General features: G+C 60.6%; 51 protein-coding genes and 2 tRNA genes (1 of these 53 cut by a window edge). 32 read left to right on the top strand and 21 right to left on the bottom strand.

The window, feature by feature from the left end:
- Nucleotides 1-11: 11 nt before the first annotated feature.
- The 4 genes from RCH14_RS19030 to RCH14_RS19015 form a co-directional block, all read right to left on the bottom strand.
- Nucleotides 12-88 (bottom strand) — tRNA-Met (locus RCH14_RS19030).
- Nucleotides 89-170: 82 nt separating this feature from the next.
- Nucleotides 171-1,115, bottom strand: coding sequence for a tRNA (adenosine(37)-N6)-dimethylallyltransferase MiaA (gene miaA, locus RCH14_RS19025; protein WP_343027669.1), 945 nt, complete (start codon nt 1,113-1,115; stop codon nt 171-173).
- Between the two features lie 8 nt (nt 1,116-1,123).
- Complete coding sequence (gene mutL, locus RCH14_RS19020) at nt 1,124-3,037, bottom strand: DNA mismatch repair endonuclease MutL (protein ID WP_343027668.1); 1,914 nt, start codon at nt 3,035-3,037, stop codon at nt 1,124-1,126.
- Nucleotides 3,038-3,108: 71 nt separating this feature from the next.
- Nucleotides 3,109-4,053, bottom strand: coding sequence for a peptidylprolyl isomerase (locus RCH14_RS19015; protein WP_343027667.1), 945 nt, complete (start codon nt 4,051-4,053; stop codon nt 3,109-3,111).
- Nucleotides 4,054-4,277: 224 nt separating this feature from the next.
- Here RCH14_RS19015 and RCH14_RS19010 point away from each other — a divergent pair, with 224 nt between their 5' ends.
- Nucleotides 4,278-5,309 (top strand): carbonic anhydrase family protein, encoded by a 1,032-nt coding sequence (locus RCH14_RS19010; protein WP_343027666.1) that lies wholly within the window; start codon nt 4,278-4,280, stop codon nt 5,307-5,309.
- 19 nt (nt 5,310-5,328) lie between these two features.
- Here the strand turns inward: RCH14_RS19010 and RCH14_RS19005 are convergent, their stop codons facing one another.
- Genes RCH14_RS19005 through tsaE form a run of 3 tightly spaced genes read right to left on the bottom strand, consistent with a single transcriptional unit; the run spans nt 5,329 to nt 8,136 of the window.
- Entirely contained in the window at nt 5,329-6,114 is a 786-nt protein-coding gene (locus tag RCH14_RS19005) for a D-hexose-6-phosphate mutarotase (RefSeq protein ID WP_343027665.1), read from the bottom strand.
- Between the two features lies 1 nt (nt 6,115).
- Complete coding sequence (locus RCH14_RS19000) at nt 6,116-7,675, bottom strand: N-acetylmuramoyl-L-alanine amidase (protein ID WP_343027664.1); 1,560 nt, start codon at nt 7,673-7,675, stop codon at nt 6,116-6,118.
- Nucleotides 7,636-8,136, bottom strand: a complete 501-nt coding sequence (gene tsaE / locus RCH14_RS18995; RefSeq protein ID WP_343027674.1) for a tRNA (adenosine(37)-N6)-threonylcarbamoyltransferase complex ATPase subunit type 1 TsaE — start codon at nt 8,134-8,136, stop codon at nt 7,636-7,638. The genes RCH14_RS19000 and tsaE overlap by 40 nt, the downstream gene beginning before the upstream one ends.
- A gap of 55 nt (nt 8,137-8,191) precedes the next feature.
- Between tsaE and queG the strand changes: the two genes are divergently transcribed.
- The gene (queG, locus tag RCH14_RS18990) at nt 8,192-9,307 is read left to right on the top strand and encodes a tRNA epoxyqueuosine(34) reductase QueG (protein WP_343027663.1); all 1,116 of its coding nucleotides are present in this window, start codon (nt 8,192-8,194) and stop codon (nt 9,305-9,307) included.
- Here the strand turns inward: queG and RCH14_RS18985 are convergent.
- A complete protein-coding gene (locus RCH14_RS18985; protein ID WP_343027662.1) occupies nt 9,304-9,684 on the bottom strand; it encodes a DUF3052 family protein in 381 nt (126 codons plus the stop codon). The genes queG and RCH14_RS18985 overlap by 4 nt on opposite strands.
- A 152-nt stretch (nt 9,685-9,836) precedes the next feature.
- Here RCH14_RS18985 and RCH14_RS18980 point away from each other — a divergent pair, with 152 nt between their 5' ends.
- Entirely contained in the window at nt 9,837-10,805 is a 969-nt protein-coding gene (locus tag RCH14_RS18980) for an IS1595 family transposase (RefSeq protein WP_343027661.1), read from the top strand.
- 104 nt (nt 10,806-10,909) lie between these two features.
- On the opposite strand, the gene RCH14_RS18975 is transcribed toward RCH14_RS18980, so the two are convergent.
- Both RCH14_RS18975 and RCH14_RS18970 read right to left on the bottom strand, forming a co-directional pair.
- Nucleotides 10,910-11,491, bottom strand: a complete 582-nt coding sequence (locus tag RCH14_RS18975; protein ID WP_343027660.1) for a response regulator — start codon at nt 11,489-11,491, stop codon at nt 10,910-10,912.
- A gap of 42 nt (nt 11,492-11,533) precedes the next feature.
- Complete coding sequence (locus RCH14_RS18970; RefSeq protein WP_407070093.1) at nt 11,534-13,567, bottom strand: nitrogen regulation protein NR(II); 2,034 nt, start codon at nt 13,565-13,567, stop codon at nt 11,534-11,536.
- Nucleotides 13,568-13,681: 114 nt separating this feature from the next.
- Here RCH14_RS18970 and RCH14_RS18965 point away from each other — a divergent pair, with 114 nt between their 5' ends.
- From RCH14_RS18965 to RCH14_RS18945, 5 genes are all read left to right on the top strand, one after another.
- Nucleotides 13,682-14,668, top strand: coding sequence for a TRAP transporter substrate-binding protein (locus RCH14_RS18965; protein ID WP_407070095.1), 987 nt, complete (start codon nt 13,682-13,684; stop codon nt 14,666-14,668).
- 416 nt (nt 14,669-15,084) lie between these two features.
- Nucleotides 15,085-15,609, top strand: coding sequence for a methylated-DNA--[protein]-cysteine S-methyltransferase (locus RCH14_RS18960; protein WP_343027658.1), 525 nt, complete (start codon nt 15,085-15,087; stop codon nt 15,607-15,609).
- Nucleotides 15,582-16,484, top strand: coding sequence for a site-specific tyrosine recombinase XerD (gene xerD, locus RCH14_RS18955; RefSeq protein WP_343027657.1), 903 nt, complete (start codon nt 15,582-15,584; stop codon nt 16,482-16,484). The genes RCH14_RS18960 and xerD overlap by 28 nt, the downstream gene beginning before the upstream one ends.
- Before the next feature lie 85 nt (nt 16,485-16,569).
- Nucleotides 16,570-16,779, top strand: a complete 210-nt coding sequence (locus RCH14_RS18950; RefSeq protein WP_343027656.1) for a hypothetical protein — start codon at nt 16,570-16,572, stop codon at nt 16,777-16,779.
- Between the two features lie 208 nt (nt 16,780-16,987).
- The gene (locus RCH14_RS18945) at nt 16,988-19,153 is read left to right on the top strand and encodes an EAL domain-containing protein (protein ID WP_343027655.1); all 2,166 of its coding nucleotides are present in this window, start codon (nt 16,988-16,990) and stop codon (nt 19,151-19,153) included.
- A 22-nt stretch (nt 19,154-19,175) separates the two neighbouring features.
- On the opposite strand, the gene RCH14_RS18940 is transcribed toward RCH14_RS18945, so the two are convergent.
- Complete coding sequence (locus RCH14_RS18940; protein WP_343027654.1) at nt 19,176-20,120, bottom strand: endonuclease/exonuclease/phosphatase family protein; 945 nt, start codon at nt 20,118-20,120, stop codon at nt 19,176-19,178.
- Nucleotides 20,121-20,158: 38 nt separating this feature from the next.
- On the opposite strand from RCH14_RS18940, the gene RCH14_RS18935 reads away from it, so the two are divergent.
- From RCH14_RS18935 to RCH14_RS18925, 3 genes are all read left to right on the top strand, one after another.
- Entirely contained in the window at nt 20,159-20,650 is a 492-nt protein-coding gene (locus RCH14_RS18935; protein WP_343027653.1) for an aminoacyl-tRNA deacylase, read from the top strand.
- Between the two features lie 88 nt (nt 20,651-20,738).
- Nucleotides 20,739-21,362: a glycerol-3-phosphate 1-O-acyltransferase PlsY gene (gene plsY, locus RCH14_RS18930; RefSeq protein ID WP_343027652.1), complete on the top strand. Its 624-nt coding sequence runs from the start codon at nt 20,739-20,741 to the stop codon at nt 21,360-21,362.
- A gap of 90 nt (nt 21,363-21,452) precedes the next feature.
- A complete protein-coding gene (locus tag RCH14_RS18925; protein ID WP_343027651.1) occupies nt 21,453-22,121 on the top strand; it encodes a DsbA family oxidoreductase in 669 nt (222 codons plus the stop codon).
- Here RCH14_RS18925 and RCH14_RS18920 read toward each other — a convergent pair.
- The 3 genes from RCH14_RS18920 to RCH14_RS18910 form a co-directional block, all read right to left on the bottom strand.
- Nucleotides 22,118-22,963, bottom strand: a complete 846-nt coding sequence (locus RCH14_RS18920; RefSeq protein WP_343027650.1) for an endonuclease/exonuclease/phosphatase family protein — start codon at nt 22,961-22,963, stop codon at nt 22,118-22,120. The genes RCH14_RS18925 and RCH14_RS18920 overlap by 4 nt on opposite strands.
- Before the next feature lie 134 nt (nt 22,964-23,097).
- Nucleotides 23,098-24,138: a tRNA (adenosine(37)-N6)-threonylcarbamoyltransferase complex transferase subunit TsaD gene (gene tsaD / locus RCH14_RS18915; RefSeq protein WP_343027649.1), complete on the bottom strand. Its 1,041-nt coding sequence runs from the start codon at nt 24,136-24,138 to the stop codon at nt 23,098-23,100.
- Between the two features lie 89 nt (nt 24,139-24,227).
- Nucleotides 24,228-25,289: a 3-deoxy-7-phosphoheptulonate synthase gene (locus RCH14_RS18910; RefSeq protein WP_343027648.1), complete on the bottom strand. Its 1,062-nt coding sequence runs from the start codon at nt 25,287-25,289 to the stop codon at nt 24,228-24,230.
- A 148-nt stretch (nt 25,290-25,437) separates the two neighbouring features.
- Here RCH14_RS18910 and ybiB point away from each other — a divergent pair, with 148 nt between their 5' ends.
- The 15 genes from ybiB (at nt 25,438) to RCH14_RS18835 (ending at nt 41,637) form a co-directional block, all read left to right on the top strand.
- Nucleotides 25,438-26,415 carry a DNA-binding protein YbiB gene (ybiB, locus tag RCH14_RS18905; RefSeq protein ID WP_343027647.1) on the top strand — a complete coding sequence of 326 codons (978 nt, stop codon included), beginning with the start codon at nt 25,438-25,440 and terminating at the stop codon, nt 26,413-26,415.
- 58 nt (nt 26,416-26,473) lie between these two features.
- Nucleotides 26,474-27,691, top strand: coding sequence for an NAD(P)/FAD-dependent oxidoreductase (locus RCH14_RS18900; RefSeq protein ID WP_343027646.1), 1,218 nt, complete (start codon nt 26,474-26,476; stop codon nt 27,689-27,691).
- A 95-nt stretch (nt 27,692-27,786) separates the two neighbouring features.
- Entirely contained in the window at nt 27,787-27,999 is a 213-nt protein-coding gene (gene rpsU / locus RCH14_RS18895; protein ID WP_005665410.1) for a 30S ribosomal protein S21, read from the top strand.
- A 127-nt stretch (nt 28,000-28,126) separates the two neighbouring features.
- Nucleotides 28,127-28,576 (top strand): GatB/YqeY domain-containing protein, encoded by a 450-nt coding sequence (locus RCH14_RS18890; protein ID WP_343027645.1) that lies wholly within the window; start codon nt 28,127-28,129, stop codon nt 28,574-28,576.
- A 130-nt stretch (nt 28,577-28,706) separates the two neighbouring features.
- The gene (gene dnaG, locus RCH14_RS18885) at nt 28,707-30,503 is read left to right on the top strand and encodes a DNA primase (protein WP_343027644.1); all 1,797 of its coding nucleotides are present in this window, start codon (nt 28,707-28,709) and stop codon (nt 30,501-30,503) included.
- Nucleotides 30,504-30,730: 227 nt separating this feature from the next.
- Entirely contained in the window at nt 30,731-32,986 is a 2,256-nt protein-coding gene (gene rpoD / locus RCH14_RS18880) for an RNA polymerase sigma factor RpoD (RefSeq protein ID WP_343027643.1), read from the top strand.
- A gap of 114 nt (nt 32,987-33,100) precedes the next feature.
- Nucleotides 33,101-33,179: transfer RNA gene (locus tag RCH14_RS18875), tRNA-Ile, on the top strand.
- Nucleotides 33,180-33,647: 468 nt separating this feature from the next.
- Nucleotides 33,648-34,565 (top strand): hypothetical protein, encoded by a 918-nt coding sequence (locus tag RCH14_RS18870; protein ID WP_343027642.1) that lies wholly within the window; start codon nt 33,648-33,650, stop codon nt 34,563-34,565.
- Nucleotides 34,566-34,844: 279 nt separating this feature from the next.
- Nucleotides 34,845-35,051 (top strand): DNA-binding protein, encoded by a 207-nt coding sequence (locus RCH14_RS18865; protein ID WP_343027672.1) that lies wholly within the window; start codon nt 34,845-34,847, stop codon nt 35,049-35,051.
- Complete coding sequence (locus RCH14_RS18860; RefSeq protein ID WP_343027641.1) at nt 35,048-35,509, top strand: hypothetical protein; 462 nt, start codon at nt 35,048-35,050, stop codon at nt 35,507-35,509. The genes RCH14_RS18865 and RCH14_RS18860 overlap by 4 nt, the downstream gene beginning before the upstream one ends.
- A gap of 6 nt (nt 35,510-35,515) precedes the next feature.
- Nucleotides 35,516-37,507, top strand: a complete 1,992-nt coding sequence (locus tag RCH14_RS18855) for an AAA family ATPase (protein WP_343027640.1) — start codon at nt 35,516-35,518, stop codon at nt 37,505-37,507.
- A 234-nt stretch (nt 37,508-37,741) separates the two neighbouring features.
- Nucleotides 37,742-38,134 carry a hypothetical protein gene (locus RCH14_RS18850; RefSeq protein ID WP_343027639.1) on the top strand — a complete coding sequence of 131 codons (393 nt, stop codon included), beginning with the start codon at nt 37,742-37,744 and terminating at the stop codon, nt 38,132-38,134.
- A gap of 924 nt (nt 38,135-39,058) precedes the next feature.
- Nucleotides 39,059-40,354, top strand: a complete 1,296-nt coding sequence (locus RCH14_RS18845; protein ID WP_343027638.1) for an AAA family ATPase — start codon at nt 39,059-39,061, stop codon at nt 40,352-40,354.
- Nucleotides 40,338-41,249: a DUF4435 domain-containing protein gene (locus RCH14_RS18840; protein ID WP_343027637.1), complete on the top strand. Its 912-nt coding sequence runs from the start codon at nt 40,338-40,340 to the stop codon at nt 41,247-41,249. Before RCH14_RS18845 ends, RCH14_RS18840 begins: the two co-directional genes overlap by 17 nt.
- 148 nt (nt 41,250-41,397) lie before the next feature.
- The gene (locus RCH14_RS18835) at nt 41,398-41,637 is read left to right on the top strand and encodes a hypothetical protein (protein WP_343027636.1); all 240 of its coding nucleotides are present in this window, start codon (nt 41,398-41,400) and stop codon (nt 41,635-41,637) included.
- Nucleotides 41,638-41,740: 103 nt separating this feature from the next.
- On the opposite strand, the gene RCH14_RS18830 is transcribed toward RCH14_RS18835, so the two are convergent.
- From RCH14_RS18830 to RCH14_RS18820, 3 genes are all read right to left on the bottom strand, one after another.
- Nucleotides 41,741-42,481, bottom strand: coding sequence for a hypothetical protein (locus tag RCH14_RS18830; RefSeq protein ID WP_343027635.1), 741 nt, complete (start codon nt 42,479-42,481; stop codon nt 41,741-41,743).
- Entirely contained in the window at nt 42,481-43,128 is a 648-nt protein-coding gene (locus tag RCH14_RS18825) for a hypothetical protein (RefSeq protein ID WP_343027634.1), read from the bottom strand. The genes RCH14_RS18830 and RCH14_RS18825 overlap by 1 nt, the downstream gene beginning before the upstream one ends.
- Nucleotides 43,129-43,603: 475 nt before the next feature.
- The gene (locus tag RCH14_RS18820; RefSeq protein ID WP_343027633.1) at nt 43,604-43,807 is read right to left on the bottom strand and encodes a hypothetical protein; all 204 of its coding nucleotides are present in this window, start codon (nt 43,805-43,807) and stop codon (nt 43,604-43,606) included.
- Nucleotides 43,808-44,105: 298 nt separating this feature from the next.
- Here RCH14_RS18820 and RCH14_RS18815 point away from each other — a divergent pair, with 298 nt between their 5' ends.
- The 5 genes from RCH14_RS18815 to RCH14_RS18795 all read left to right on the top strand — a co-directional run bounded on the left by RCH14_RS18815 (nt 44,106) and on the right by RCH14_RS18795 (nt 51,636).
- Complete coding sequence (locus tag RCH14_RS18815; RefSeq protein ID WP_343027632.1) at nt 44,106-44,867, top strand: hypothetical protein; 762 nt, start codon at nt 44,106-44,108, stop codon at nt 44,865-44,867.
- Nucleotides 44,868-45,230: 363 nt separating this feature from the next.
- Nucleotides 45,231-45,473, top strand: coding sequence for a helix-turn-helix transcriptional regulator (locus tag RCH14_RS18810; RefSeq protein WP_343027631.1), 243 nt, complete (start codon nt 45,231-45,233; stop codon nt 45,471-45,473).
- A 74-nt stretch (nt 45,474-45,547) separates the two neighbouring features.
- On the top strand, nt 45,548-47,113 hold the full coding sequence (locus RCH14_RS18805) for a class I SAM-dependent DNA methyltransferase (RefSeq protein WP_343027630.1): 1,566 nt from the start codon (nt 45,548-45,550) through the stop codon (nt 47,111-47,113).
- Nucleotides 47,103-48,440: a restriction endonuclease subunit S gene (locus tag RCH14_RS18800; protein WP_343027629.1), complete on the top strand. Its 1,338-nt coding sequence runs from the start codon at nt 47,103-47,105 to the stop codon at nt 48,438-48,440. The genes RCH14_RS18805 and RCH14_RS18800 overlap by 11 nt, the downstream gene beginning before the upstream one ends.
- Nucleotides 48,441-48,456: 16 nt before the next feature.
- A complete protein-coding gene (locus RCH14_RS18795; protein WP_407070092.1) occupies nt 48,457-51,636 on the top strand; it encodes a type I restriction endonuclease subunit R in 3,180 nt (1,059 codons plus the stop codon).
- A 76-nt stretch (nt 51,637-51,712) separates the two neighbouring features.
- On the opposite strand, the gene RCH14_RS18790 is transcribed toward RCH14_RS18795, so the two are convergent.
- Nucleotides 51,713-53,062 (bottom strand): integrase family protein, encoded by a 1,350-nt coding sequence (locus RCH14_RS18790; protein ID WP_343027627.1) that lies wholly within the window; start codon nt 53,060-53,062, stop codon nt 51,713-51,715.
- 441 nt (nt 53,063-53,503) lie between these two features.
- On the opposite strand from RCH14_RS18790, the gene RCH14_RS18785 reads away from it, so the two are divergent.
- Nucleotides 53,504-54,106 carry a hypothetical protein gene (locus RCH14_RS18785; protein WP_343027626.1) on the top strand — a complete coding sequence of 201 codons (603 nt, stop codon included), beginning with the start codon at nt 53,504-53,506 and terminating at the stop codon, nt 54,104-54,106.
- A gap of 80 nt (nt 54,107-54,186) precedes the next feature.
- Here RCH14_RS18785 and RCH14_RS18780 read toward each other — a convergent pair whose 3' ends face one another.
- From RCH14_RS18780 to RCH14_RS18770, 3 genes are all read right to left on the bottom strand, one after another.
- Nucleotides 54,187-54,732 (bottom strand): hypothetical protein, encoded by a 546-nt coding sequence (locus RCH14_RS18780; protein ID WP_407070091.1) that lies wholly within the window; start codon nt 54,730-54,732, stop codon nt 54,187-54,189.
- A gap of 53 nt (nt 54,733-54,785) precedes the next feature.
- Complete coding sequence (locus RCH14_RS18775; protein WP_343027625.1) at nt 54,786-55,811, bottom strand: MBL fold metallo-hydrolase; 1,026 nt, start codon at nt 55,809-55,811, stop codon at nt 54,786-54,788.
- Between the two features lie 61 nt (nt 55,812-55,872).
- Nucleotides 55,873-56,780 carry the 3' portion of an NAD(P)/FAD-dependent oxidoreductase gene (locus tag RCH14_RS18770; RefSeq protein WP_343027624.1) on the bottom strand. The gene runs 82 nt beyond the window's last position, so the window shows 908 of its 990 coding nt (coding positions 83-990); its start codon lies off the right edge, out of view; its stop codon occupies nt 55,873-55,875.

The raw sequence follows: 56,780 nt of genomic DNA, 5'->3' as shown, positions 1-56,780 counted from the left end.
CCTGAAATCTTTGGTGGTGATAGGTGGACTTGAACCACCGACCCCAGCATTATGAGTGCTGTGCTCTAACCAACTGAGCTATATCACCGCAACGGCAAGTATTATCCGGCGTGAGTGGCTGCCTGTCAAGATCGTGGGCGCGTGCGGGTCACAAATAGTCGGCGCGCATGTCATTTCTCCAACACCGCAAGGTGCGCCAGCATCGCGCCGGCCGGATCCGGCCCCAGGCAATCGATGACGATCCGGTCCGGCATCGCGCGCAGCCACGTGATCTGGCGCTTGGCCAGCTGGCGCGTGGCGATGATGCCCGTCTCGCGCAGCGTGGTGCGGTCGATGCGCCCGTCGAGGTAATCCCAGGCCTGGCGGTAGCCCACGCAGCGGATCGATGGCAGCAGCGGCGACAGGTCGCCCCGCGCCCGCAGCCGCGCCACCTCCGCCACCAGGCCGGTGTCGTCGCGCGTGCCCAGCATCGCATCGAAACGCTGCGCGATGCGCTTGTGCAGCACGGCGCGCGCGTCGGTCTCGAGGCCGAACGAGACCAGCCTGAACGGCAGCACGGGCTTGGTGCGCAGCGCCAGCAGTGCCGACATCGGCTTGCCGGTCAGTTCGATGATTTCCAGCGCGCGGTTGATGCGCTGGGCATCGTTCGGCGCGAGCCGCTCGGCGGTAATCGGGTCGAGCGCGCGCAGCTTGTCGTGCATGCCGGGCCAGCCGATGCGCGCGGCTTCGGCGTCGAGCGCAGCGCGCAGCGCCACGTCGGCGGTCGGCAAGTCGTCCAGCCCCTCGACCAGGCCCTTGAAGTACATCATCGTGCCGCCCACCAGCAGGGGCAGCGCGCCGCGCGCCGTGATCTCGGCCACCAGGCGGATCGCATCGTTGCGAAATTGCATGACCGAATACGCATCGAGCGGATCGAGGATGTCGATCAGGTGGTGCGGCACCGCGGCCAGTTCATCCGGCGTGGGCTTGGCGGTGCCGATGTCCATCTCGCGATAGACCAGGGCCGAATCGACCGAGATGATTTCGACGGGGCGTGTTTGCGCGATGCGCAGGGCGGCGGCGGTCTTGCCGGAGGCAGTCGGGCCCATGATGGCCACGGCCAGCGGTGTGTTCATGGTAACCATCACTGACCGCGCAAGAACAGCTTGTCAAGCGCGGCGATCTCGAGCTGCACCCAGGTCGGGCGGCCGTGGTTGCACTGGTCGGCGCGCTCGGTGCTTTCCATCTGGCGCAGCAGCGCATTCATTTCGGGCGCGGACAGGATGCGGTTGGCGCGCACCGCCGTGTGGCAGGCCAGGGTGCCCAGCAGCTCGTTGCGCCGTTCGATCAGCACGCGCGAGCCGCCGAACTCGCGCACATCGCGCAGCACATCGCGCGCCAGCGTTTGCGCATCGGCGTTCTTGAGCAGCGTCGGCACGCTGCGCACTGCCAGCGTCGTCGGCGACAGGGCCGCGATATCGAAGCCCAGCGTTGCCAGCGTCTCCGCATGCTCGTGCACGGTGGCGACCTCCATCGCGTCGGCGTAGAACGTCACCGGGATCAGGAGCGCCTGCACCTGCATTTCCTGGCCCTGGGCCTGGGCATCCAGCGCATTCTTGATCTGCTCGTACAGGATGCGCTCGTGCGCCGCGTGCATGTCGATCAGCACCAGGCCGCGCGTGTTCTGCGCCAGGATGTAGATGCCGTGCAGCTGGGCCAGCGCGAAGCCGAGCGGGAAGTCGTCGTTCGACAGCGGCTTGTCGGCTGCTGTCATGGGCACCGGGACCGCGGCCGTACTGGCCGCATCGGATGCGAACAGCGCGCCGTAGGATTCAAGGCGTTGGGCCACGCCCCCGCCGGTGGCCGCATCGTCCCAGCGGCTGCCTGCTGCGTACGGCGATGGCGAGAAGGTCTGCGTGAGCTGCGCGCCGAACGAGGTCTGCTCGTGCGCGCGCTGCTGCTGCGACGGCGACTGCGACAACTGCCAGAGCGGCGTGCCGCTCGGGCGCACCTCGGCCGCCGTCATCGGTCCCGGCACGCTGCCGTGCGCGGTGGCCGAGGTCTGCGCCAGCGTGCGCTGCACCGCGTGAAACACGAACTGGTGCACCGCGCGGCTGTCGCGAAAGCGCACCTCGGTCTTCGACGGGTGCACGTTGACGTCGACCAGTGCCGGGTCGAGGTCGAGCGAGAGCACGTAGGCCGGGAAGCGGTCGCCATGCAGCACGTCCTGGTAGGCGGCCTTGACCGCGTGCACCAGCACCTTGTCGCGCACGAAGCGCCCGTTCACGTAGAAGAACTGGCCGTCGGCGCGCGCCTTGGAGGCAGTCGGCAGGCCGACGTAGCCGTGCAGGTGCAGCGGCCCCGCCGCTTCGTCGAGCGCCAGGCGCGCTTCGGCGAAATCGTTGCCGAGGATGTGGGCGCTGCGCTTGGCCGCTTCGCTCACGTTCCAGTGGTCGATCGTGCGGCCGTTGTGCGACAGACTGAACGCGACGTCCGGGCGCGACAGCGCGATGCGGCGCACGACTTCGGCGCAGTGGGCGTATTCGGTCTGTTCGGACTTGAGGAACTTGCGCCGCGCCGGCGTGTTGAAGTACAGGTCTTGCACATCGATCGTGGTGCCGCACGCGCCCGACGATGGCGCCACCACGCCCTCGTGCGAGCCGACGATCTCGAACGCATGCGCGGCGTCGGCCGTGCGCGAGGTCACGCGCACCGACGCGACCGAGGCAATCGAGGCCAGCGCCTCGCCGCGAAAGCCCAGCGTGCCCACGTTTTCCAGGTCGCTCAGCGAGGCGATCTTCGACGTCGCGTGGCGCGACAGTGCGAGGGGCAACTGCTCGGGCGCGATGCCGCGGCCGTTGTCGGTGATGGCGATGCGCTTGACGCCGCCTTCTTCCAGGCGGATCGTGATGGTCGTCGAACCGGCGTCGAGCGCGTTTTCCAGCAGTTCCTTGACGACGGCCGAGGGCCGCTCGACCACTTCGCCGGCGGCGATCTGCGAGATGAGCTGGTCGGGAAGCTGCTGGATGGGACGAATGGTCGGGGCAGGGGCGTTCATCCGCAGATTATAGCCCGCCCAAAAAGAGCCGGAACGTCCCCGGCTGCATTTGCGTCACCGCCCCGGTGGCGTCAAGGCTGCTCGCGCACGGGAATCGGCACGTTGCACAGGTCGATCGCGCCGGCGGCGACCTTGCTCCACGGCCCGCCGCGATTGCGCTGGGCATCAATCACGGCCTGGAAGGCAGCGCTGTCCGAACGCATGACTTCGAGCTTGCTGCGCTCCGCAGGCGGCATGTCGGCCGCCATGCGCACGCTGGCGATTGGCGTGCGCTGTTCGGCCTTCTCGTAGAATCCTGCGGCGCCGGTCCCGCGCGGCATGACGGTGAGCAGCGGCATGCCGGCCACGATGCGGCCCACGACCGTGATGTTGCGGTCGAGATGGCGCGGCGCGTGGCCGATCACCGTGTAGAGCTGCGAGCCGTTGCCGGTATCGGCGCCGTTGTCGCGCGCCACGCCGATCATCGCGTAGCAGTGCGGCAGCCAGGTCTGCCGGGTCGCCGGATTGCGCGCGACGGGAAAACCATCGACGTGGCCGACCTGCGGCGCGTAGACATCGCGTTCTTTCAGGCGCGTGAAGGCGTCGTTCTTGGTGTACGGCACGGTGAATTCGGCGGCGACGGTCTTGGCGGCCTTGAACGGACGCGGTTTTTCTTCATCTGGATCACCCCATTGCACGACGAAGCCGTCCTGCGCGCGCATCACCCACAAGCCGTCGAAGTAACGCTCGCGCACCAGCGCGCGGATATTGGCAACCGTGTTGGGCGCGAAGCGGGGCGCGAGTTCGATGACGACGCGGCCTGTTGGCAGCTCGATGTACATCGTGTTCTCTGGGTCGAGCGCGCGCCACTCGGCCGCTTTGGAGGCCTTGACGACATCGGCCACCGTCAGCCTGGGCGGCAATTCCTGCTCGGCCTTGGCTGCTCCGACATGCGCGCTGGCCACGGACAGCAGCGCGCACAGTGCAGCGCCGACGGTTGTGTGGATCGTGTTCTTTTTTGATGACGCTGCCTGCATCTGCTCTCCCTGTCGCGGCGGCGCCGCCTTTATAAGTATCAGGCAATTGTAATCGAGGGCAATGCGCGTGGGGCGGGTGATGCAAGGATGGCACGAGGTGTTGTTGCGCAGGCCAGCAAACCCGCTTATCCGGCGAATTAAGTCCCCATGTTGCCGGGGCGCACTCAAGTTACAGGCGCTGAGTCCGATAAAGGAGGGAGAGAATCAAACTATCCGAAAATCACATGCGTAACCTGATCGCACTATGTACGTTGGGCCTGGTCACTGCCCTGGCGCAGGCGAACGAACCGACACCGAAGAGCGCCAAGCCTGTGGCCGAGCCGGCCAAGCCTGCGATCGCGTCGATCCGGCCGAATCTCAAGCCGGCCGTCCCTGCGGCTGCGGCTGCGTCCGCGAAATCCGAAGAGGATACCGAGGTCGACCTGTCGGTACGCATCGCCGAAAAGCTGGCCGAGCTGCGCGCCAAGCAGGCGCTGCGCGCCGAAGAAGCCGCGCGCGCCCGCAAGGCCGCCGAGGCGCGTCGCAAGAAGGAAGCTGCGATGGTGGCGGCCGTGGCCGTCGAAGCGGCAAAACCGAAAAACGGCACGCACTGGAGTTATGACGGCGAGTTCGGTCCCGAGAACTGGTCGAAGATCAATACCGCGTGGGCAGCCTGCAATGCCGGCAATCGCCAGTCGCCGATCGACCTGCGCGACGGCATCAAGGTCAACCTCGAGCAGATCACGTTCGACTATCAGCCGAGTTCGTTCAACGAGATCGACAATGGCCACACGGTGCAAGTCAATGTCGCGGGCGGGAACTTTCTGACCGTGGGCAGCACCACCTACGAGCTGCAGCAGTTTCACTTTCACCGGCCGGGCGAGGAACGCATCAATGGCCGCGGCACCGAGATGGTGGTGCACATGGTGCACAAGAGCTACGACAACAAGATCGCCGTGCTGGCGGTGCTGCTCGAGCGTGGCGACGCCAATCCGATGATTCAGACCGTGTGGAATAACCTGCCGCTGGAAAAGCTGACGACCGTGACGCCGTCGATCGTGCTGAACGTGAACGAGATCCTGCCGGCGCGGCGTGACTACTTCACGTACATGGGCTCGCTCAGCGAGCCGCCCTGTACCGAGAACGTGCTGTGGATCGTCATGAAGCAAGCGATGACGGCCTCGCCCCAGCAGATGGCCCTGTTCTCGCGGCTGTATCCGTACAATGCGCGGCCTGTGCAGCCGAGCAATGGGCGGATGATCAAAGAGTCGATGTAACTGCGCAATGTAACGGCGCTCAGCTGACCCGGTAGCGGCCTTCCCAGGCCGCATCGGGTTCGAGCTGCACCGGCGTCAGCTGCGCCGGCTCGATGCAGACGAATCGCTGGTATTCGTCGTCTTCCATGTCGGCCAGTGCGGCCGTGTCGGCTGCGCCCGGATTCCAGACCACCGCATCGGAAAAGCCTTCCTGTTCAAGTGTCAGCACGCGCGCCCAGGTGCCCAGGAAAATGGTGTCGTCGACCTGTTCATACACCACGTCGAGCTTGTCGGCGATCGACAGCGTGCCCGCCTCGAGCCCTTCGATGCGCACGTCGGCCAGGTGCGGCACCAGGTGGTAGCTGTGCAGCGCGGCCGCGAACGGGAACGCTGCTTCGCCCGTATTGCGCACATTCAAGGCCATGGTCAGTTCATTGGCGCGCACGGCCACGCGCAGCTGCAGCGCGAACCGGTGCGGCCACGCGCCCGCCAGCGCTGTCGACAGATCGGCCTCGTTCAGGCCAAACACGGCCCACGCCGCGCCATCCTCGACGCCGCTGTCTTCCAGGCGCCAGGTGGACACGCGCGCAAAGCCATGGCGCAAGCCGTCGCCCTGTTCGGCGAACTGCGGAAAGATCACCGGCACGCCGCCACGGATCGCGCGGCTGCCGTCGAGCGCCGAGCGGGCGCTCAGGAACACGCGCTCCCCGCCATCGGCCCCGTGCCACGAGACCAGGTGCGCGCCGTACAGCGTAACGACGGCGCTGGCGCCGTCGGGCGCCGTGATGCGGATCGCGGGCAGCTGCCCGAAAGTGATGTGGTCCATGTCAGGTCTGGCGGCTCTTGGCCATCGGCGGGTTGTCGGCGAAATAACGGCGGATGCCGTTCGTGATGGCGTTGGCCAGTTGATCCTGGTAGCCGTTGTCGTTCAGGCGCGCCTCTTCTTGCGGGTTCGAGATGAACGCTGTCTCGACCAGGATCGATGGAATGTCCGGCGCCTTGAGCACGGCAAAGCCGGCCTGCTCGACCGACGCCTTGTGCAGCCGGTTGATGCCGCCGATTTCGCGCAGCACGGCCTTGCCGAGCTTGAGGCTGTCGGTGATCTGCGCCGTTGTCGACAGGTCGAACAGCACGCTCGCAAGCTGCTTGTCGGCGCTGCCGCCGGCCAGGTTCACGCCGCCCACGAGGTCGGCCCGGTTCTGGTCATCGGCCAGCCAGCGCGCGGCGCTGGAACTGGCGCCCTTTTCGGACAGCACGAACACCGACGAACCGCGCGCGGTGGGCGAGACCCAGGCGTCGGCATGGATCGAGACGAACAGGTCGGCCTGCACCTTGCGCGCCTTTTGCACGCGGGTATTGAGCGGCACGAAAAAGTCGCCATCACGGGTGAGCATCACGCGCGTGTTGGGCAATTGTTCGAGCTTGGTCTTGAGGCGCTTGGCCACTGCGAGCACGATGTCTTTTTCGCGGCTGCCGTTGGCGCCGATCGCGCCAGGGTCTTCGCCGCCGTGGCCCGGGTCGAGCGCGATGGTGACCATGCGCGCCACTTTCTGGGACGGGCGCGCACCGGCCCTGCCGGGCGTGGGCTGCACTGCCTGGGCCGGCGGTGTGCCACGCAGGCCCGAAATCTCGGCTTCGAGCCGGGCAATGGCGTCCGGCGCGGCGTTTGGCTGGGTACGCGGCGCCGCTGGCGGCGGGGTCGGGATCTGCACCGGCGGCGTGGTGGCGACGATGGCGCCTGCTGCTGCCGCGGCAGTACCGGGGCCGACAGCGCCGGACGGCGGCAGCACGGTGGCAGGCATCGTGGCGCCCGGCGGGCCGGATACCGGGTCGCCCAGCGCCGGCGTGCCGGCAGCCACGGTCTTGGTCGGGCCGGTGCTCCATTCGCCGCTTTCGATCATCGCCGCGATCGGGTCGACCGGCGTGACCGGGTACAGGTCGAAGATCAGGCGGTGCTGGTAGCCGGCCACGGGCGCGAGCGTAAACACCTGCGGCTTGACCTCGGCCTTCAGGTCGAACACCAGGCGCACGACGTTCGGCCGGTTCTGGCCCACGCGCACCTGCTTGATGTACGGGTCGTTCGATTCGATCTTGGCCACCAGACTCTTGAGCGTGGGGCTCAGGCCCAGGCCGTCGATGTCGACGACCAGGCGCGGCGGATCGGGAATCAGGAAATGCTCGGTCTTGAGGTCGGTATCGTTTTCGAGCGTGACGCGGGTGTACTCGGGCGCGGGCCAGACACGCACCGCCAGGATCTGGTTGGCGCTGGCGGGCAGGGGCGCGACGACGGACAGCAGCAGCGTCCCGCCGGCCTTGAGCATGACGCGGCGGCGTGCAAAGGGCGTAGTTACTGGTGCGGCGGGAGGAAAGCGAGACGATCGAGGCATAGCAGGCCTAATTCAGACAACGCTTGCAATTCTACAGCACGGCCGTTTCCGCTGACGCTCAGCAGTAAACGGATGTCCGGCGGCGGTAACACGGGCTCGCCTTTTTCGGGCCACTCGACGATGCAGACATTGTGGCCGTCGAAATCTTCGCGAAAGCCGGCGTCCAGGAATTCTTCCGGACTCGACATGCGATACAGATCGTAGTGGATCACGCTCAGCGGTTGATGGTCAAGCTTCACGTTGTATGGCTCCGACAGCGTGTAGGTCGGGCTTTTGACCGTGCCCATGTGGCCCAGCGCGCGTAGCAGGGCGCGGGTGAGGGCGGTCTTGCCGGCGCCCAGGTCGCCGTGCAGATAGATGACGAGGCCCGGCGCCAGCGCGCGGGCCAGCGCGCCGCCTAGTGCGTTTGTGGCCGACTCGTCCGGCAAATAGTGGTGCAAGTGCGCTTTGATGGGCTGCATGGCATAAAATAGCGTGTTGTGCTGCATTCTTTTCTTGTGGTGTTCCCACCCTGGTATGACCCATTCCCCAACCGCATCCGTCGACCTGCCCGAGCTTGCACGCGCCATCAAGGGATGGGGCGTGGGGCTGGGCTTTGCCGACGTGCGCATTGCCGATGTCGACCTGGGGCACCTGGAAGCGGGCCTGCAAGCCTGGCTGGATGCGGGTTACCACGGCGAGATGGATTATATGGCAACCCACGGCATGAAGCGTGCGCGGCCGGCCGAACTCGTGCCCGGGACCGTGCGCGCGATCGTGGTGCGGATGGATTACCTGCCGACCGGGCGTCCGGGCGATTGGCGCGCCGGGGAACGCCTGCGCCAGGCTGACCCGAACGCGGCCGTCGTGTCGGTGTATGCGCGGGGCCGCGACTATCACAAGGTGCTGCGCAACCGGCTGCAGGCGCTGGCCGAGAAAATCCAGGCGCACATCGGGCCGTTCGGGTTTCGCGTGTTCACCGATTCGGCGCCCGTGATGGAATTGCCGCTGGCCGAAAAAGCGGGCCTGGGCTGGCGCGGCAAGCACACGCTGCTGCTGTCGCGCGCAGCCGGCTCGACCTTCTTCATCGGCGAGATCCTGATCGACCTGCCGCTGCCAGTCGACCCGCCCACCGGCAAGCATTGCGGCGGCTGTACGGCCTGCATCGACATGTGCCCGACCGGTGCGATCCTGGGCCCGGGCAAGCTCGACGCGCGGCGCTGCATCTCGTACCTGACGATCGAGCTGAAAAGCAGTATCCCCGAAGAGCTGCGCCCGCTGATCGGCAACCGCATCTACGGCTGCGACGATTGCCAGGTGGCGTGCCCGTGGAACAAGTTCGCGCAGCGGGCGCAGGTGCCCGATTTCGACGAGAGAAATGGCTTGGGCGAGGGCGATCTGGTGGGCCTGTTTGCCTGGGAAGAAGCGGAATTCAACCGGCGAATGGAAGGCAGTCCGATCCGGCGCATCGGGCACGAGCGCTGGTTGCGCAATCTGGCGGTGGGACTGGGCAATGCTGCGGAGCAGTTGCCCGGCGATGCGGCCATCGTGGCGGCGCTGCAAGCGCGCGCGGATCATCCATCCGAGCTGGTGCGCGAGCACGTGGCGTGGGCGCTGGCGCGCCACGGCGCCCAGGCCCATCCGGCCACCTAAACGTCGATGCGTTTCAGGCGCAAGGCCGACCAGTCGCCATCGATCGAAATCATGGCCACGCCGGTGATGCCATGTTCTTTGGCATAGGCATTGATCGAATCACGGTTGATGTCGGTCGCCTTCGACGCCGTCTGCTTGAGGTAGGCGATCCAGAGCGAGCCCGTGGCGCCCAGCTGTTGTTTGGCGACCGGCAGGTAGTGCTCGAGGTCGTTCTGACCCATGCAAAACATCAGGATGACGTCGAACGGTCCGCTACCGGTTTTGACGATGTCGGCCGGCATCTGCGCCGTCACCGTCGGATTGGCTTGGCCATTGAGCACGAGCATCGATTTCGCCGTGCGTAAAAACATCTTGTCTGCAACTGTCTTTTCGTTCATGCGCGTTTCCTGAAAGAGCCTGTGCATCGCGGCGCCCTGGCCGCGGCGCGTTCAGACATTATTTTAGGCGCAGTCAACGTTAAATAGAGACTCGCTTTGAACTGAAGAGCAGTCCAGTGGTCCAACCCTGTCCCCAGCGTCAGGAGTCGATCATGAAAGCGCCACGTTTCAAGGGCTGGTTTGCAAAACTGCCTTCGCTGAACCAACCCCAGCGCCGGCAAGTGCTTGACGCCCTGCATCCTGCAGCCGGGCTCGATCAGGTAGTCGCGCTCATCACGGAGGTCAGAGATCCACGCCGCTGCTGTCCCAGATGCGGCAACGCATGCTGCTACCGGCACGGGTTCGCCAACGATTTGCAGCGCTACCGCTGCTGCGCTTGCGGCCGCACCTTTAATGACCTGACCGGCACGCCGCTGGCGCGGCTCAGGCATAAGGCCAAATGGCTCGCCTATTCGCAGGTGCTGCTCGATTCACTGCCCGTGCGCAAGGCGGCAGATCGGGTCGGCGTACACCGCAACACCGCCTTTCGCTGGCGCCACCGCTTCCTGCATTGGGTCAAGCTCGACCGGCCCGCAGTCCTTAACGGCATCGTCGAGGCTGACGAAACATTCCTGCTCGAATCACAAAAAGGTTCGCGCACGCTCGATCGGCCACCGCGCCACCGTGGCGGCCATGCGGTCAAACGGGGCATTTCCAGCGAACTCGACTGCATCCTGGTCGCGCGCGACCGCGAGGGACGCACGGTCGATGCCGTCACTGGCCGCGGGGCCCTCACGGCTGCGCAACTCGCCCGTGACTTGCTACCCAGGCTGGATCGGCAGGCGTTGCTGGTCAGTGACAGCCATGCCGCCTACCGGGCCTTTGCACGCAAGCACAGGATCGCGCATGAGACGGTCAATGTGCGCGCAGGTGTGCGTGTGAGGCGTCAGGGCAGCCTTGCCATCCATGTGCAGAACGTGAACGCTTACCACCACCGCTTCAAGGCCTGGTTACAGGGCTTCCATGGCGTCGCGTCGCGCTACCTGCCCAATTACCTGGGCTGGCGTTGGGCTTTGGATGGCCAGCGGATCATTTCGCCAGAACAATTGCTCCGCATTGCCATCAGCGTCATCAACAGATAATGCTGACTGCGCCTTATTTTACAAGGCTTGCTGCGGACCGTTCAGACCCTTGACGCGCGGAAAATGAAGACAATGTGAAGGCAGCGCGGCTGCGCCGCCGGTATTTACTTGAGCAAGCCGGCCAGTTCGACCGCCGTCTTGACCTGCATCTTGTCGAAAATATGGGCCCGGTGTACCTCGACCGTGCGCATGCTGATGCCGAGCTTGTCGGCCACGACCTTGTTCATCATGCCGGCCAGGATCAGGTCGAGCACTTCGCGTTCGCGCGTCGACAGGGTTGCCAGCCGCCCCTGCACCGCAGCGGACGTGGCCGCCTTGCGCGAGGCGGCGAGCGCTTCTTCCACGCGGTCCATCAAGACATTGTCGTTGAACGGTTTCTCGAAGAAATCAAAGGCGCCGCGCTTGAGGGAGTCGACCGCCATCGGCACCTCGCCGTGGCCGGTCAGAAAAATCACCGGCAGGCGCGGCAGCAGGCCGCGGCCGATCAACTGGTCGAACACGGCAATGCCGTTCATGCCGGGCATGCGCACGTCGAGCAGCACGCAGTCGCCGCTGCCGTCGAGATCCTTGATGACGTCGAGAAATTCCTGGCCGCCGGCATAGCTGCGCACGTTGAGGCCGCGCGATTGCGCCAGCCAGGCGAGCGAATCACGTATGACTTCTTCGTCGTCGACGATGTGCAGCATGGGGGTCTCCGTAATAGTCGGGCAGGGCGCCGCAGCGCGATTCTAGCCGACCGTCCGACTCCCTGCCTGCGCGGGTAGCGAAAACGTGAACACGGTGCCCCCGGGCGGATAGGGCGCGTGGCTCAGGGTGCCGCCATGGAACTCGATCGCCGTACGGCAAATCGACAGCCCCATGCCCATGCCTTCGGCCTTGGTCGAATAGAACGGCGAAAATAGCCGCTCGGCCACTTCGGGCGAAATGCCGTGGCCGCGGTCGATCACCGAGACGGCCACCTGATCGTCTATGTGCGCGGCCTCGATACGCAGCACGCGCTGGTCCGGCACGGTGTCCTGCATGGCCTGGATGCCGTTGCGCGTGAGGTTGAGCAGCACCTGCTCGAGCAGTACGCGGTCGGCCAGCACCGGGGGCAAGCCCGGCGGCAAGTGCACGCGCAGTACCACGCCAGCCTGACGTGCCTGCAATTCGATCAGCGCATGCACGCTGGCAATCACGCTGCGGATCGTCAGTTCCTGGCGCAGCGGCTCCCTTTTCTTGACGAACTCGTGCACGCTGCGGATGATCTGGCCGGCGCGCTGGGCTTGCTGACGCGCCTGTTCCAGTGCGTGGCGCAGCATGCCGGGCTTGACCTCCTGGCCAGCGCCGGCGGCGCGGTCGAGCATGTTGAGAGCGCCGACCGTGTAGCTCGAGATGGCGGCCAGCGGCTGGTTCAGCTCGTGCGCCAGCATCGACGACAGTTCCCCCATCGTTGCCAGGCGCGCGCTGGCCTGCAGCTTTTCTTCCTGCTGGCGATTGAGTTCTTCGACGCGCTTTCGGTCGGTGATGTCGAGCACCGAACTCATCCAGCCGGTATGGCGCCCGTCGACATCGACCAGCGGCGACTCGAACACCAGCACCGGCACGCGCACGTCGTCGGGCCGCTGGAACACGGTCTCGAACTGCGGCGTGACCTTGCCCGACAGGATGCCCTGGAAGCGGTCCTCGTATTCGGCCATCGCTTCCGGCGCCCAGTACGCCATCGGGGGTTTCTTGCCGATCAATTCTTCTTGCGACAGGCCGACGATCTGGCAAAAAGCCCGGTTCACGTAGGTCACGCGGCCTTCGAGGTCGCGCGCGCGCAAGCCCGTGATCAGCGAGTTTTCCATGGCCGTGCGAAACGCCATTTGCTGGCGCAGCGCGGCCTCGGCCGCCAGCGTGCGCGAGATGTGGCGCCATAGCGCAGCCAGGCTCATCAACAATCCGAGCGCCAGCACGATCACCGAGCCGACCAGCAGGTTGGGCAGCAGTTGCGGCGCGCGCTTGACGCTGTTGGTCGACAGCACCAGTTGGGCGCCGGGCAGGTCGAGCTCGCGCTGGTGGGTGTACACGTTGCGGCCCGGACCGCCCGAGGCGCGCCGCGCCACCGGCAGCTCGTTGCGGTCGAGCAGGGTCAGCGCATTGTCTTGCGCGAACCACCACGGCACCGTTTCATCGAGCAGCACTTGCAGGCTGTAGGTCGCCACCAGGCTGCCGGCAAACTGGCCACTGCGAAACAGCGGCAGGTAGTAATCGATCACGCCATGGGTGGACGCCGTGGCGCCGTATGGCACGCTGTAGCGGCCGCGCCGGATCGAGCGCGCCATCTCGCCGGCCAGCACGGTGGCGGACGGCAGGCCGGCGGCGGGCAGGTCGCTGCCGTGGATGGCTTGCTGGACGCCGGCGGCATCGCTCCAGACCACGCGCACCAGCTCGGGGCCATTGGTGAACATTTGCCGGAAGCGCGCCGTCAGCTTGGCTGGCGGCAGCGGGGCGACGACGAGGTCGGCGCCCAGGGCGGCCAGCGCTTCTTCGCTGCGCGCCAGTTCGAAGCGCAGCGTCTGCTCCACCCACAGCGTATCGGCAATCAATTGCTCTTGCCGATCGTTGCTTTCCATCTGGCGCGCCTGCCATGGCAGCCAGATCAGCACCGCCAGGAACAGCAGGACCAGCATGATCGGCACCATCCAGCGCAGGAAGCGCCAGCCGCGCGAGCGCGCGCGCGGCTCGGGCTCGGCGTCCAGGTCGGGCGTCGACCCAGGCTGGATGAATGGAAATTTCATGCAAGGTCCTGTTGTGGTTAAACTGTCGGGCGCACCGTCGCGATGGCGGCAGTGCGGCATCCGCCAGTGTACCGTTTCATCAGGAAGAATCGAACCGTCATGCAACTCAATTCCCTGCCCGTGCGCGCGCTGTGCGCCGCATTGGCCGCAGCCGCCAGTATGAATGCCTGGGCACAAGGGCCGATCGTGATCAAGTTCAGTCACGTGGTGGCGCCCGACACGCCCAAGGGCCGCGCCGCCGAGCGCTTCAAGGCGCTGGCCGAGCAAATGACGCGCGGCCAGGTCAGGGTGGAAGTCTATCCAAACAGCCAGTTGTACAAGGACCGCGAAGAGCTCGAGGCGTTGCAACTGGGCGCCGTGCAGATGCTGGCGCCGTCGCTGGCCAAGTTTTCGCCGCTGGGCGTGCGCGAATTCGAAGCGTTTGACCTGCCGTATATTTTCCCGGACAAGGCGGCGCTGTACAAGGTGACGGAAGGGCGCATCGGGCGCGAACTGCTGCGCAAGCTCGAGCCGAAGGGCATCACCGGCCTGGCCTTCTGGGACAATGGTTTCAAGGTCATGTCGGCCAATCAGCCCCTGATCGCGCTGAAGGATTTCGACGGCGTGCGCATGCGCATCCAGGCGTCCATGGTGCTCGATGCGCAGATGCGTGCGCTGGGCGCGCAGCCAATGGTGCTGGCGTTTTCCGAAGCCGCGCCGGCGCTGCGTGATGGCGTGGTGGAGGGCACGGAAAACACGCCGTCGAACATGTACACCCAGCGCATGCACGAAACGCAAAAACACCTGACCGTGTCGAACCACGGTTACCTGGGCTACGCCGTGATCGTCAACAAGAAATTCTGGGACGGCTTGCCCGCGGCGACCCGCACGATCCTGGCACGGGCAATGCGCGAAGCGACCGTGTACGAAAAGCAGATTGCCCAGCGCGCCAACGACGAGTCGATGGAAAAAATCCGTCAGTCGGGCACGACCGTGATCCATACACTCAATCCGGCGCAGCAGGCCGAGTGGCGCCGTGCACTGCAGCCGGTGTACGGTCAGATGGAAAGCCGTATCGGCAAGGAGACCGTGCATGCTATCCTGCGCGAGGTGGCACGGTGAACGTCAGTTCCTGGTCACTAAGTCATTTTGTTTATAAGTAAAACAATTTTCTGTTTTTGTGACCTAAAAGATACGTTTTCTATAAGCATTTGCGTTATCATGGCGCTCATACGCACTGAAGTGGTGCGGCGAAGGGCCAGTAACAAGCAGTACAGGTTTTGGGGGAGCATTGATATAAGAACGGTATTCGTACCGGAGAATATTCGAGGAGACACCACGTTTTACAGAAGTCGTTGGCACTGCCAAACGACCGGAGACGTGACCCGAATTGGAGCGCACCTGATGGTGCGCTTTTTTTTCGCCTGTTTTTCGTTTCCTGATACCAAACGACTGGCCGCGCACTCGCTGCGGCGAGTAAGATGCCTGGGTGCCTGCCAGCGGGATGGTCCCGTTGCCGCGCACTGCCAACCGTCGCCATGAAGCCAGATCGTGCCTCCCTGCTGTTCAACGCCATCGTGCCGGCGCCCTTCGGCGCGCTGGGCATCCGCACGGAAGACAACAAGGTGTGCGAGCTGGTTTACCTGCCGCCATCGTTTGCCGAAAAAAGCGCCGACAACGCGCTTGCCGACCGGGCAGCGCAGCAGGTCGCGCAGTATCTGCAGGATCCCGATCTCGTGTTCGATCTGCCGCTGCTCGAGGCCGGCACCGAATTCCAGCGCAAGGTCTGGCAACACATCCACGCGATCCCGCGTGGCGCCGTACACACCTACGGGCACGTGGCGCGCGTGATCGGCTCGGCCCCGCGCGCCGTCGGCCAGGCCTGCGGCGCCAACCGGTTCCCGCTCGTGATCCCGTGCCACCGTGTTACCGCCACCGGCGGCCTGGGCGGCTTCGCCAATCAGGACGACGAAAACGGCTTTCACCTGTCGGTGAAACGCTGGTTGCTGCGCCACGAAGGCGCCACCGCAAGCCCATGGCAACAGCAGTCGATCTTTCCCTGATCGACGAGTTCTGTGACACGCTCTGGCTCGAACAGGGCCTGGCCAAGAACTCGCTCGATGCTTACCGGCGCGATATGCGCCTGTTCGCCACCTGGCTGCACGCGCGCGAGCCCGAGCGCGGCCTGCTGGCCGTCGGCGCGGACGACCTGGCCGCCTATTTTGCCGAGCGCCATCCCGATTCGCGCCCCAGTACGGCCAACCGCCGGCTGTCGGTGCTCAAGCGCTTCTATGGTCTGGCGCTGCGCCGCAACCGCATCGCCGTCGATCCCTGCCTGAAGATGGCATCGGCGCGCCAGCCGACCCGTTTCGTGCACACGGTGAACGAAAGCCAGGTCGAGGCGCTGCTTGGTGCGCCGGACGTGGCAACGCCGCTGGGCCTGCGCGAACGCACGATGCTCGAGCTGATGTATGCCAGCGGCTTGCGGGTGTCGGAACTGGTGGCCCTGAAACTGGTCGAAGTGAGCTTGAACGATGGGGTGCTGCGGGTGACGGGCAAGGGCAGCAAGACGCGCCTGGTGCCCTTCGGCGAAGAAGCGCGGCGCTGGCTCGAGCGCTACCTGAAGGATGCGCGCGGCATCATCCTCAATGGCCAGATGGACGACGCCCTGTTCGTGACAAGCCGCGGCGGCCCGATGACGCGCCAGATGTTCTGGATCCTGATCAAGAAGCACGCAAAGAAAGCCGGCATCACCGGGCCGCTGTCTCCGCACACGCTGCGCCACGCATTCGCCACGCACTTGCTCAACCATGGCGCCGATCTGCGCGTTGTGCAACTGCTGCTGGGCCACGCCGATATCTCGACCACCCAGATCTATACCCATGTGGCGCGCGAACGACTCAAGCGCCTGCACACCGAGCACCATCCCCGCGGTTAGCGTTAAGGCAAGCCGGGATCGGCGCGGTAGTCCATAATGGCCGGTCAGGACGGTAGCCCTACCGCTCCATCATATCGAGGTGACTATGGCACGGAATAATTTTCAATACGAAAAACGGCAACGGGAACTCGACAAGAAGCGCAAGGCCGACGACAAGGCCAAGCGCAAGCTCGAACCAAAGAATGAAGTCGATGCCGACGGCAACGTCATCGTGCAGGACAGCGACAGCGACAGCGACAACGACAACGTCAATGAAGACGCAGTGCCAGCGGCTCTGCCTTCCAGCCCGGCCTGACCTCGTCGTTGAACTAACAGCAGCAATTGCGGTCTGAGCCATGTGAATGCGACCAGCTGTCAGCTGGCTGCCAGACCTGGCGGCAGGGTGGGTTGTTCTCCCTGCCGGCCCGCCGTTTGCCACCTGGCAAACCAGGCGCGTTTCGCAGCATGCCAATGACAGGCTCGTCTTCCTGATAATTGCCGCTGGCTGAGAGAAAGGCGCTGCCGTGAGCGAACTGGATCCAGACTCTCCCGATCGTCCGCCACCCAGGCAAGCCGTGCTTGACAAGCTACCTCCTGCGCAGGGCGCGTCGGCCGCCATCAATCCAGCGGGCGACGGCGCCGGGCGCGTGGCACAAGTCTTCGGCTGGCTCCATCACTTCGTCACGGCCCTCGAGCTGGCGCCGGCGGTCGCCGTGCATTCGATGGACCGTAGCGGCACCATTCGTTTCTGGAACCACGCCAGCGAAGAACTGTACGGCATTGCTGCCACCGACGCCGTTGGTCGTGCATTTCGCGACATGGTGCTTCACCTCGATCGCCAGAGCGAATTCGAAGACGTCATCGCCACCATCTGGCGTACCGGCCAGGCGCCGCAGGCGGGCGACTGGCTGGTGCAGTCGACGGCCGGCCGCCGCCACTGGGTCTATTCCTGCCACTATCCCGTCATGCACGACGACCTGATGCACGAAGTCTTCTGCATGGAAATCGACATCACGGTGCGCAAAGAGGCCGAAAGCAGTCTCGCGCAGGCCGCGCAGGTGTTCCAGAATGCGCGCGATGCCATCATCATGATGGATGCCCAGTACCGCGTACTCGCCGTCAACAGCGCCTTCACCAGCATCACTGGCCATGCGCCCGAGCAGATCATCGGCTTTCCATTTGCCAGCCTCGGCTGGGGCGTCGATGACGGCTTCTACGAGCGCATCTGGGCCGAACTCGAAGGCACCGACCACTGGGAAGGCGAACTGGCCAGCGCGCGCAGCAACGGTGAGCGCTATCCGGTACGCGTCACGCTCACGGCCATTCGCGATGCGCATGGCGACGTCTCGAGCTATATGGCGATGCTGTCCGACATCAGCGAGCGCAAGCGCATCGAAGAGCAGGTGCGCCACCAGGCCGAGCACGACGCGCTCACGGGCCTGCCCAACCGGATTCTGTTCCTGGACCGGCTGCACCAGGCGCTGGCCACCTGGCGGCGCCAGGGCAACCGCTGCGCCGTCATGTTCCTCGACCTCGACAAGTTCAAGGCGATCAACGACACCCACGGCCACCAGGCCGGCGACGTCGTCCTGCGCGAAGTGGCAGCGCGGGTATGTGCGTGCGTGCGCCAGGTCGACACCATCAGCCGCTTGGGCGGCGACGAGTTCGTGGTGCTGCTGTCAGACATCAAGGGCGCCGACCAGGCGGCCCACGTGGCCGTCGCCCTCCCCGAGGCTGTGGCGCGGCCCATCGACGTTGGCGGGAAGGAAGTGACCCTGTCGGCATCGGTCGGCATCGCGTTGTGTCCCGACGATGGTGCCGACGTCGAAACCCTGCTGCACCATGCCGATGTGGCGATGTACCACGCCAAGCAGAACGGGCGCGGCACCTTCCGCTTTTTCAGTCCCGCCATGAACGCCCACGTGATCGCGCGCGTCGAGCTTGAAAACCGCTTGCGCCAGGCGCTCGACAGCAAGGAGTTCCTGTTGCAATACCAGCCTGAAATCGAAGTGGCGACCGGGCGCGTGACGTCGGTCGAAGCCTTGCTGCGCTGGCGCCATCCGCAACGGGGGCTGTTGTTGCCGCACGACTTCCTGCCGGTGGCCGAAGACTCCGGGCTGATCGTCCCGATCGGCGAATGGGTGCTGCGCGCAGCGTGTCGGCGCGCGCGCGCGTGGCGCCATGCCGGGGCGGCCGTCACGGTGGCGGTCAACCTGTCCGACGTCCAGCTGGCCCATGACGGCTTGCTGCCGGCAATCGACGCCGCACTCGAGAACGCCGGTCTGCCGCCGGAAGCGCTCGAACTCGAGATCGCCGAAGACGCGCTGATCCGGGGCGAGCCGGCGTTTGGCGCCACGGCGCTGGCGCTGCGCGCACGCGGTGTGCAGCTGAGTGTCGACCGTTTCGGTACTGGCCTGTCGAGCCTGGAAGCATTGCGGCGCTTTCCTCTCGCCAAACTGAAGATCGATCGCAGCTACGTCGGCGACGTGGGGCACGATCCGGTGCATGCCGCCATGGTGCCGGCCATCATTGCGGTGGCGCGCAGCCTGCAGCTACGGGTGGTGGGGGAGGGGGTGGAGACTGCCGAGCAGCTCGATTTTCTGCGCCGGCATGGGTGCGACGATTACCAGGGGTTTTATGCCAGCGCGGCCAGTACATGGCCAAACCTGACGCCGTATCGGACCTGGTAGCGACGGGCCTGGTGCTGCGGCCCTAGTCAAACAGCCGGATCCTGGCCAGCACCTGCCCATGGTCCGACGCTTCCGGCAACGCCAGGTTCAGGTGATCGTTCAGATACACCACATCAATGACTTCGCCGATCGCATCGGCCAATGCCGGATTGAATTCGGGCGACACCAGGATGTGGTCGATCGTCGAATGGCGCGTGTCGTGCAGGATCGAAAACCCCACATGGCGCTGGTGATCGAGGCGGCGCTGCACCTGGCTCGCGTCATACAGGCGCTCGGCCAGCGGCGTGCCCGCACCCAGCACGATTTCGGTCGTCACCGAATCGGCCACGTCGTTGAAGTCGCCCAGCACGATGCGCGGGCGGCGGTTGGTGCGCGCCATATCGGTCAGCAGCACGCGCAGCGCGGTGGCTTCGGTGCCGCGCCGGATCAGCGAGCGCAGGCAAGCCAGCGCGTACAGGTGCGGATCGGCCCCACTGTCGTTCGAGCGGTAATCGGGGCGGCGCGACTTGAGGTGCACCACGACGATGTCGATCACCACGCCCGAGGGCGCAATCACGCCCGCATGCAGCGGGGCGCGCGTGAAACGGTCCGGGTCGCGGCTGCCGGGTGGCATCGTGACATTGGCCGGAAACTTGCCCAGCTCGGTACCGGGCTCGGCCAGCGGCAGGCGCGAGACCAGGGCCACGCTGGGCGTCAGACGCGTCGCGCCCGGGTCGGGATCGAAGCCGATGTGGTGCGCGTCGCGATAGCGCTGCGTGCGCCGCAAGACTTCCGCCAGCACGCTCTGCGAGAAAATTTCCTGGAAGCCGATCACGTCGGCGTTGATCAGGTCGAGCTGGTGCGCCGTCCAGTCCAGCTTGGCTTCGTATTCGTCAGCCGTGGTGGGCGCGAGATTGTCGTACAAGCGTGCGCCAGGCGGTGCCAGATTGAAAGTATTGAAGGTGGCAAACCGAAGTTCTTCCTGCATAATAGAAACCCCTATTGTTCGTCTTTAGCGTAACACGCATGGCCAAGAAAGAGCACGTCTCCGAGACTCCCGCCACCCAATTCCTGCGCAAGCATGGCGTCGTGTTTTCCGAGCATCCTTATGCGTACCAGGAGCATGGCGGTACATCGGTCTCGTCCAGTGCGCTGGGCGTGGCGGAGCATGACGTGGTCAAGACCCTGGTCATGCAGGATGAAGCCGCCAGGCCATTGATCGTGCTGATGCATGGCGATTGCAAGGTGTCGACCAAAAACCTGGCCCGGGCCATCCCCTGCAAGTCGGTCGAACCATGCAAGCCGGATGTGGCCCAGCGCCATTCAGGGTATCTGGTTGGTGGAACTTCGCCGTTCGGCATCCGCAAGGCGCTGCCGGTGTATGTCGAAGAAAGCATCCTGCAGCTCGAAAAAATCTACATCAACGGCGGGCGCCGCGGCTATCTGGTCGGCATCGATCCGCGCGTGCTGGTCGATGTACTGCAGGCGCGGCCGGTAGCATGCGCGATCGCGGAGTAGCTTCGCGGCACGCATACGATGGTGTATATTCACGCACCAATTTCCGGTAGAAAATGAGCCCGACACCGGCGCCCACGAAAGAGACACGATGAACACCCTGATTGCCACCATTGCCGCCTATCTGCTCGGTTCGATTTCCTTCGCGGTCGTGATGAGCCACGCGTTCGGCCTGTCCGACCCGCGCACGTATGGCTCGAAAAACCCGGGCGCCACCAATGTGCTGCGCAGCGGCAGCAAGAAAGCGGCAATTGCCACGCTGGTCGGCGACGCGGCCAAGGGCTGGCTGGCCGTCTGGCTGGCGGTGCGCTATGGCTACGATTATGGGCTGGACGATACCGGGATCGCGCTGGTGGCCATCGCCGTGTTCCTCGGCCACCTGTGGCCCGTGTTCTTTCGCTTTGTCGGCGGCAAGGGCGTGGCCACCGCGCTGGGCGTGCTGCTCGGCATCAATCCATGGTTGGGACTGGCGACGCTGGCCACCTGGGTGATCATCGCGTACGCGTTTCGCTACTCGTCGCTGGCCGCGCTGGTGGCAGCAGTATTCGCGCCGTTGTACTACGGCTTGCTGTTCGGCGTCGATGCTATTTTGTTGGCCGTGATCGTCATGAGCGCACTGCTGGTGTGGCGTCACCGCGGCAATATCGGCAACCTGATCGCGGGCAAGGAATCCAGGCTCGGCAGCAAGTCGAACGGGGCCGGCAAGGCAAAGTAAGGCAGCGTGCGCGCGTTTTTTACCGAGGCGTTACCATGGTTGGCAATAGCGGCACATTCGCGGCCGCGCCGGACAGAAAGGTAATACGCCGTGACCAAGCAACTCAGGATTGATTTCGTGTCGGACGTCTCGTGCCCATGGTGCGCAGTCGGTCTCAAATCCCTCGAACAGGCACTGTTGAACGTGGGCGACGACGTGCGCGTCGACCTGCATTTCCAGCCGTTCGAGCTGAACCCGAACATGCCGCCGGAAGGCCAGGACATCGTCGAGCACGTCACTGAAAAATATGGCGCCAGCCTCGAGCAGCAGGCATCCAGCCGCGAGATGATCCGCGAACGCGGCGCTGCGGTCGGCTTCACGTTCGACATGGAGCGGCGCGGCCGCATCTACAACACCTTCGACGCGCACCGCCTGCTGTCGTGGGCCGAAGATGAAGGCAAGCAGCGCCAGCTCAAGGTCGCACTGCTCGAAGCGTATTTCACCCGCTGCGAAGATCCGAGCAACCACGCCGTGCTGCTGCGCGCGGTCGAGAGCGTGGGGCTGGAGCGCGAGACGGCAGCACGCATCCTGGCGTCGGACGAGTACAAGGACGAAGTGCGCGAGCGCGAGCAGTTCTTTCTCAACGCCGGCATCAAGTCGGTGCCGGCCGTGATCATCAACCAGAAACACCTGATTTCGGGCGGCCAGCTGCCTGAAGTCTTCGAGCGCGCGCTGCGCGAGATTCCGGGCCTGGAAGCGCCGGCCGACGCCGTCGTCTAAGTCAGATCGAGGACCACCGGCTGGTGGTCCGATGCCGCTGTTTCTGACTGCACGTCCAGGGCAGTCAGGCGCGGCGCCAGATCGTCGGTCACGAAGAAATAATCGTAGCATTCAGGCCGCCCGGGCCACGGATACCCGTGCAGTCCGGTGGTCGGCGCACGCGCCATGTCGCCGTGCACCACGCGCCAGGCATCGACCAGCGCCATGGCGCTGCCTTCCGGCGCGGCCAGCAGCGCCGCGTAATCCGGCGCACCGGGCGCAAAATTGAAATCACCACACAGGATCGCCGAGCCGGGCCGAAAGCCCAGCTGGAACGGTGCGCCCAGGTTCGGATCGGGCTGGAACAGCAGTGCGCGTGCACTGGCCTCGGCGTGCAGTTCGCGGATGCGTTTGACCTGCGCCATGCGCTGCACGGGCGAATAATATTCGAGATGCGTCGTGAGCAGGCGCAGCTTGCCGCCAGGCGCTTCGACAACGGTTTCGAGCAGGCCGCGCGGCATGCCGGCAGCATGGTCGGGGTCGGCCGGCCACGGCAGCAGGTGGCGGTGCACTTGCGAGATGCGGTACTTGGACAGGATCAGGTTACCGAACAGGCGCGGGACATTGTTATGGTAAATCTCGCTCGGCGCGTGTTCCATAGCGTGGTAGCCGCCGAAGGCGCCGGCGAGTTGCTTGAACTGGTTGGCGCTGGCGCTGCCTTCGAGCTCGGGGTGATTGGCAGCCACCTCTTGCAGGCAAATGACATCGGGGTTCAACCGGCGCAGCACGTCGATCATCGCGTGAATGCGGATCCGACCGTCCTTGCCACAACCCCAATGTATATTCCAGCTGACTACGCGCATTGTTCACCTCCGTAAAACTTAATCGACGGATATTGCCACCGTTTGACGGGCAACGGTCACACCGTAGGATCGGTGTCAGACAGGCAAGTTCGATGCTGGCGGCAGTCTTTTTGTGGTGAGATGCCGCTGTGTTTTCAGGCCGCTTCGAGTTCATCGAGCGGCCAGCGCGGCCGCACATTGAACGCGTAATCGCGCTGCGCCAGCGCAGGGTTACGCTCGAGGCGCATCGCGCCGGCAAAGGCGATCATCGCGCCATTGTCGGTGCAAAATTCCAGCTCCGGGTAATAGACCTTGAACTTGCGCTTTGCCGCCGCCGCATTGAGCGACGCGCGCAATTGTTTGTTGGCGCCGACGCCGCCGGCGATCACCAGGCGGCTCAAGCCCGTGTGCTTCATGGCGCTCACGCACTTGGCGGTGAGCACGTCGACAATCGCATCGACAAAGCCGCGCGCGATATTGGCCTTGTCCTGCTGCGGGATATTCGCAATCACCTTTTCTTCGTGGTTCTTGACGACGGTAAGCACCGCCGTTTTCAGGCCCGAAAAGCTGAAGTTGAAGTCCTTGCTGTGCAACATCGGCCGCGGCAGTTTGTAGGCCGCTGGATCGCCACGCTCGGCCAGTTGCGAAATCGCCGGCCCGCCCGGATACCCCAGGCCCAGCAGCTTGGCCGATTTGTCGAACGCCTCGCCCGCGGCATCGTCCAGCGTTTCGCCCAGCAGCGTGTAACTGCCCACGCCATCGACGCGCATCAGCTGCGTGTGACCGCCCGAGACCAGCAGGGCGATGAACGGGAAGTCTGGGCGTTCCGAGGCCAGCAGCGGTGAGAGCAGGTGGCCTTCGAGGTGATGCACGCCCAGCACCGGCTTGTCGAGCGCGAGCGCCAGACTGCACGCCACCGACGAGCCGACCAGCAGCGCGCCGGCCAGGCCGGGGCCTTGCGTGTAAGCGATGGCGTCGATGTTCGACGCCGGCAGATTGGCGCGCTTGAGCACTTCGTCCAGCAGAGGAATGGCGCGCCGGATATGGTCGCGCGATGCCAGTTCGGGCACCACGCCACCATATTCTTCGTGCATTGCGACCTGCGAGTGCAGGGCGTGGGATAGCAGGCCGCGCTCGGTGTCATACAGAGCAAAGCCGGTTTCATCGCAGGAGGATTCGACGCCGAGAACGATCATGTGGAAAGCCAGGTAGATTGAGCGGAACCGGGCATTCTACCGCAGGGCCGGTGGCGGCGCCGCCCACCCTGCGGATGTTGCGCGGTTTCTTACGGACGCTGCAACAATTCCTTGTGCGCTTCACGCAGCATCGTTTCCGTTTCTTCCCAGCCGATGCAGCCGTCGGTCACCGAGCAGCCATAGGTCAGCTGCGACAGGTCGCTTGGAATCGACTGGCTGCCGCTGACGATGTTCGACTCGATCATCACGCCGACCAGCGACTTGTTGCCATGACGGATTTGCTGGATGACGTCGGACATGACCAGCGGTTGCAGCTCCGGCTTCTTGTAGCTGTTGGCGTGCGAGCAGTCGACGACCAGGTTGGCCGGCAGCTTGGCCTTGGTCAGCGCCTGTTCGGCAATGGCCACCGAGACCGAATCGTAGTTCGGCCGGCCGCCGCCGCCGCGCAGCACCACGTGGCCATAGGCGTTGCCGCTGGTGCGCACGATGGACACCGAGCCCTGGCCATTGATGCCCAGGAACGCGTGCGGGTTCGATGACGACAGCACCGCATTGATCGCGATGCTCACGTCGCCATCGGTGCCGTTCTTGAAGCCCACGGGCGTGGACAGGCCGGACGACATTTCGCGGTGCGTCTGCGATTCGGTCGTGCGCGCGCCGATGGCGGTCCAGGCGATCAGGTCGCCCAGGTATTGCGGCGAGATCGGGTCGAGTGCCTCGGTTGCGGTCGGCAAGCCCATCTCGCAGACGTCCAGCAAGAACTGACGCGCGCGCTCCATGCCGATCTCGACACGGAACGAATCGTCCATGAACGGGTCATTGATATAGCCCTTCCAGCCGGTGGTCGTGCGCGGCTTTTCAAAATACACGCGCATCACCAGCACCATCGTCTCGCTCACTTCATCCTGCAGCGCCTTGAGCCGGCGCGCATAGTCGAGGCCGGCTTCGGGGTCATGGATCGAGCACGGGCCCACGACGACGAACAGGCGCTTGTCCTTGCGGTCGAGGATATTGCGCAGCGTCTCGCGGCCCGCCATCACGGTGGCATAGGCGCGTTCGGTCAGCGGCAGGGTGGCATGCAGTTCGACCGGCGTTGGCATGCGGGCGAACGAGCTAACGTTGGTATTTTCGATTTGTGGCGTACTGGTCATGGTGCAATCTATATTCTTCTGGGGGGATGGATCAGTGTAAGCGGAAATTGCCGTATGTGCACATGCGCGGCCCTAAACGGGGGCGCCGGGCCGTGCTCGGCACCCGTGCGTGCTGCCGGAGTGCCACGTTCCCGTGTATCCTTTTGCCATGACTACCGATATCGAACGCTTTGTCGCGGCCCCCTTCATCAAGGAAATCGGCCGCGGCGTCAAAGGGGCGCGCAGCATGACGCGCGACGACGCGCACCGGCTGTACGCGGCCATCCTCGAGGGTCGGGTATCCGACCTCGAACTGGGCGCGATCCTGCTTGCCATGCGCATCAAGGGAGAATCGGTCGATGAGCTGGCCGGCTTCATGGATGCAGCGAGCGCCGCATTCACGCCGCTGCCCGCGCCGCGCGGCGAATTCGCGCCGGTGTCGATTCCCACCTACAACGGCGCGCGCAAGCTGGCCAATCTGACGCCGCTGCTGGCGCTGCTGCTGGCGCGCGAAGGCGTGCCGGTGCTCGTGCATGGCGTGAGCAACGATCCGGGGCGCGTGGCCACGGCTGAAATCCTGCACGAGCTGGGCGTGACCGACGTGACCACCGGCGCCGAGGCGCACAACGAATTCGTCCATGGCCGCGTGGCCTTCATGCCGATCGAGCACCTGGCCCCGCAACTTGCGCGCATGCTGGCGCTGCGCCGCGTGCTGGGCGTGCGCAATTCGACGCACACCATCGTCAAGATCCTGCAGCCATTCGACGGCCCGGCACTGCGCCTGGTCTCGTACACGCACCCCGAATACCTGGAAACGCTGGGCGAGTATTTCGAGGGCGTCGACAGCGAAACCCGGGGCGACGCATTCCTAATGCGCGGCACCGAGGGCGAAACCGTCGCCCACCCGCACCGCGCCCAGCGCATCGACTGGTTCCATGCTGGCCAGCGCGCGCTGCTGGTCGAGCGCGACGCACCCACCGACGACCTGGCGATCGTGCCTGACGGGCGCGATGCGGCCACCACCGCGGCCTGGATCGGCGCCGCGCTGCGCGGCGAGGTGCCAGTGCCGCCATCGATTGCCACACAGGTGGCGTACTGCGTCGAAGTCTCGCGCAAGATCCGCGCCCGCAGCCTGCCGGCCGAGTAGCTGTTCGCCAGTGCGCCACTCGCATACAATGGCGGGTTGAGCAAAGGTGGTGGCAGGCATGGCAAATCAATTCGATGTGGCGGTAATCGGCGCGGGCGCGGCCGGGATGATGTGCGCGGCTGTCGCGGCGCAGGGTGGCAAGCGCGTGGTGCTGGTCGATCACGCGGCCAAGCTGGCCGAAAAAATTCGCATCTCGGGCGGCGGACGCTGCAACTTCACCAACGTCAACGCCGGGCCGCAGCACTACCTGTCGAACAATCCCCATTTCTGCCGCAGCGCGCTGTCGCGCTACACGGCGCAAGACTTCCTGGCGCTGGTCAAGAAATACCGGATTGCGCACCACGAAAAGCACCGCGGCCAATTGTTCTGCAACGATTCGGCCGAGCAGATCATCGCGATGCTGCGCGCCGAGTGCGACTTGGGCGGCGTTGAGTGGCGCATGCCGTGCAAGGTGGCGGGCGTGCAGAAGACCGATGCCGGCTTTGCCATCGACACCGATGCCGGCGAATTGTTGGTCAGTAATGTCGTCGTCGCCACGGGCGGCCTGTCGATCCCCAAGATCGGCGCGACCGATCTCGGCTATCGCATCGCCACGCAATTCGACCTGCAACTCATCGAGACCCGCCCGGGTCTGGTGCCGCTGACATTCGATGGTCCAAGCTGGGAACCGTTCGTGCCGCTGGCCGGCATCGCGCTCGAGGTCGATGTCAGCACCGGCAGCGGCAAGGGCAAGGGCGCCCGGGGTGGTCACTTCCGCGAAGACTTGCTGTTCACGCACCGCGGCCTGTCGGGCCCGGCGATCCTGCAGATTTCCAGCTACTGGCAACCGGGCACGCCGATCGTGCTGAACCTGTTGCCCGACATGGACGTGGCCGACACACTGATCGGCCTGAAAAAAACCGAAAAGAAGCAACTGGGCAATGTACTGACGCAGTGGCTGCCCGCGCGCCTGGCCGAAGGTTTGCTCGCGGCCAATGGCTTTGACGCCAGTGCACGCCTGGCCGACATGGCCGATGCGAAATTACGGGCGCTGGGCGACGCCATCAACCGCTGGGCCATCGTCCCGACCGGCTCGGAAGGCTACCGCAAGGCCGAGGTCACGCTGGGTGGCGTCGACACCCGTGGCCTGTCGCAGCAGACAATGATGGTCAACAAGGTGCCCGGCCTGTACTTCATCGGTGAGACGGTCGATGTGACCGGCTGGCTGGGCGGCTACAACTTCCAGTGGGCCTGGGCATCGGGCGTGGCGGCCGGTCTGGCAGTGGCAAATAGTTGACGTTTGAAAACCCCACTTCGTGATTAAAGCTTCCACTGGACTGCAAACGATGCTAGAATTTCGTTCTTCCCTAAATCCAACGGTTTGATTTTTACATGACCACTATCCGCCTTAAAGAAAACGAGCCGTTCGAAGTCGCCATGCGTCGCTTCAAACGCACCATCGAAAAGACCGGTCTGTTGACGGAACTGCGCGCACGCGAGTTCTACGAAAAACCGACCGCAGAACGCAAGCGCAAGCTGGCAGCAGCAGTGAAGCGTCACTACAAGCGCATCCGCAGCCAGCAACTGCCGAAGAAACTGTACTAAGACAGTTCAGACGGCCAAGACCCGGTGACGGCATTGCCAGTCCCGGCGAGTCGCTGAAGTCCGCAAACCCGCTTCGGTTTCGCCGCAGCGGGTTTTGTCGTTTATCCCTTTTGAATACGGAGATCCCATGAGCTTAAAAGAACAACTGACCGAAGACATGAAAAACGCCATGCGCGCCAAGGAAACGGGCCGCCTGGCGGCCGTGCGCCTGATCATTTCCGAAGTCAAGCGCAAGGAACTCGACGAACAGACCCAGCTGGACGATACCCAGGTGCTGGCCGTGATCGAAAAAATGATCAAGCAGCGCAAGGATTCGATCAGCCAGTTTGAAGCCGGCAACCGTCCCGACCTGGCCGACATCGAGAAGGCCGAACTGGTCATTCTGTCGGCGTACATGCCTGCTGGCTTGTCGGACGAAGAAATCGCCGCTGAAGTTGCTGCAGCCGTTGCCCAGACCGGCGCAACTGGCCCGCAAGACATGGGCAAGCTGATGGGCGTGCTCAAGCCGAAGCTGGCTGGCCGCGCCGACATGACCGTGGTCTCCGGCCTGGTCAAGAAAGCCCTGGCTGGCGCATAAACGCCATAAGCGCAATCTGCAACGCGTCGTCCCTGGCCACCCTCGGGCAGGGACGACAACTTGTTGCATATCAATTTGCAGCAGGCGCTGCGGTATAGTCTGGCCCTAGACAAATACTGTGTAAGCTCAAGTGATCCCGCAAACTTTCATCACCGATTTGCTCAACCGGGTCGACATTGTCGATATCGTGGGCCGCTACGTCCAGCTCAAGAAGGGCGGGGCGAACTTCATGGGCCTGTGCCCATTTCACAACGAAAAATCCCCCAGCTTCACGGTCAGCCCGACAAAACAGTTCTATCACTGCTTCGGTTGTGGCGCCCACGGCACGTCGATCGGCTTTCTGATCGAATACTCGGGCATGGGTTTCGTTGATGCAGTAAAAGACCTGGCCCAGAACGTCGGCATGATCGTGCCCGACGTCGACGACAAGATCCCACCGGCCCAGCGCGCCGCCCAGCAGGCGCAGTCGCTGGCGCTGACCGATGCGCTGACGCAAGCCTGCGCGTTTTACCGGGCCCAGCTACGCGAAGCGCCGGACGCCATCGCGTATCTCAAAAACCGCGGCCTGACCGGCGAAGTGGCCGCCCGCTTCGGCATGGGCTACGCCCCGGCCGGCTGGGACAGCCTGCGCGCGGTCTTCCCCGACTATGACGCCCACGTGCTGGTCGAATCGGGCCTGTTGATCGACAAGGTTGACGAAGAAGGCAACCGCCACAAACGGTACGACCGCTTCCGCGAGCGCGTGATGTTCCCGATCCGCAACACCAAGGGCCAGGTGATCGGCTTTGGCGGCCGCGTGCTCGACGGTGGCGAACCCAAGTACCTCAATTCGCCCGAGACGCCGCTGTTCCAGAAAGGCCTGGAGCTGTATGGCCTGTTCGAGGCGCGCCAGGCGATTCGCGACGCCGGCTATGTCCTGGTGACCGAAGGCTATATGGACGTCGTCGCACTGGCTCAGCTGGGCTTTCCGCAAGCGGTGGCCACGCTCGGCACCGCCTGCACCAGTACCCACGTGCAAAAGCTGCTGCGCCAGACCGACGATGTGATCTTCAGCTTCGACGGCGACAAGGCCGGCCGCAAGGCTGCCCGCCGCGCACTCGAAGCGTGCCTGCCGCAAGTGAGCGACAACAAGACCATCAAGTTCCTGTTCCTGCCGCAAGAGCATGACCCGGACAGCTTCGTGCGCGAGCGCGGGGCCGACGCCTTCGAGCAAGAAATTGCCGATGCAATGCCACTGTCGCAATTTCTGCTGCGCGAAGTGACGCAAGAGCACGATCTCGACACGCCGGAAGGGCGCGCGAAGTCGCAGTTCGACGCCAAGCCACTACTGCAATCGATGACGCCGTCGAGCCTGCGCCTGCAGATCGTGCGCGGCCTGGCCAGCATGACGCAATCGACGCCGGCGGAGATCGAAAGTCTGTTCGAGTTGTCCAAGCCGGTGGCCACTGCGCGCCGCGCGCCGCCGCGCCAGGGCCGCCCCGAACCGGTGGGCCTGGAGCGCAAGATGCTGCGCATCCTGGTGTCGCATCCGCACCTGGCGCTGGAACTCGACGAGGTCGCGCTGTCTTCGTTCGATTATTTCGGCGAAGAAGGCGCGGACCGGCTCCGGCATCTGATCGATACGGCGCAGGCGCTTGGCCCGCATGGCACGTTCGCCGCGCTGTCACAACAGTTGCACGAGGTGACGAACGAGTACGACGGCATGATTGCCGAGATTGCCGCTGAACCAGAAAACGAAGTCGATGGCGACCGCATCGTGCTGCTCAGTTCAGTACGCCAGATCAAGATGGATGTGTTGAAGCAGGAGCAGAACCAGTTGTTTTCTTCCGGACTGCCCTCAGATCAGATCAGTACCCGCTACCGCGAGATTGCAGCCCTGCTGGACCTTCTCGAGCGCGAAGCCACTGCGGCAATGGCACCCCGATGAACACTGGCTTTCTCCCCGGGAGCCCAGGCGTTCACGACTGGAAAAAGAAAGGGTGCGTGCTATAATAAAACGCTAACTATTGCAACTGTTGTAACCCTTTTTGGTTCAATTGCGTGCGTTGAGTTTCAGTTAGCGAGGCCATGGATTTGTGCCTGCAGGATGATGAAGGTAACAAAACTTTATTCTTAACCGCCGTAAAGTTAGTCGTTGTGACATCGAAAGCGCCTGTGCCAACCAAGAAACCCGAAACCAACGTGGCTGCCACGACCACGAGAACGTCCGCCGCCAAGGCCGACAATTCGCAAGACAAGGCCGAGGTGCGTACGGCAACCTCGGCGCCTGTCAACCAGACGACCGATGCGGCCACGCTTGCCGCCATCGACACGTCGGGCTACGTCTTGCCTTCTGTCAAAGTGCCGGGCCGGCGCGGTCGCAAGCCAAAAGAATTCACCCCCGAAAACGACGAGATCGCCGCGCTGAACGCGGTCGAGCGCGCCGAGCTCAAGGCAGCGGACAAGGCCAAGGCCAAGGACCGCAAGGCGAAAGAGAAAGCGCTGCTCAAGGATGCGTTCTCGTCCGATACCGAGGCCAGCGAAGAAGAACTCGAGCTGCGCCGCAGCAAACTCAAGGCCCTGATCAAGTCGGGCAAGGAGCGCGGCTTCCTCACGTACGCCGAGATCAACGACCACTTGCCCGAGAACATCGTCGATCCGGAAGCGATCGAAGGCATCATCGGCACTTTCAACGACATGGGCATCGCGGTCTACGAGCACGCACCCGATGCCGAGACGCTGCTGCTGTCAGACAACGTCCCCAACGCCACCAGTGACGATGAAGCCGAAGCGGCTGCCGAAGCTGCGCTGTCGACGGTCGACTCCGACTTCGGCCGCACCACCGACCCGGTCCGCATGTACATGCGCGAAATGGGCTCGGTCGAGCTGCTCACGCGCGAAGGCGAAATCGAGATCGCCAAGCGCATCGAAGACGGCCTGAAAGACATGATCCAGGCCATCTCGGCCTGCCCGGTGACGATCGCCGAAATCATCGGCACCGCTGCCAAGATCGACAGCGACGAAATCAAGATCGACGAAATCGTCGATGGCCTGGTCGACCAGGAAGGCGAAGACAACACGCCGCAAGTTGCCGCGCCCGTCGCCAGCGAGTCCGATGAGGACGAAGAAGACGAAGAAGACGCCGAAGGCGAAGAGGAAGAAGAAGAGGCGCCAAGCAACTCGGGCGCCGCCGGTTACTCGGCCGAGCAGCTCGAAGCGCTGAAGGTCACGGCCTTGACCAAATTCGCCGAGATCGCCCAGCAATTCGACAAGATGCGCAAGGCGTTCGAGAAGGACGGCTACAACTCGAAAGCCTATGTCAAAGCGCAGGACGCGATCTCCAACGAGCTGCTGGGCATCCGCTTCACGGCCAAGGTCGTCGAAAAACTGTGCGACACGCTGCGCGGCCAGGTCGACGAAGTGCGCCACATCGAAAAGCAGATCCTCGACGTGGCCGTGAACCGCTGCGGCATGCCGCGCGCCCACTTCATCAAGGTCTTCCCGGGCAACGAAACCAATCTGGACTGGGTGGACGGCGAAGTCAACGCCGGGCACGCCTACAGCGCGATCCTGGGCCGCAACATCCCGACGATCAAGGAACTGCAGCAACGCCTGATCGACCTGCAAGCGCGTGTCGTGCTGCCGCTGCCAGACCTGCGCAATATCAACCGCCAGATGGCGGCCGGTGAAATGAAGGCGCGCAAGGCCAAGCGTGAAATGACCGAGGCCAATCTGCGCCTGGTGATTTCGATCGCCAAGAAGTACACGAACCGCGGCCTGCAATTTCTTGACCTGATCCAGGAAGGCAATATCGGCCTGATGAAGGCCGTGGACAAGTTCGAGTACCGCCGCGGCTACAAGTTTTCGACGTACGCAACATGGTGGATCCGCCAGGCAATCACCCGTTCGATCGCCGACCAGGCGCGCACGATCCGTATTCCGGTGCACATGATCGAAACGATCAACAAGATGAACCGGATCTCGCGCCAGATCCTGCAAGAGACCGGCGCCGAGCCCGACCCGGCCACGCTCGCGATCAAGATGGAAATGCCGGAAGATAAAATCCGCAAGATCATGAAAATCGCGAAAGAGCCGATTTCCATGGAAACGCCGATCGGTGACGACGACGATTCGCATCTGGGTGATTTTATCGAAGACAACAACACGCTGGCACCATCGGACGCCGCGCTGCATGCCTCGATGCGCGGCGTGGTCAAGGATGTGCTCGACTCGCTGACGCCACGCGAAGCCAAGGTGCTGCGCATGCGCTTCGGCATCGAGATGTCGACCGACCACACGCTGGAAGAGGTCGGCAAGCAGTTCGACGTCACCCGCGAGCGGATTCGCCAGATCGAAGCGAAGGCGCTGCGCAAACTGCGTCACCCATCGCGCTCGGACAAGCTCAAGAGCTTCCTCGAGAACAACAGCTGATTGTTGATGCGGGCTTGACGGCCCTGTACTAAAGGCAATATGCTCTCGCCACTTCGCTCACCGCATTCGTGTTGATGAGCCGGTGGCGAGCTGCTTGCCACTATCCCAGTTTCTGGGCCTCTAGCTCATGCTTGGTTAGAGCAGCGGACTCATAATCCGTTGGTGCCGTGTTCGACTCACGGGAGGCCTACCAATAAAATCAAAGGCTTAGAAGTGATTGGGCCGTTCGGCTTGCGTTTTCGGTGAAGTTTACTTGATGCCAGTACCCATCTAGTACCCGGATTCGCTAAGGCTAGCCGCCAAGTGCGTACCCTATCGGTTCCGGTGTTAACTGAAATTGACGCGTCCTAAATTGGACATGTCTGCCTCGCGTGTCTCTGTTGCAGCCAAATTGCGGACCTGAACTGGTACGATCTATAAAGGTCTTTCGATTCGCTGGCAGAGTGGGCATAAATGCTGGCCAGACTTATCGCTCAGATTGCGGGATATAACCCGCACTTCATCGCACGGAAGCACCACATCCCCAGCCCCCTCGACTTGGTATGCATGTGGCACGTGGACCACCATCCCTGTTGCCGCAACCGTTCTCTTTGATCGTTGTCTCACATTGACGCTCTGCTCGGCTACTGCTAGGGTGCTGATCCCGTAGCGCGAGGTGAAGATGCACATTAGCGAAGTTTGTTCAATTGTCGAAGCTGTCCAGATCCTGAGCGCTTTGACTAAACGCGTTTGGACCGAGGATGAAGTCATCCGTGCAGTAATTCGTCTTCGTCTTCCGGTCTACGCGACTGCGCCATATGATGCATCGATCGTTTCAAAGCGATATGTTGACGAGCGCTTAGTCATCGCTGAAGAGGATTCCCTCAAAGCCCAATACGTTACCCTTCGACAATATGAGATCGAAGAACTCGCTTACAGCAGTGGGCCTCAAGTCATCACGGATCGACCGGCTTGGCTCTTCGGAGATGAACCGCACCAGCCTTGGAGCAGCATCACCGCGTTTCGTCAGAGCGACCACCGTGTAATCGGCTATTGGGACACCGAGCAGGGGGAATGGATGGGTGAATCGAACGAGTATTTCTTCTCCAAGCCAGTGCAGATCACCGCGCAGTCCACGTTCGTCGTTCCACGACATACTATTGCCGCATTAATAGAAGATGACGATTTACGTTGCCCTCAGTTGGCGAGGGCTGGCAGCAGCGAGCCTGCCCAGCCTGCTCCGCCAATGGAAGCGCCGGTTCCAGCAGAGAACAGCGCCAGCCGTTGCCGAGTGGACAAAGCAGCCCCATTGGGCATTACGAAAAACCAGGTTTTGATGGCGTTTTCCGGTCTCACCACCATTGACCTTAAAAAAGCACTCGCTAATGGTAAGGGGCTATACGGCAAGGATCAGGCGAAAGAAGTGAGCGGCACTCCTGGGAGTCGCCACGCTGCACTGTGGGACCCCGTCGTTCTCGCTGCTGGATTTTATGAAAACTATCGTACCCCCAGATCGAAACTGAACAAGATGTTCATGGAGCATCAGTTTTTGGCGCCGTGGCGGGAGAAATGGAACGAAGTTGCGGAGGATCTGGTATGAAGCCTTTGCTCTTTGACTAGGGTGACGATGACGTGAATACGGCGGGTAGGCCGCCAAAAATGGCTGAACCTGCCATAGCAACCTGCCACACACCTGCCACATACTTGGCTTGCAAGCTGCATGAAACCGTCATGGACATGCCATTCCCCTGAGCAAAAAAACAGTGGCAATTGAATCTGAGCACTCCTAAACACGCATCAACATAAGGAGATTCAGATGCACACGCCAAATACGGCAACCCACCCCAACCCCGTGGCGCTCAGCGAGCGGCCGGATGTCATGAGCAAGAAATATTCCGCACTCGACGCCCAAGTGCGCATCGCTGTGTCTACGGCGGAGGCTGCCTTTCATCTCGGCCGTAAGCCACAGACCCTGCGCAAGTGGGCATGCTTCGAAGACGGCCCGCTCCGCCCGGTCCGCATCAATGGCCGCCTCGCGTGGCCGGTGGCACAGATCAAGCAGCTGCTGAATAAGGGGGACGCATGATCACCGGACTGCTGGCCCAAGAAAATTCGCAGACGCCGCTCCTGCTCCGCGCCGGTACCCCGCGTACGGCGGCTAAACACGCAACAGCATATGAGAAGGCTGGCAAGGCTTATCTCCGTTCGATCTACGGCAACCAGCCGCAGGCCGGCAGGCACGTTGGCTGGATCGATGGCATTGTCAACGAAGGAAGCGTCGTAATCGCCGAAATCGACTTCTTTGTCGGTTCGCCGCGCGTTGGAGTTATCGAACTGCCGCTCCACGCCATCAAGGTGGACGGAATCACCCTCACTGAGACCGCAGCCGTTAAGAGCCTCGCCGGCCGCAAAGTTTATGTGACCGTGGCTGATCGCTACTGCTTCGACGGCATCTACCTCTCGAATGTGACTGCCATTGAATTCGAGAGCGAGAAGAAGCCGTTGGTGGACATCGGCTGGCTGCTCGAACCGGCGCAGAAGTGAGCCAACATGCTGACCCAAAACCACATTGAAAACGAGGCCGCTCCACCGACGGTTGGCGCACGGCTGCCAGTTGTCCCTGAAGCACTGCTGTGCGCCCACAACCCGGGTGTCAGGCTGCCGAAGTTCGACAACATTCCACTTGAACTCAAGGCGAAACCAAACTGGGTTGTCTGGCGCCTGGAAGGGAAGCCAGGCGCTAAGCCGATCAAGGTGCCGTACAACCCAAAACTCCTGAATTCGCGTGCCAAGTCGAACGACTCGCAGACATGGGGGACGCATGAAGATGCCGTGACGGCCTATATGGAAGGGGGATACACGGGCGTGGGTGTCATGCTGAACGGCGATGGGCTGGTCGGTATCGACCTTGACCACTGCGTCATCGACGGCATGCCATCGGCGGCAGCAACTGACCTCATGCAACACCTCGGTGTTACTTACATCGAAATCTCGCCGTCCGGCACCGGCCTGCGCGGATTCGGCTACGCCCACAACCTTGAGAAAGGGGTGAATGGCACGATCGAGGACCTCAAGGTTGAGCTGTACTCCAACTTGCGCTTCCTCACCGTGACTGGACATGCGCTGACCATGGGTCCGCTGAGTGAACTGACGGGCTTCAAGGAACTGGCTGCCAAGGTCCGCAAGGACAGCGGCGCGGATGTGATCGAACGCGCGGCTGTCGGCGCACTGTTTGATCGCCACGCCGTGTGGATCAGCCAGATCCTCAGTGGCGAGGTTTACCACGACGCACTGCGCGATCTCGCGGGATCCATGGTCGCGTCGGGCACGCAGCCTGGCGCAGTGGTGTCCTGGCTGCGCGGCCTCATGCGCTCTTCTCAAGGACCGCACGATGCTCGCTGGGCGGCGCGCATGGACGAGATCCCGAAATTGGTGAGCAGCGCGGTGGCCAAATACACGCCCCAGACTGTTGACCTCCGCCGACTCTTGCAACTCAATGATGTGGCATCGACGAGTTGCGAACAATCCAGCCGCTTCAAGGTGCTCACTGCGGCACAGCTCACGCAAGCGGAACCGATCAAATGGGCGGTTCGCGGCCTCCTGCCGCAGGTTGGCCTCGCGGCGCTGTACGGCCCCAGCGGTGCGGGTAAGTCGTTCCTCGCGCTGGACCTGAGCGCGTCGGTGGCATCGGGCATCACGCAGTGGTACGGCATGCGCGTTACTCAGTGCCCGGTCACTTATTGCGTTCTCGAAGGCGAAGGCGGGATGGGCAAGCGCGTCGCGGCTTGGGAGAAGTACAACGCCCGCAAGATGCCCAATACCCTTCACTTTATCGTAGAGCAGTTCGACATCACGCTCGGTACAGACGTCGAAGAATTGGCACTCGCAATTCGCACGGCTAATGGTGCAGACGGCCTGATCATCTTGGACACGCTCAACCGAGCGGCTCCCGGCTCCGATGAGAACTCGTCAAAGGACATGGGCACGATCATCGCTAACGCGAAGGCTCTCCAACAACTGACGGGCGGGATGGTGCTGTTGGTGCACCACACCGGCAAGGACGAGAGCAAGGGCATGCGCGGCCACTCCAGCCTGTTCGCTGCGATGGACTGCGTTATCGGCGTTATGCGCACTAAGGGCGAGGGCTTGGGCTGGACGGTGGCAAAGTCGAAAGACGATGAAACCGGGACCCAGCATGCCTTCCGCCTCGAACAGGTCGTGGCCGGCCAAGACGAAGATGGCGAGGACATCACATCGTGCGTCGCGGTTTCAATTGCGCCGCCATTCGCGCAAAAAGGCGCGCGCAAGCTCGGGCAGCATCAGCGTACCGCGCGCGACGTTCTGCTCAATCTCTTCAATGAAAGTGAAGGCGATTCCCAGGTCACGTACGTCACGGCATACGGTGCGATCGCTGCTGCAATTGAAACAGACCCGAAACACAAACGCGAACGCGCCAAGCAGGCTGTCACAGCCTTGGCTGCACATGGCATGATCGAAATGACCGACACGCACGTCGTGCGCTTGCCAGCCTTCGGAAACTAAAAGCTTGGCAGTATAAAACAAGAAAAATCACCCACCTATCTATCCACCGATCACGCCACCTAGCCCTTCCCGGTTTCCCCCTCCCCCTATAGGGGAGGTGGGAAAGACCGGGAGCAATATGGGCCACTGGAAAATCCCGTTTTAGAGTTATCAGGGACAAAGTGGGACACATATTTTGGTCGAATAATTCTGGCTACTATTTAATAACTAAATCGTATATTTCAAAGGAAACACATGAGCACCAACATTATCAGGGGCTGGACTTCGACTATCAAGCGACAGGCCAAGCACCGTTTCAACCAAGGCATCGTGTGCCTGACTCCCGAGGAGGCGAGGGCGCTGGTCGCAATCGACGCGGGTCTGAATGGCTATGAGGGCTTCCGCCGGGATCGCGTGCTCGGTCAGGTCACGTTCACCACCGAGCGACAACTGGATTACCTCGACCTGATTGAGGCAATTCGCGTCGGCATCGACCGGAATACGGTGATCGACCCGGCCGATCCGCTCCACGACGAAAAAAATTCCCTCCGTGCGACGCAGACTGCACTGTTCGGTTCGCTGGACAAGCCAATCGGCATCGTCGTCGGCACGATCTACATGGAGATCAAGCCTCAAGCTGTGCAGTAATACAAGAATAGTTGGACATCAAGCGAGCCGCGCATGTGAGTGCCCGGTTCGCTTTTCTTTTAGGTACCTGCGATGAAAAAAGCCAAGGCGGCCCGAGTGCCGGTCCTCGAAAATGCGTTCGAGGTGAACCTGCCGAAGTTGATGCGGATGGCGAAGGCCGGTGGAGAGTCGCGGCTCGTACTTGACGATGGGGACGTGCGAACCGTTGCTGTGCTTGATGAGACCCGCCTAGCGGTTTTTCTAGGCGGTCGGGCGTGGGTAGCGGACATCGTAGCCGTCCAGTGCCTCCAAGGCCGTGTACGCTGCCTCCTAAAGTGCCCTCGCGCGCACGAGGGGAATTTTCAATCTCTATATTTTTGGGCCGGTGAGCTGGCCTGCCGACATTGCCACGGCCTGCGATATCGAACGAATGTTGCCTCGACGGCAGCAGATAGGGCAAGGATTTCGCGATTGAAACTACATTCTTCACTTACCCTGGATCCAAGTCAGCCCCTTTTACGGAAGCCTCGCAAATGGCGGAAGCGACATCTTCGCTTGATCACTCAAGTCGCTCGACTTGATGATATTCACTATTGCAACCTTCGCTCTTGGCTGGATCGAAACCGTGATTAGACCCTTTGGGGAGGGGTGACCTGCAGGTACAGATTTCATCAGCGTGTGGAGAGTACCTCAAGGAATTTATGGACACTTTTGTAATTTTTCGGAAGGCATCTGCTTAGCTCGCTGCAGCGGAGCCATTACCATGTAGTTGCCCAATACAAACCGGGTCACGGAAAGTAAGCGAAATTTTTCAAAGAAAAGCATCGCGCAGCCCGACAACATCCAATTTCCAGATAATCACCTTAGCAGCAATTACGAAATGTTTCTTGCCAACACTGTATTTTAATGCGATTATTGAAATACTCATACCGTTTTGGAGATGTAATGATTCGTCTTAAGAAATTTAGAATAAATGGATTTAAACATCAAGATCGATTTGCAGAAATTGAATTTCGTGATCCAGTATCAGTAGTATATGGTGAAAACGGCAGTGGAAAGACATCTTTTCTAAAGGCAATTTCCGCATTTTTATCACAAGACGATACGACGCTTAGTAGTATTGGCATTAATTCGATTGAATGTTGGTACACAGATGGATTAGAAACGTCATATGTCAACGTAGCCAAAACAGATGTTAGCTACGATTGGTCCGGCCTGACTGAATCACCATTAAAAGATACCAGCTCGCTATCACTTGGCGTTGAGCGTGGTATTAGTACTCAGTCATTAAGAATAGAAGCTGATCTTATCTACGAATTCTTTAGGTTATCGCCTCGTGGCAGAAGGTTTTTCGCCCGAGATTCAGAGTTTTCTCCGCGCGAATTTTCGGAGGAATTGTCGATTTTCCTAAGGCGTAGGCAATCGTCAACTAGAGATCGTCGCACAGAAATGAATTTTTCGAAGGCTCACGTGAACCTCCAAAATATTAAACTGGAGAACGTCGAAGAGCTGTTAATGAATCATTATCACTCAGCAAAATATTCGGCAAATCTGAAGATTCAAAGTGCACTTTTCAATACTCTATCTGACGCAATTAATGCCACCTATCCTAACGTTGGGATTTTAATTCCACGAGATTTATACTCCAATTTGATCAGCTATCGCGGGCGATTGATAGAGGCGCTGACGAACGATGATGCACGCGACTCGAATCACTTCAAAGCAACGATTGTCGGGATTTTACAGTCCCTTACAGAAGGGAATTATGTTGAAGAGGTTGAAAAAAAGCCCCTTTTGTGTAACCTATTCCTCAATATGATTGAAGAGCTGGAAAAGGAAAAACTTGCTCTAGGTGCCGTTAATTTGCTAATTGACAAATTCAATAAGTATTTGATCGGCGGAAAAAAATTGATAATTAACAATACAGAATTATATATCTCTGTCGGAAAATCGAAACACTCGATTCATCATCTTTCTAGCGGCGAACGTCATATTTTGACGTTTCTATGTATGGTCTTATTTCAGGCGCAGGGACGCGATTTTTTGATTATTGACGAGCCTGAGATCTCTTTGAACATTACTTGGCAACGCGAACTTTTGAAGTTGTTTAACGAACTTGTCCCCGACACCCAAATAATTGTTGCTTCGCACTCACCGATACTGGCAAAACGTAGTCCCGCGTCTTTGACCCCGTTGATAACTGGAATCTCAACGAAAGAAGAAGTTGAAGCTCACAATTGACGAAGTTTTAAACGAAGCAATAATGACATCAACGCCAACTATTGTAGTTGAAGGTACCGATGATATTAAAACCTACTATGCTCTGACTGCGAAGGAGTTAGAAAAATTCGAGATTTATGCGGTGGAGATGATTGAAGGATTTGCCCCCGGTTGTGGGGACGTTATTAAGGCTATACAAGAACTTTACACTTTGCCCATAAATTCAGCGACAATTGAGAATTTCATATTGGGGATTATTGACCGGGACGTACGCGAATTTAGAAACGAGCTGCCTGCAGAAAAAGCAATTTTTGCTTTAAAAAATTATTCAATTGAGACCGATTTTGTAAATAAAGAAATACTGTCAGAAATAGTTTTAACGTGTACAACAGCTACGCCAGATCTGATTTCACAGAATTTCATATCTATAGCTTTTGACTCTATTGAGATTTCACTATTGCAACTTTATTATTTTTCTCTCGAGGCATTACGATGCGCACTCGATCACAATTACGCTGCTGACTTTAAATATTCTTATCAGAATGGTCGTCGAAATGAAGCATCAGTGATCACCAGTGTAATTGCAAAAAAGGCCGACCTAGATGTTTTTGCAGCATCTAACAATCTGGCAAAGAATTTTGACAGCGTAAAACGTATTGCGAAAGGGAAGTGGATGCTTTCGACTTTCAGTGACGAGGTATATAAACTACTTAAAAATTTAGCGGTACATTGTGGCGGACAAGGTAATGGAAAATGCGGATATTGTAAGGCCGGAATGCATTCTCGGTGCACTTTTAAAATCAGGGACGGCATAAGTAATAAAACGATCTATTCGCTCATACGGGAAGTTCCTCCTACTTCCAACATGGCATACATCCGGGATCGAATCTCGGAGCTGTCAGCGCTGCCTGCTTGATCAAATCGTCAAAAAATGACCGATTAGGACGAGATGCGCCGGGCGTGCTTGCAACGATAAAAACGCTGGCCAAGCTCGATATTGAGGTCGTTGTTCTCCAGCTCGGCAAACTAGATCTGATGGCGCCAGCGGCAAGCTCATCCTGGCGATGTTAGCTGCTGTCGCAGGGATGGAGCGTGACTTGATCGTTGAACGAACCCAGCCCGGACTCGCACGGGAAAAAGCTGATGGTAAGACGCTTGGCAGGCCCGCCAAAACCACGCCAGAGCAACGTAAAGAGATGGCCGAGGGTCTACGCGAACAAACAGAGCGTGAGCGCGTTGGCGAAGCTCTACGGCGTTTCTCGAGCGACCATTCTTACAATAGTAAAGCCAGTTACAGAGATTGAGTCGCCGACCTGATACATCACACGGTGCGGTAGCATTCGCCATTAGTCTGCCCTCAGGTCATCGTGTTCAAACGTCGACGCGGATTTTTGAAGCACATACTGCTTATAGGGCTGGCTTAAGTAAAATATTATGCGCTAAGTCTGATATTACCTCTTCAGCGGTGATAGGCAATATTGTCGTCGAAGAGGGGTGGCACGCAATATTCCGAATATCCAATTTTGCCTTCAATATTTTTGCTGTTGTGTTACTAATTATTCCTGCACCTTTGGCGACTGCGATAACAATAGATTCCTTTGAATCTTCGAAGTCGGTGAATTTTACAATAGGCTTCTCATTCTTGTACTGTGAAGGAAGCCTACTATTGTAATCATCAAGGTGTTGATCAAAGATTTTTCTACATACATGGTGATAAGCTAGATTCCATGCCATTACTACGGCTGCTCTATACGCCCCGTTAATAAAACATACGTTCGCCTCATGTAGGAATGTTTGTTGTTGCGGATCGGTTAAACTCTCCTCTAATTTTTTTAGTTGCGACAAGATTTGCTTGGGAGGTGCGGTCGAAGGCAGGATAGCGACTACTCTCGCGCGAGTCGTATTGCTTAATCTGAATCCACTTGTATTTCCTAGAAGTCTTGCATTCTGCGCCATCGCAGTCATTTGAGAGCCAGTATTTGCTGGACGTTTTATGTGTAACGCATCGAAGCAATTATTGATCTCTGCTGCTTTAAATTTTTCACAATTTCGATGTGCATGTAAAAAGTAGCCGATGATCGAAATTTTTTCTGTTATGGCTAGGTCATTAAAGTTTTTGATCTGATTAGTAAAATCGCTTAGATCCATTACTCAGCCTTATTCATTGCGTCAACAATATTTTCGCCTAGATGACTAATGACGGCCGAATTCGGTGACGACCCGCTCATCATCCGCCCATCTCTACTGTTCTTTAGGTCGCGCATTGGCTGGCGTGCATCCTTCGGGGTGGGAAAGCCAACATGCCGGAACGCTGTATGGAAGTGGTCCGCAGTTAATTCCTCGATGCCACCGTAATGCTTATACCAATAGGCGACAACTAGATAATTTTGTATGGCGACTTTGCCTGGGTTCTTCTCTGCGTAAAATTCTTTAAGTGTTGGTGACGCGTCGGTAAACGAAACGTCATGCACTACTTTTAGTGCCGTGGGCTTCCGTGGAGTTGGCGGCGACCTTCTTTCAGGCGTTGCTACCGCCTTAGTCTCATCAAGAATGATGTCATCCTGGCCGTCATCGAGATCGTCCGGGCTATCCGCTGTCGCAGCATTGCTCATCCCTGAGGTGCTTGTTGATGCTATACGGCGTGAGACCTGGACAGTTTGGGTGCCCCGAGAAAAAGCAGCGGCAATCGTTTGCAAGCTTTCTTGTAGAGATTGATCGCTGCCGCTCATTTCGAAATCAATGATTCGTACTTTGACGGTTGACTGCTCACTTGGTGCGGTTTTTTTCGATGCCATAGTGGTTCCTTGACGATTGGGCAACAAATAATAGCACTGTTCCAATTCGTTGCGGAACTTCACTAATGATCGAGATACCAGCGTGTTTACTGCGAGTCCGTGGTGCTGGCAGTTAAGTCGCTGTTGAGTAAACCGGTGATAGGTGAGTTTGTAAAATTACCTGCATGTCAACATGGATGCTTAAGTGCAATTTCCACAGGGGGGGGAGATAAAGGCTACCCCGGGACCTGTATATCTCCATAGGTCTGACTCTCAAAATTTTTCGGCGTATGGAAACCCTGAATTTTTTTGCGCGTGCAATGGAGCGAATCGCTCTTCCGAGGGGACATACAACTTAGGACTGTTCGCTGACTCGGCACACGTCGTGAAGCCAATGGGTTAGACGGGTCCTGTCGTCCACATTCGCCGGGTCATCCGCCCGCAGCAGACCGCATTCGCCCAACCGGCTGCTGCCGTGCCCCCCGCGCAGCGGCTGTCAGTCGCCGAAATTGCGGATCGTGCGAAGAAGATCACGGATCAGTTTAAAACGCATATCCCCATCGAGATTGTCGACACGTTTGCGGACATCCCCGGTCACGCAAACAGTACCGACGTGGCCAGCCGCCCGACGACGAATGATCGCATCTACCTGATCCGGGAGAGCTTGCGGGCTAATAACGTTGAAATCACGCTCTTCCATGAAATGCTCCAATTTTAGCTCGGCAAGCTGCCGGGCATCTCGTTCTGCGTCGTTGAAACGCAGATGGATCTTCCACAGGACATCCTGGCTGACGCCACCCCGCAGAAAGTCAGGAAGCCGCGCGAGTCTATCAGGAGGGTGTTGTTATGTGGTTTTGTCGTCCCACCAGTTGGTTAAGGAAGTTGAGGAAACGGTTCTGCATTAGCTGCACGGGCACGCTGGAGTGGCTAAGTTGTAAGGGCACAGTATTACCAAGAACCTGGACGATCTTTATACGCTAGTTGGTGAGGCTAAAGCGTTGTTCGCTATCGCCAAGGCCAAAGACAACAACATGTTTGCGTACATCGACGCACTGGTGGTTCACACTCGCTTGAACGACAAGCAGCGTCGCCGCTACTTGGTCGAGGAGCTGCTGGACCACCTCGCGGAGAAAAGTCCTATGGTTAAAGCGTCACGTTGTCGAGCCGATGAGCGCGCTTCGTTACTGGCTGCGTGTCAGGGGCTTCTGCGCATGGCTCAGTACAACGACCAAGACCTTGCGTACATCGTTCCCCAGGTTCGTCGTGCGACGACCGTCAACGTCACGCCGTCGAAGACCGGTGAGAAGCGCGGCACGGCTGCATTCCGCCGCGAGCAGTCGGCGCGTATGGTCAACTTGCACCCGGCCATCAAGCCAAAGACCGGACTGCTGGACACGCCAATGCGACTGGAATTCCAGAAGGCCGGCGCGCTGACCGTGACGTTATTACTCTCCCTTGTAATGTTGTGCAATCAGCTCGTCCGCCAGCTTCTCGGCCCCCATGCGGGCGAGCTTCTGGAGCGACATCTGCGGGACGTTCTGCGTACACCACCGCATCTTGGCGTACAGCTCGGCCGACATCGGCAGGTTCAGCCCCTTGGAGCCGTGGCTCAGGTCTTCCCACGGCTTCGCTCTGGGTGCTGCGGCTTGCAGAGCGGGCGGAGGAAGACTTTCATTGGCGACGGCACGGCGCTCAGCACTAGCCCGCGTCGAGCTGCACGTTGGCGGCTCAAATGTTCGCCGGTCGGTGCCTATAGCTGATGCGTTGGAAGATGCCAGACCTGGTGCCAGTCGTCCCACCGAAATATCCGCAGGCTTTTCTGCAACTAGGAACAGATCCACTTGCTGATGCGTACTAGTGGACAGTGCGTGTGTCTCGACAGCCAGCTTCTGGCCAGGTGCCGTAGAGAAGGTGATTGTCACTTTTTCGTTGGACATAATCAGCCTAGTTGCACTGGAACTGAGGGAGCTGGGCGAATAATCGAGGCGTGTCGTTCTCATACGCAAAATGGATTCGTTTCAAGATGACTCCAAAAATAAATATTCTTTAATTCAATCATTAAGAGAGGCAATTGGGGAAGATTGCCCGTGGAATGGGTCTAATCTTACCCTGAAGATTGGCAGATGCCAATCAGTTCCCCCAACTCCAAAGATCCTGCGCTTGTATCGTTCGGCGTGGCTGTTCGCGTTGCGCGGATAGTGAAGGGTATCTCGCAAGAAGAGCTGGCCCATCAGTGCGGCGTGGATCGCTCCTACTTAGGCGCGATCGAGCGTGGCGAGCAGAATGCGGGCTTGCTTCATCTCGTCCGGATAGCCAAGGCTCTGGAGACTACAGTTGGCGACTTAATGACCAGGGCGGGGCTGTAGGGTAGATATTGCATTTTGGTATCCCTCAGATGGGATAAGATTGTGGCCGTCAGAATTACAACGCCACGAATCCCATGATTGAAGACATCAAGAAAACCCTCTGGGCCACAGCCGACAAGCTGCGCGCCAACATGGACGCCGCCGAGTACAAGCACATCGTGCTGGGCCTTATTTTCGTCAAGTACATATCCGATACCTTTCAGACACGCCGTGACGAGCTTACGGCTCGTTTTAGCGACCCCGCTGACGATTATTTCCTTCACGATGTCGACGCCGAGATGCTGGCCGATGAGCTTGAAGATCGCGACTACTACAAAGAGGTCAATGTCTTCTGGGTGCCCGAGCTGGCACGCTGGGAGGCACTGCGCGCTCAAGCCAAGCAGTCCGACATCGGCAAGCGCATCGACGATGCTCTCGCCCTGATCGAGGTCGAAAACTCGAAGCTGAAGGGGATTCTCGACAAGCGGTACGCCAGGGTGCAGCTCCCGGACGGCAAGCTTGGTGAGCTGGTCGATCTGGTTTCTACTATTGGCTTTGGCGTGTCGGGCGACACCGCCAAGAACCACGCGCGCGATCTGCTCGGGCAGGTCTACGAGTATTTCCTTGGCCAGTTCGCCAGCGCCGAAGGCAAGCGCGGTGGTCAGTTTTACACACCTGCGTCCATTGTCAAGACCTTGGTCGCGGTGCTTGCGCCACACCATGGCAAGGTGTACGACCCGTGCTGCGGTTCGGGCGGCATGTTCGTGCAATCCGAGAGGTTTATTGAAGCACACGGCGGCAAGGTCGGCGATGTATCGATCTATGGGCAGGAAGCCAACCCCACGACATGGCGACTTGCAGCAATGAACCTGGCCATTCGCGGCATTGACTTCAACCTTGGCAAGGAGCCTGCCGATACCTTTGTGCGCGACCAACATGCCGATCTGCGCGCCGACTTCGTACTGGCCAATCCACCGTTCAATATTTCCGACTGGTGGCATGGCAGCCTAGAGGGCGACCCGCGCTGGGTCTATGGCACGCCGCCGCAAGGCAATGCCAACTACGCCTGGCTCCAGCATATGCTGTATCACCTTAAATCCACGGGGCGCGCTGGCATCGTATTGGCCAATGGCTCAATGTCATCAAGCCAAAACAGCGAAGGCGACATTCGCCGCGCCATGGTCGATGCCGACAAGGTCGAGGTGATGATTGCGCTGCCGGGTCAGCTTTTCTTCAACACGCAGATCCCGGCCTGCCTGTGGTTCTTGGTTAAGGAAAAGCGCGCACGCCAGGGCGCGGTTTTGTTCATCGACGCGCGTAAGCTGGGCAGCATGATCAGCCGAGTGCAGTGCGAGTTCACCGAGGAAGTGATCGAAAAGATCGCCAGAACGGTAGCGGCATGGCGCGGCGATGCAGACTCGGGAGAGTATCAGGATGAGGCGGGTTTCTGCCGCACTGTCACGCTAGCTGAGATCGCCGAACATGGGCATGTGCTCACGCCGGGTCGCTACGTTGGCGCGGAAGTCTTGGAGGACGAGGACGAAGAGTTCGTTGGCAAAATGCAGAGGTTGACTGAGAAGCTGGGCGAGCAGATTGCCAAGGGCGCGGAGTTAGATCAACTGATACGCCAGAAGCTGGGAGGGCTGGGGTATGAGTTTTGAAGTTAGATGGCGGCGAATAGATGAAGTGATTGAGGACGTCATAGACCGAAGGGGTATTACGCCACTCAAGCTTGGAGGAGATTTTGTTGAAAGAGGCCACCGAGTTATTTCGGCCAAGCTTATAAAAAATGGACGGATCGTTTTAGATGCTGATGTGCCGCGCTTTGTGGACGCATCTGTATATAGTAAGTGGATGAAAACTCCATTGCGCGTAGGCGATGTCATCATGACTTCAGAGGCGCCGCTGGGCGAGCTTGCATATTTAGGGCGCGACAAAGATTGGTGTCTGGGCCAACGATTATTCGCGCTTCGTCCACGGCAGGGCGTCATCGATGGTCGATTTCTTTATTATGCTCTACAAACAAATCGAGTCCGGGACGATATTTTTGGAAGGGCAACAGGCACGACAGTGCAAGGAATCCGTCAAGCTGAACTTCGCAAAGTTAAAATCCCCGTTCCTTCGCTCTCGGATCAGATCCAGGCAAGTAGTATTCTCGGTGCACTCGATGATCGAATAACCATATTGCGCGAAGCGAATGCCACCTTAGAGGAAATTGCCCAAGCCCTGTTCAAATCGTGGTTCGTAGACTTCGATCCCGTGCGCGCCAAGCAGGGAGGGCGTGCGCCTGAGGGAATGGATAATGCTACGGCGGCGCTCTTCCCGGACGGTTTCGATGAGTCCAAGCTGGGGCCAGTGCCGTCGGGGTGGCGTTTGGCATCTATCGAAGAGGTGGTAGAGGGTGTATATGACGGCCCACATGCGACGCCGCCAGAGGCCGATACTGGGCCAATTTTTTTAGGTATCAAGAACTTGACTGGAAGTGGTATCGATCTTACTGCGGTTCGTCATATCCATGAAGACCAGTGGGTGCAGTGGACGCGCAGGGTTGTGCCCAGCCACGGCGACATTGTATTCAGTTACGAGGCCACATTGGGCTTCTTCGCACTGATACCGCCGGCAACACGTTGTTGTCTCGGTCGTAGACTGGCACTAATCCGGCCACGCGCAAGAAACGGGTACGGGCATTTTTGGTTTCATCAATTTGTTGCTGCGCCCTTCCAGAGGCTATTGGAAAAACATACGATCCAGGGCGCAACGGTAAATCGGATCGCATTAAAGCACTTCCCTAGCTACGCGGTGCTAAATCCGCCCGATTCTATTAAGCGTGCGTTCGAGACCGTTGTAGAGCCAATTTGGGCCAGGATTCATGAAAACCAGGCGCAGTGCAAATCCCTTGTCGGAATTCGCGACACGCTGCTCCCGCGCCTGATATCGGGCGAATTGCTTCTGCCGGAAGCCGCTGATCAAACAGCGCTTGCCGCCTGACACCAACTAGCGACACATGCGATTAAGCGGCTTACTCATGACCGAAGACCAACTCGAACAAGAAACTCTTGGCTGGCTGACTGACACAGGTTACAGCTATGTCTACGGACCTGAGATTGCGGTTGACGGTGATGCACCTGAGCGTAGCAACTACACCCAAGTGGTTCTAGTTGACCGCCTTCGTGAGGCCATGTCGCAGCTCAATCCGCTAGTCCCATGTGTCGCCCGCGAGGACGCGCTGCGACAGGTGCTGAACCTAGATACGCCGGTGCTGTTATCAGCGAACCGGCTGTTCCATCGCATGCTGGTCAACGGTGTGCCCGTCGAGTACCAGCGCGACGGCGAAACGCGGGGCGATTTCGTCCGCCTGATTGACTTTGCTAACGTGACGGGCAACGAGTGGCTGGCGGTGAATCAATTCTCAATTAAGGGGCCGAAGCATACCCGCCGCCCCGACATTCTCCTGTTCGTCAATGGGTTGCCGCTCGTGCTGCTGGAGCTGAAAAATCCTGCCGACGAGAACGCCGATATCTGGAAGGCCTACGACCAGATTGAGACCTACAAGGAGCAGATCCCGGACTTGTTCCAGTACAACGAGGTGCTTGTGATTGCGGACGGCACCGAGGCCCGCATGGGATCGTTGTCCAGCAATGCCGAGCGCTACATGGCGTGGCGCACGATCGACGGCGTCGCGCTCGATCCGCTGGGGCAGTTCAATGAACTGGAGACGCTGGTGCGCGGCGTGTTGGCGCCGGCTTACTTGCTGGACTTCCTGCGCTTCTTCGTTCTGTTCGAGGACGACGGCACGCTGATCAAGAAAATCGCGGGCTATCACCAGTTCCATGCCGTACGGGCCGCAATCATGCAGGTGGTCGCCGCATCGCGCCCTGAGGGCACCCAGAAGGGCGGCGTGGTATGGCATACGCAAGGCTCGGGCAAGAGCATCACCATGACCTGCTTTGCTGCCCGCGTGATGCGGGAGACCGCGATGGAGAATCCGACCATCGTCGTCATCACCGACCGCAACGACCTTGATGGCCAGTTGTTTGGGGTTTTCTCATTGTCGCAGGATCTGCTGCGCGAGCAGCCGGTGCAGGCTTTGACGAGGCAGGATCTGCGCGCAAAACTCGCCAACCGGCCGTCGGGTGGCATTGTCTTCGCCACCATCCAGAAGTTCATGCCCGGCGAAGATGAAGACACCTTTCCGCTGCTCTCGGATCGCGCCAACATCGTCGTTATCGCCGATGAGGCGCACAGGACGCAGTATGGCTTCGAGGCCAAGCTGAAGTCACGCAAGGTGAAGTCGCTCCCGTTGGGCACCGGGGCAGCTCCAGCATTGCTGCAAGAAGCGGCAGAGGCCCCGGCGCAGTACCAGGAACGGTATCAGGTCGGCTACGCGCAGAACCTGCGCGATGCGCTGCCGAATGCGACCTTCGTGGCGTTCACCGGCACGCCGGTATCGAGCGAGGACCGTGATACGCGGGCGGTCTTTGGCGATTACATCCACATCTATGACATGCAGCAGGCCCGCGACGATGGCGCGACGGTGGCGATCTATTACGAGTCGCGCTTGGCCAAGCTGGGACTGCGAGAAGGATCGCTCGATGGCATCGACGACGAGGTGGACGAGCTGGCAGAGGACGAGGAGGACGATCAGAAGGCGATTCTTAAGAGCCGCTGGGCCGCGTTGGAGAAGGTGGTCGGCGCCGAACCGCGCATCAAGCAAGTCGCCGCTGATCTAGTCCAGCATTTTGAGGATCGTGACAAGGCGCAATCCGGCAAGGCCATGGTAGTAGCGATGAGCCGGGAGATCTGCGCGCACCTGCATAACGCCATCATTGCCTTGCGCCCCGACTGGCATGACGACGATCCCGAGAAGGGTGTAATCAAAGTGGTGATGACCGGCTCGGCCAGCGATAAGCCGCTGCTACGGCCCCACATCTACTCGAAGCAGGTCAAGAAGCGCATGGAGAAACGGTTCAAAGATCCGGACGACCCGATGCGATTGGTGATCGTCAGGGATATGTGGTTGACCGGCTTCGATGCGCCATGCGTGCATACCATGTACGTAGACAAGCCGATGAAGAGCCACAACCTGATGCAGGCGATTGCGCGCGTGAACCGCGTTTTCCGCGACAAGCAGGGGGGGCTAGTCGTTGATTACATCGGCATCGCCAGCGACCTGAAACAGGCGCTCAAGGAGTACACAGCCAGCAAGGGCCGTGGCCGCCCCACAGTCGACGCGTACGAGGCTTACGCCGTGCTGGAAGAGAAGCTGGATGTGTTGCGTGCCATGCTCCATAAAATCGACTACAGCGACTTTTTGACGGGCGGGCATGGCATGCTGGCCAAGGCAGCAAATCATGTGCTTGGCCTGAAAGACGGCAAGAAACGATTTGCTGATACCGCGCTTGCCATGTCGAAGGCGTTCACCCTGTGCTGCACACTCGACGAGGCGAAAACGGTGCGTGACGAGGTCGCGTTTTTCCAGGCCGTCAAGGTACTGCTGACCAAGAGGGACATCAGCAGCAAGAAGCGCACGGACGAGGAGCGGGATCTGGCCGTCAGACAAATCATCGGCTCGGCTTTGGTGTCGAATGAGGTCGTGGACATCTTCAATGCGGCGGGCCTCGAAAAGCCGAACATCGGCATACTCGATGACGACTTCCTCAACGAGGTGCGCAACCTGCCGGAGCGGAATCTGGCGGTGGAGCTGCTGGAGCGCCTGCTTGAAGGCGAAATCAAGGCCCGGTTCGCTACCAACGTCGTGCAAAACAACAAATTCAGCGAGATGTTGACCAATGTGATCAAGCGGTACCAGAATCGGTCGATCGAAACCGCTCAGGTCATGGAAGAGTTGATCGCGATGGCCAAGAAGTTCAAGGAAGAGGCAGAGCGCGGAGCCAGCGCCGGCTTGAACTCGGACGAGATCGCCTTCTACGATGCTCTTGCAGACAATGAAGAATCGGTGCGCGAGCTGGGGGACGAAACGCTGAAGAAGATCGCCCACGAGCTGGCCGAAAGCCTGCGCAGGAACGTCAGCGTTGACTGGGCGGTGCGAGACAGCGTGCGGGCTAAGCTGAGGCTGCTGGTAAAGCGAATCCTGCGCAAGTACAAATATCCGCCCGTGAAAGAGGAAGCTGCCGTTGCCTTGGTTATGCAACAGGCTGAGACCCTAAGCGCTGAATGGGCCTAAATGCTCAAAAGTTGCTCTTTCACTGACCATGATTTAATCAATTCGTGATGGCAAAGGCAGCACGTGTCGATCATCTTCATCGCTCTCCGGCAGTGGCAACAACTTTTAATCCCCCTGAAATGGGCGCAAACTCGATTCCTGCTTGTTCCAGCATCCACCCTTCAATCTTGACGTGCCACATGCGCAGCAGGTCGAGCGGGCGGCGGATATAGTTTTGTTCCCTTACACCCTGCGGCTTGTGGCCTTGAATTTGTGCAGCGATGCCTGCCGGTGTCTCAGTCCATTCACACAAGCTTGCGAAAGACCGGCGCAAGCCGTGCAAAGACAGGTTGAGCGCTGCAATCGCACAGGCCTTTTTATGTGGCGGTGTCGGATCAGCAAGGCGGCCGTCGGCAGCGGTCATACTGGAGAATACCCATTCATTACGGCGGGGAAGGGCTGCAATCATGTATTCCATATAGGGGGGGAGGGGGATAACGCGTAGTCCATCCACCTTGTCGCGTATGGTAATACTCTTCCACAGAAAATCAACGTCCGTCCACTTCAGGCGGCCTAGTTCCTCCCGACGCGCTCCCGACAGCAGTAGGCATTGTAAATACGCCGACGTGACGGGGTTGCCAATCTGACGAACAGCGGCGAACCATGCCGGCAATTGTTCACGCTGTAGCACGTCATTTTTCGCGGTCGGCTTACCTAGGCTCTCGCGCACCTTCTTGCTTTGCGCTGGATTAGCCTCGATGATATCTCCATACACTGGATGCTCGGTGCACCAGTTCAGGCAGGCTTTCAGCATGCGCCATGCTAGGCGGGCGCTCGTTGGGCGGGTCACTGCTTCGGTCCTAGCCCATGCTTCGATGCGATGGGCAGTCAGGTCTACCAAGCGTACTCCGGCGAGCGAGGCAAGTGGTGCAGGTTCTGTCACCTTCTTATTGCTGCGGAGCCTTGGCTCACCACCCGGCTTAATCATCCTCAAATGATCTGCGGCGTGACGTTCGCCCCACTGCGGCGCTCGGTCAGCAATATATAGCGGCCACACGTCCCCCAGCGTCATTGAGTTACGCACGGCGGCAGCGGCAGTCGCAGCCACGGCAGCCGCTTTGGCCATCCGCTCTGCTTGGTCTGCGGCTATCCCATCAGCTTTCACTTGGCGCGGGTCTTGGCCATTGTCAATAATCACCTTCAAACGGCGAGCCTCAGCGCGCGCAGCAGGTATCGCCCACGCCTCCGGGTCTCCAATCTTAAGGCGTACTACTTGTCCACGTATCTTAGCTTGGAAGATGTAAGACTTGCCGCCGCTTGGCGTAGCCCGAAGGCCCAGCCCAGGCGCCTCAGCGTCCCATAAAAATGAGAGGCGTTCGCCCTCAAACATTGGGAAGTCTGCAACCCTACCCGCCGTGAACTTTACTTTTGCCATCGTCTCGCCCATGTCATCGGTCTGGTACCCCGCTAGTACCCTTTAGTACCCGGTCAGTACCCCGATCTGGAGTATATCAATCTGCCTGGATCAACACAACATGAGCGGTAGGCGACTGTCAACCCATTGATATTTAAGAGAATATGGATTTTTAGGACTGCCGATCAACAGTAATAGACGCCTTTTCTTGCCGACTCATAATCCGTTGGTGCCGTGTTCGACTCACGGGAGGCCTACCAATAAAATCAAAAGGTTAGCTGATTAGCCAACCTTTTTCTTTTGTTCTCGCGTTGGCAAATCAAACCATGTTTCGGCAAACAGGGGCTTCGCCACGGCCATTGGAGGCGCAGGACATGCGCCGGGCAATCTGCTTGGAGAGCCAGTCAGCAGCCGCGCAAAGCCATGCATAATGACGGATTGGGCCCACGGCCAACTACTTCCGACAAGATTCGCATGGTCATCCATACCGCCGCAGACATACAGCGTACGCACAACGATATCGACATCGGCGTACGCCTGGTCGACGCTTTGAGGCGCCACGCAGGCGCCGCCAAAGGCACGCCCGTCACTTACAAGGACTTGCTCAGGCTGGCACGTCTTCTGTACCCCAAAGACCTGGTTCTCGACCGCGCAGTCGCTGTGGGGATCGGCGCAAAACTCCGGTTTGTCGAGGCATTCTGCGCGGCCCATGGCGTTCCCAACCTCGCGGCCCTTGCGGTCGGGCCGGCGACCATGCAGCCACCTTCCCAGTACCAGGGCGACTGGGATGCTGATCGGCGCGCCGTTGCAGCATTCGATTGGTCTGCCATCGACGCGCAGCTTAGCGACTATGCCAAGACCGCCCGCGCCGCCGTGTCGGCACGCCTGAAGCCGCGCAAGGAACGACCTGCCGACGTTGCGTGGTACGCCTACTTTTGCTCGCACCGCAAGGAATGCGCCTGGATCGGGCAGGAAGACAAGCAGGAAATCGTCAACCTGATCATGGCCGGTATCGATCCGGATACTGCGATGAAACGGGTGCAGGTTGCCAGAATCGAATTTGGCGAGGTCGCGTAATACGGCGTCGCTTGGCAGACTGGTGCATTGCGGCTGGTTCGCAACGACGGGGAAGGACGGCGCAAGGTGCCCATTGCTGTTCACGCCCTTGTACCGTGTTCGTGCTCCACGGCTGTGCTGCCTCGTGCGTCATGACATTCGCTGCTTGCATCGGCCGTACCGATAGCCGGCATCCCGGCAGCATCGGCGATGCGGTTGAGGGAGGCCGGGCGGTCGAGCGTGACGCAATCGAGAAAGCGGTGGCGCCAGCGGAAGGCGGTGTTGCGATGCACGCCGACCTGGTCTGCGGCAGTGCGCAGGGGAAGCGTGTCGAACATTGCCTGTGAATAGGCAAGCCACTTGCTGCGTAGCCGGAGCCGTGCCAGCGGTGTGCCGGTCAGGTCATTGAACGTGCGCCCGCAGGCGCAGCAGCGAAAGCGCTGCAGATCGTTGACGAAGCCGTGCCGGTGGCAGCGTTCGTCACCACAGGCGGGACAGCGGCGGCCAGGCGCCCTGATCTGCGCGATGAGCGCGACTACCTGATCGAGGCCGGAGGCGGGATGCAGGGCATCGCGTAGTTGCCGGTGCTGCTGATGGTCCGGCGATGGCAACGTGGCGAACCAGCTTTTGAAACGAGGGGCAATCATGGTCGACTCCCGATGCGTGCGATCAGGGTTGGACCATGCGACTTCTTTTCAGTTCAACGCGGTTCTCTGTCGGATGTCGACGGCGCTGCCTTGACGGCGGCTGGCGTTTGCTCCCCGCGTACCAGGGCGCCGCTGCGCTCCAGCACATAATGATCGAGGTCGCGCGCGAGAATCAGGTTGTCACTGTAGTGCGCACGCGCCTCATTCTCGAGCAGCGACATCGGCAGTGCGCCATGGTCCTGGTAGCGCGGACTGAAATGCGTCAGCACCAGGTTGCGCACGCCGGCTGATTCGGCAAAGCGCGCCACCCGCATTGCCGAACTGTGCTGCGGGCCCGGCCCGATCTTTTGCAGCACGTCCTCGGTGTAGGTCGCCTCGTGCACCAGCACGTCCGCGCCATGCGCCGCAGTGGCCAGCAACTCTGGCCGATCGTTGTCGCCGGCGACGACGATACGTCGCGCCCTGCGTGGCGGCAGCAGGTAGTCAGCCGCCTTGATGAAGCGCCCATCGGCCAGCGTCACATCGCGCCCTTGCTGGATATCGCCCCACAACGGCGACGCCGGCACGGCATCCGCACGCAATTTCTCCGTATCCAGGTGGCGCGCCATTGCCGCCTCCGTGAATCCATAGGCCCAGCACGGAAGGCCGTGTGACAACGCCGTTGCATCCACCGCCAGCTCGGGCATGAGCGGCGCGCCAGCCAGGTCGCCAGCCAGGTCGTTCGGCGTCAGCCAAACGAGCGGGTATGGCAGACTCAGCTGGCTCGCCACCATGATGGCGTCGATCATGCCGCGCAGCGGCGGCGGGCCGACGACCGTCAAGGCGTCGCTGCGGCCCGCCATTGCGGCGCTGGCGAGCAGCCCCGGCAGGCCGTAGCAATGGTCGCCGTGCAGGTGCGTGATGAACACGGCGCGCAGGCTCATGACTGACAGCGGTGTGCGCAGGATGCGGTGCTGCGTACCTTCGGCGCAGTCGATCAGCACCCATTGCCTGGCGCCACGCAGGCGCAGCGCGAGGCCCGACATATTGCGTTGCCGGGTCGGCGTGCCGGCTGACGTCCCCAGGACAATGATTTCCATATGCGGTTTTCGTGAAGTGACGTTGCCATTATCCGTCACGTCAACGCAAACGGGCACCAGCTCATTCGCGCGTGCCCGCAGGCACTGACGGTGCCGCGGCAGGGATCATCGGCGCCGCAAACGGCGTCACGCCAAACAGCAGCGAGCGATGCGCGCCGACGCCCGCCATGGCGCCATCGGCCACCGAGAGCGCCACCGAGCTGGCGGCGCGCATCGCGTCGCCAGCGGCGAACACGGCCGGCACCGTGGTCTGCCGGCCGTCGTCCGTGCGGATGAACGGTCCCAGCGGTCCTTGATCGAATTGGCAACCGAGTTGTTCCGCAATCGGGCTGGCCATGTGCACGCGCCCGTAGGTGAACAGCCCGGTCATGATTTCCTGACGCCCGTCTTCCAGCACGACGGTGGCGACATTCACCAGGCGGCGTACCGGCGTCTCGTCGACTTCCACCCCGCGCGCCTGCAGATCGGCCCGTTGCGCGTCGTCGAGCGGGCACACGCCGTTGGTGAAGAACGTTACCTGGCCCCAGTGCGGCAGCATCTGCGCCTGGTGCACCGACAGCGGGCCGCTGGCCAGCACGCCGATGCGGCCTTCGTTCAGTTCGTAGCCATGACAGTACGGGCAGTGGAACACGCTCTTGCCCCAGCGCTCGGCCAGGCCGTCGATGGGCGGCAGGTCGTCGCGCACGCCCGTGGCCAGCACGAGGCGCGCGCCGCGCACGGTGCCGGCGCCGTCAAGCTCGACGACGAAAGCATCACCATCGCGGCGTGCCGAGGTTGCCGTACCATCGTGCCAGGCCACGTTGGGATAGGCGGCGACGTTGGCGCGGCCCTCTGCGGCGATGTCGGCGGCCAGCTGGCCGTCGCGCGTCAGGAAACCATGCGAGTCGGCGGCGAAGCGGTTGCGGCGCTGGCCCGCGTCGACCACCAGGATGCGGCGCCGTGCGCGCGCCAGTTGCAGCGCGGCCGACA

The sequence above is a fragment of the Massilia sp. MP_M2 genome, assembly GCF_039123635.1.
Lineage (GTDB): Bacteria > Pseudomonadota > Gammaproteobacteria > Burkholderiales > Burkholderiaceae_D > Telluria.
The sequence above is the reverse complement of the archived record's forward strand: the minus strand, read 5'-3'. Positions and strand labels throughout refer to the sequence as shown.

Excerpts from the sequence above, each read along its gene's own strand:
- RCH14_RS19015 (WP_343027667.1), bottom strand. The coding sequence starts at position 4,053 with ATGCAGGCAGCGTCATCAAAAAAGAACACGATCCACACAACCGTCGGC.
- RCH14_RS18860 (WP_343027641.1), top strand. The coding sequence starts at position 35,048 with ATGATCACCGGACTGCTGGCCCAAGAAAATTCGCAGACGCCGCTCCTG.
- xerD (WP_343027657.1), top strand. The coding sequence starts at position 15,582 with ATGGCAACAGCAGTCGATCTTTCCCTGATCGACGAGTTCTGTGACACG.
- RCH14_RS19000 (WP_343027664.1), bottom strand. The coding sequence starts at position 7,675 with ATGCCTCGATCGTCTCGCTTTCCTCCCGCCGCACCAGTAACTACGCCC.
- RCH14_RS18985 (WP_343027662.1), bottom strand. The coding sequence starts at position 9,684 with ATGAACGAAAAGACAGTTGCAGACAAGATGTTTTTACGCACGGCGAAA.
- RCH14_RS18870 (WP_343027642.1), top strand. The coding sequence starts at position 33,648 with ATGCACATTAGCGAAGTTTGTTCAATTGTCGAAGCTGTCCAGATCCTG.
- RCH14_RS18920 (WP_343027650.1), bottom strand. The coding sequence starts at position 22,963 with ATGCGCGTAGTCAGCTGGAATATACATTGGGGTTGTGGCAAGGACGGT.
- RCH14_RS18810 (WP_343027631.1), top strand. The coding sequence starts at position 45,231 with ATGCCAATCAGTTCCCCCAACTCCAAAGATCCTGCGCTTGTATCGTTC.
- RCH14_RS18950 (WP_343027656.1), top strand. The coding sequence starts at position 16,570 with ATGGCACGGAATAATTTTCAATACGAAAAACGGCAACGGGAACTCGAC.
- RCH14_RS18970 (WP_407070093.1), bottom strand. The coding sequence starts at position 13,567 with ATGAAATTTCCATTCATCCAGCCTGGGTCGACGCCCGACCTGGACGCC.
- RCH14_RS18820 (WP_343027633.1), bottom strand. The coding sequence starts at position 43,807 with ATGGAAGAGCGTGATTTCAACGTTATTAGCCCGCAAGCTCTCCCGGAT.
- RCH14_RS18835 (WP_343027636.1), top strand. The coding sequence starts at position 41,398 with ATGTTAGCTGCTGTCGCAGGGATGGAGCGTGACTTGATCGTTGAACGA.
- RCH14_RS18975 (WP_343027660.1), bottom strand. The coding sequence starts at position 11,491 with ATGCTGCACATCGTCGACGACGAAGAAGTCATACGTGATTCGCTCGCC.
- RCH14_RS18785 (WP_343027626.1), top strand. The coding sequence starts at position 53,504 with ATGGTCATCCATACCGCCGCAGACATACAGCGTACGCACAACGATATC.
- RCH14_RS18790 (WP_343027627.1), bottom strand. The coding sequence starts at position 53,062 with ATGGGCGAGACGATGGCAAAAGTAAAGTTCACGGCGGGTAGGGTTGCA.
- RCH14_RS18830 (WP_343027635.1), bottom strand. The coding sequence starts at position 42,481 with ATGGATCTAAGCGATTTTACTAATCAGATCAAAAACTTTAATGACCTA.
- ybiB (WP_343027647.1), top strand. The coding sequence starts at position 25,438 with ATGACTACCGATATCGAACGCTTTGTCGCGGCCCCCTTCATCAAGGAA.
- queG (WP_343027663.1), top strand. The coding sequence starts at position 8,192 with ATGACCCATTCCCCAACCGCATCCGTCGACCTGCCCGAGCTTGCACGC.
- RCH14_RS18865 (WP_343027672.1), top strand. The coding sequence starts at position 34,845 with ATGAGCAAGAAATATTCCGCACTCGACGCCCAAGTGCGCATCGCTGTG.
- RCH14_RS18800 (WP_343027629.1), top strand. The coding sequence starts at position 47,103 with ATGAGTTTTGAAGTTAGATGGCGGCGAATAGATGAAGTGATTGAGGAC.
- RCH14_RS18900 (WP_343027646.1), top strand. The coding sequence starts at position 26,474 with ATGGCAAATCAATTCGATGTGGCGGTAATCGGCGCGGGCGCGGCCGGG.
- tsaE (WP_343027674.1), bottom strand. The coding sequence starts at position 8,136 with ATGCAGCCCATCAAAGCGCACTTGCACCACTATTTGCCGGACGAGTCG.
- rpsU (WP_005665410.1), top strand. The coding sequence starts at position 27,787 with ATGACCACTATCCGCCTTAAAGAAAACGAGCCGTTCGAAGTCGCCATG.
- RCH14_RS18960 (WP_343027658.1), top strand. The coding sequence starts at position 15,085 with ATGAAGCCAGATCGTGCCTCCCTGCTGTTCAACGCCATCGTGCCGGCG.
- RCH14_RS18795 (WP_407070092.1), top strand. The coding sequence starts at position 48,457 with ATGCGATTAAGCGGCTTACTCATGACCGAAGACCAACTCGAACAAGAA.
- RCH14_RS18855 (WP_343027640.1), top strand. The coding sequence starts at position 35,516 with ATGCTGACCCAAAACCACATTGAAAACGAGGCCGCTCCACCGACGGTT.
- tsaD (WP_343027649.1), bottom strand. The coding sequence starts at position 24,138 with ATGATCGTTCTCGGCGTCGAATCCTCCTGCGATGAAACCGGCTTTGCT.
- RCH14_RS18940 (WP_343027654.1), bottom strand. The coding sequence starts at position 20,120 with ATGCAGGAAGAACTTCGGTTTGCCACCTTCAATACTTTCAATCTGGCA.
- RCH14_RS19010 (WP_343027666.1), top strand. The coding sequence starts at position 4,278 with ATGCGTAACCTGATCGCACTATGTACGTTGGGCCTGGTCACTGCCCTG.
- RCH14_RS18910 (WP_343027648.1), bottom strand. The coding sequence starts at position 25,289 with ATGACCAGTACGCCACAAATCGAAAATACCAACGTTAGCTCGTTCGCC.
- mutL (WP_343027668.1), bottom strand. The coding sequence starts at position 3,037 with ATGAACGCCCCTGCCCCGACCATTCGTCCCATCCAGCAGCTTCCCGAC.
- RCH14_RS18845 (WP_343027638.1), top strand. The coding sequence starts at position 39,059 with ATGATTCGTCTTAAGAAATTTAGAATAAATGGATTTAAACATCAAGAT.
- miaA (WP_343027669.1), bottom strand. The coding sequence starts at position 1,115 with ATGAACACACCGCTGGCCGTGGCCATCATGGGCCCGACTGCCTCCGGC.
- RCH14_RS19005 (WP_343027665.1), bottom strand. The coding sequence starts at position 6,114 with ATGGACCACATCACTTTCGGGCAGCTGCCCGCGATCCGCATCACGGCG.
- RCH14_RS18850 (WP_343027639.1), top strand. The coding sequence starts at position 37,742 with ATGAGCACCAACATTATCAGGGGCTGGACTTCGACTATCAAGCGACAG.
- RCH14_RS18780 (WP_407070091.1), bottom strand. The coding sequence starts at position 54,732 with ATGATTGCCCCTCGTTTCAAAAGCTGGTTCGCCACGTTGCCATCGCCG.
- RCH14_RS18775 (WP_343027625.1), bottom strand. The coding sequence starts at position 55,811 with ATGGAAATCATTGTCCTGGGGACGTCAGCCGGCACGCCGACCCGGCAA.
- RCH14_RS18890 (WP_343027645.1), top strand. The coding sequence starts at position 28,127 with ATGAGCTTAAAAGAACAACTGACCGAAGACATGAAAAACGCCATGCGC.
- RCH14_RS18805 (WP_343027630.1), top strand. The coding sequence starts at position 45,548 with ATGATTGAAGACATCAAGAAAACCCTCTGGGCCACAGCCGACAAGCTG.
- RCH14_RS18935 (WP_343027653.1), top strand. The coding sequence starts at position 20,159 with ATGGCCAAGAAAGAGCACGTCTCCGAGACTCCCGCCACCCAATTCCTG.
- plsY (WP_343027652.1), top strand. The coding sequence starts at position 20,739 with ATGAACACCCTGATTGCCACCATTGCCGCCTATCTGCTCGGTTCGATT.
- RCH14_RS18825 (WP_343027634.1), bottom strand. The coding sequence starts at position 43,128 with ATGGCATCGAAAAAAACCGCACCAAGTGAGCAGTCAACCGTCAAAGTA.
- RCH14_RS18980 (WP_343027661.1), top strand. The coding sequence starts at position 9,837 with ATGAAAGCGCCACGTTTCAAGGGCTGGTTTGCAAAACTGCCTTCGCTG.